The following is a 57,671-nucleotide window of genomic DNA, read 5'->3' on the forward strand; positions in this document are numbered from 1 at the left end:
GTTGTCCCCATCTTTGAGGCAGATTATCTACGCGTTACTCACCCGTTCGCCACTATCTAACACTCAACACTCAACATTCAGCTTGTTGGCGTAAAGCTGCTTCGCAGCTTATGCGCTTGGCTGAACACTCAGTGTTGAGTATTAGACCGTTCGACTTGCATGTGTTAGGCACGCCGCCAGCGTTCGTCCTGAGCCAGGATCAAACTCTCCATTAAAGTTTTATCTTTATGGAGCCTTGATGGCTCTTAAAGTTTCTTGTTTTGTGTTTTAAAGCTTGCGCTTCAAAACGTTGTGGTGTTTCAGTGAAACACCTAACATCTGGCGTTATTACTTCTTACATTGTTTAGTTTTCAAGGAACACGTTTTGTGTTTGCTGCTATCGCTTGTCGCGGTGACAGCTTATTTATGTTAACATAACCAATTTGTTTTGTCAACATCTTTTTTTTGCTTTTCAGCGCCGCCATTATAGCGACTTATATATACTACCACAACTCCAAGAGTTATGTCAATATACTTTTTAACTGAAGTATCGCTCACAAGCGACTTTTACATAGTACCATTATGGCAACAGTATGTCAAGCAAGATAACAAGTTTTTTTACATTTTCAAACATAACGCATGAGTATCGTAGCATTTTTGACCCTATAGTGTCAAGATAATCCGGAAATATTTTTGCAAAATTCTTACATTAAAGCGAAACACCTGAACAATATTATGTTCAGGTGTTTCGCTTTATCTATTATCTTAGTTGAATTTATTCTTTGTGACGCATATGAGGAAACAGAATAACATCTCGTATAGAGTAAGTATCTGTTAAGAACATCACTAATCTATCAATACCAATTCCCAGACCGCCTGTTGGAGGCAAACCATATTCTAAGGCATTAACATAATCTTCATCCATCATATGAGCTTCATCGTCACCGGAATCTCTTTGCTCAACCTGATTAAGAAATCTCTCTTTTTGATCAATAGGATCATTTAGCTCAGAAAAACCATTCGCAATCTCACGACCAAAAATAAAAGCTTCAAATCTGTCAGTAATCGCAGGATTATCTTTATTCTTTTTGGCCAGAGGAGAAATCTCCAGCGGATGACCGATAATAAAGGTAGGTTGAATTAAATGATGTTCAGCAACACCTTCAAACACATGGTTCAATATATTGCCAATACCATCTTTCTTTTCATAATGTACACCCACACGTTCAGCAAGGGCTCTCGCTTCTTCCACTGTTTTAACAGTTGAGAAATCCTCTCCGGAATATTTCTTTATAGCTTCCGGCATAGTCAAGCGGTTCCACGGGGGAGTTAAATCAATATCTTGTCCCTGATAAGTAATTTGCGTAGTGCCTAGTACTTCCAGGGCAACATGAGCAACTAGCTCTTCCGTAAGTCTCATAACGTCTTCATAATCAGCATAAGCCTGATACAACTCTACAAGAGTAAACTCCGGATTATGCCTAATTGAAATTCCTTCGTTTCTGAATACACGGTTTACTTCATATACCTTTTCAAAACCGCCTACTATTAGACGTTTCAAATAAAGCTCCGGTGCAATACGCATATACAGTTTCATATCTAGAGCATTGTGATGAGTAACAAAAGGCCGTGCAGCTGCTCCGCCTGCAATAGGATGCATCATAGGTGTTTCTACTTCCAGAAAGTCCTGACTATCTAGAAAACTGCGCAGGGTTTTAATAATCTTACTGCGTAAAACGAACGTATTTCGAACCTCAGGATTTACAATAAGGTCGAGATAACGCTGACGGTAGCGGGTTTCAACATCCTTCAATCCATGCCACTTGGCAGGAAGAGGCCGAAGCGATTTCGCCAATATTTCAAAAGAAGTTACTTTAACGCTGATTTCACCCTTTTGGGTTCTGAAAACGATGCCCTCAATACCGATTATATCGCCAATGTCGAGCAAACGGAAATTTTCATATAAATCGTCACCAAGCACATCCTGGCGAAAATACAATTGCACCCGGCCGGACATGTCCATCAGATGAGCAAAGCTAGCCTTACCATGCCCGCGTACGGCCATGATGCGACCAGCTAAACGGGCTGTTTGGCCGTCAAGCTCTTCAAATTGGTTTAAAATATCGTTCGCATGATAAGTAACATGATATTTGCGTCCAAAAGGTTCGATATCCTTAGCCGCAATAGCTGCCATTTTTTCACGCCTTACACGCATTAATTCATTTAAATCCTCTGCAGTTTCCGGTAAATGTTCCTGGTCTTTCATGAAAGTCTCCCCCATAACATAACGCTAGTTGTGGCGCTTAATATCCATTACTTCGTATTTTAGCACTCCCGCAGGAACACTAACCTCGATGATACTGCCAACAGGTTGACCGAGAATTGCTTCTCCAACCGGTGATTCATTTGAGATTCGCCATTCCATAGGATCTGCTTCAGCCGAACCAACAATTGTATATTCAAAAATTTCACTATCTTCCAGATCTTTTAAAGTAACAGTAGAACCAAGAGTTACAACATCAGTGCTAATTTCACCTTCATCAATAACCTTTGCTGTTCTGAGCATTTTTTCTAAGGTAATAATTTCGCCTTCAATAAATGCCTGTTCATTTTTTGCATCTTCATATTCCGAGTTCTCACTGATATCGCCATATTCAATGGCTTGTTTGATCCGCTCAGCTACTTCCCGGCGACGAACAGATTTTAGAAAATCTAGTTTTTGCTCTATCTTCTTTAATCCGTCAGAAGTAAGAATTGTCTGCTTTTCCGCCATTATTTTGCTCCCCTTTATTGCTAAAAATAATCTTTACTATCCTATTCCATATCTCTTTGATTGTGTCAATTTAACGCAACAGGCAATATAAATAGTGTCAAGTATAACTTGACACTTTTTATCGGCATCTGACTCTGAAGCCAGATATATGGCATTATTATAGGCGCTAAACTAGCGTTTGTCAATATTTTCTAGCCTACTTCTTCTTTAACTTCCCCCCTAGACGAAGCATTTAGCTTAATCAATGTAATTTCCTCTACGGTAAGTGCCCGTTCAAAACTCCGGAACCCTGCTAATTTAAAACCGTGCTTCTTAGCCAGCTGATCAATCGTCTCTACCTGCTTTACTGTTAAATCTCTGCCTAGTGTAAAATGTTCATAACGCTTTTCCAAGGCCAATATCATGGTTTCAGCCATGCAAGCATAAGCAGTTTTGGGAGGAAAACCAAAATTAAGACCAAAATTGACATCTCCGGGAATCTCTACTACACCGCCTTCAATCACTAATACGTCTTTCCGTATTTCAGCAACACGGCGGGATACATTACGAGGACGGGCAACATCGCAGATAATTGCGCCAGGTTTTAAGTCCTCCGGCTCAATAATGCTGTCTACCGCACTTGTTACGGCAATGACAATATCTGCTACTCTTAGAGTGGCTTTAGTATTTGCCGTTATGCGCACCGCTAATCCTGTAGATTTTAAAATTTGTTCGGCAATTCTTTCCAATTTTGCTTCATTTCTTGCCACCAATGTCAGATAGCGTACTTCTCTAGCCAGGATTTGCGCACATGCAGCACCAATAGAACCGGTCGCACCCAATATAACCACATTTGCTCTGTCCATACTTTTTCCCATTATTTTTGCTGCCTGCCGGACCCCTTCAAGGGCGGTAGCTACTGTATAACTGTTACCGGTAGTGACAGCTATTTTTAGGTTTTGTGCGATCGTAATACCAGCATCACCGACAATGGAAGTAAACGCACCTAAACCAACAACCTTAGCTCCTAGCTTTTCAGCTACTTTACCTGCTTTAATAATTTTGTTAACCACATAGGGCTCCGGCATCTCTACCATCTGGCGCGATGTAAGAGGGCAACCGACAAACCAGCCCTCCGCTGAAGCTTTAGGAGACTCAATACCAGTAATATTTGATACTTTAAACGGCGGTATGTACTTCATGATTCCTTCAACAAAGCCGTCGGACCAATTCTTAGCTACCGGAAACTTGCGACTAAAATCCTTGGCTGTAAGAGGATGAACAATAAACCCAAATTTTTCCATGGAATTGCCTCCTTAAGAAAACCGTGTAATCCTTGGATATACCTGCAACTGATTTAATAATTCCTCATAGTCTCCCGGCATCAGTTGCCCAGCTTCTTTGCCAGCAAGAGCAACTAATACAGCCTCCAAAACATTGGTTCCAAAAGAACGCCCTCCCATATCAGGAGTAGTCGTCACTAAAGTAGCAACTCCCCGCTCTTTTAACAAGCTTTGATCCTCTGCTGTAACCGTATTGGTAATCAGTGTTTTTCCGGTAAGCGTAAGCGGCATATAACGGCGGATAAAATGAAAATCACCGGCAATTACTTCTGCCTCATTAAAGTAGCTGCCAAATCTTGGCGTATTTATGAACTGCTTATCACCTGTTGGATAAAAAAATCGAATTGGTAGTTTGGTCACTACAGGCGCAACAACCTGCGCTAAACGGGACAAGCCTGTTAAAGTACGAATCGGAAGCGGCACTCCCAACCCGAATAGCAAATCACCAAACACTACCTTGCTGTTAACGTGGACAAGCGCCTCAGCTAAACCAAACCTGTCAACTGCACAGACGATCAATGAAGGTATGTTTTCGAATGAAAATCCTTGTGTTTTGATAAGGTAGTCTACGACACGCCTTTCAAGGGTATTCTTTAAACCACTGCCATCAACAATCGGTGTCCTGCGGGCAGCTGCCGCTATTTTTGCCGATTCTCGAAATGTATATCGTCGTCCTCCGGCATAAATATATAGATCAGTTCCACCTAACCCGAAAGCATCTACCTGACCATCTAACTCCCGAATAAGCTGAATGGCTTTTTCTCTGTCACCATCAGTACCTAAACGTTCGATAGTAACAGGTTGACCACAAAAATCTTGTACTACTTTATGATCACGCCTGGATGATCCCAGGCTTATGCTAACTACATGCTTCATACGGCCTCCTAGAACTGGAGCTGGCGAATAATTGACTGTACTTCCTCAGTGTTTACATACTTGTCTTCTGCAATCGGTGATTCACCAATTTGAACACCTATCACTTCTTTATCAAGGAGAGTTTCTACCAGTTTAATTCTCATATTCGATCCAATAATGATCACAATATCATATTGGCGTAATCGTGCAATAATTTCCATGATGGTATTGAACAACTCTACACCACTCTTACTTTGTACAAAACTCCATCGCTGCTGCTCTGATAAAACGAGGCAATAATCCACACCTTCTTGTTTGGCGACATTTTGCAAATCCTCATAATTCTTGATAGGAAAACCAATTAGTGCAATACGTCCACCTTTACGGATCTCACCGGCGGTTTCCAGTCGTGAAACGAAAGTACGATCCACACCAATCGTATTGGCTACTTCTTGCTGCGAGAACCCGTGACTGCGCATCTCTAGTATTTGATCAACAGTCTGGTGAATTTTTTGTTTGTTAACAATCTTTTCACCAATTCTGAGCAGCATGGCTATCAACTCCTATCTAGTATATGTGCACAAAGTTGTTCACATACACATTTTAACAAATTTTTCAATTACTCTCAATATAGTATTGTCAATTTATTCCAATTAAATACTAGTACCTTGTCAGGTCTAAAACGGTAGGATAATGGCGAGGCTGTTTTTTGCAAACCGAGGCGGAGGAAAGAGGCATACCGGACGTATGCTGACTGACGACAACGAAGGGGGTGCGGAAAACAGACCGCTAGTATACACTGGGTTAGAGCTAACAAGGTACAAATAAGGACTGTCTTCATCGCTACTGTAAGCGTTGAAGACAGCCCTTCTCTTCATTCCCATGGGTCCATAGGAAAACGTTTAATTACTTTTTTATAGATTTCCAATTTCAGCGGAGTATCGTCATGACTCAAACCTTTTTTCAGGCCTTGTAAAACCCGCAAGCCACTTTGCATTGTTAGCCCCAAATCCTGGGTCAACTGGGACATCGTTGTCCGGCGAGCCTTAATCAGCGAATCATTTAGACTTTTGCCGGCCTGCATATTCTGAACAAAATCATGAGCTAAATATATTTGCGCCATATTTGTCATAGCATTCCCACATGCACCGCTGGCTGTCAGGCCAAGCGTTTCAGGCATGCTGTGGCGAATGCTGAAATCAAGACTTTTTTTCAATTCATCTGTCTCTTGAACAATGCTTGCCGCTAACGTTCGTGGAGTACACAAACAATACGTTCGCAGTGAGCGAATAATTGCATGCTCAATCGTATGAGCCTGTTCCTGAGTTACCAGTCCACCTAAGTTAGCATCTATACTGATTTGCTGACCAGTTTGCAAATTCTTGCCATAAACAGTTACAGGAATATCCATACTATCTCTAAATTCCGTGTACCCGCCTTCAGGCATCCATCCCGCACTTGAAATTACAGGATACTCCTTGCGCATAAGTCGAAAATCAAGCTCTTCCAGTTCATCGCTCTGCAAATACTGACCTGTTTGTTTAAGCGACAGCCAGCGAACATGTTCCCGACCTTCCAATACGGCAATCAAAACCGGAATTTCCTGTCCTGCCGTATCAACTATACTATTCTCATCCAAATCCACGATACGGCTTATCACGCCAACCGGATAAAGAGCTTGCTCATCGACTATCCAGGGGCAGGCTACAATATCATTGCCAACACCTATATCTACCAGCATCTGCCCCCCCTGCTCGACAACAAACATGCCGGTAATGCGCCCCCCCTGGGGTTTGGGCAGCACTCCATTAGCAACAGGAAAAACTAACATATTATCACCGCCATCGGACTATTTACTATGAGGGCGTGTCTGAAAACTGTCTGACCACCCACTGACGGCGCTTTTCGCACCATATTGCGTTAATTTTTTTTGGAATAAGGACCATTATGCCTGCGAAAATTTGCCTTGTCTGGCGGCACAAAAATCACTCGTCATTGGCCAGCCCGCCATTTTTCATACACACCCTAGCGAAACTCATGTAAGATTGCAGCGAAATCTTCCCGTGTCTCCGCTTGATTAAATCTGAGCCTGAGTTCCGCTGAATGGGGCAGACCTTTCGTATACCATGCAGCATGACGCCTCATTTCACGAATTCCAATGTGCTCGCCCTTATAGGCAACCAACATCTCTAAATGGCGCAGTGTCATTTCAAAACGTTCTTCCACAGTAGGTCCGGGCAACAGCTCACCCGTAGCTAAATAATGTGTTACTTGACGGAATAGCCAGGGATTTCCTTGTGCTCCCCGTCCTATCATTATGCCATCGCACCCCGTCTCCTTTACTAACCGCAAAGCATCTTGCGGACTACGGACATCACCATTACCATTAACAGGAATATAGACACTTTCTTTAACCTCTTTAATAATACTCCAATCAGCCTCACCAGAATAAAACTGTTCTCTCGTACGTCCATGAACACTAATTGCCGCAGCACCCGCTTTTTCTGCAAGCATTGCCATTTGTACTGCATTAACCGAACTATCGTTCCAGCCTTTGCGTATTTTTACTGTGACTGGAATTTTCACTGCATCAACAACTCTGGCAATGATGGTGTAAGCAAGCTCAGGAGTTCGCATCAAAGCTGATCCTTCGCCATTTTTAACAATCTTTAATGTTGGGCAGCCCATGTTGATATCGATAATATCTGCTCCGGCCCTTTCAACAATTTTTGCAGCCTTAGCCATTGGCTCCGGGTCAGAGCCAAAAATTTGCAGGGCTACCGGTCGTTCATTTTCGGCAATCTTAAGCATATCCAGCGTATGCTCATTTTGATAAATAAGCCCTTTATCACTAACCATTTCTGTATAAACCAGCCCACAGCCCATTTCTTTGACCAACAGGCGAAAAGGCAGATCAGTAACTCCTGCCATTGGAGCTAAAATAACGGGATTTGCAAGCTTAACTGCACCAATTTGCATGATTATCACCTCTGCCACTATTATATCCCGATCTATTCACACGCAAAAAATATCTCCAAGTTACCATCCAAGCACAAAATATGCCGATATAACCTCTTTAGCTAATCAAAGAGTATATCGACATATCTTGCCAGCTTTTCTTGCAGGGTTATTTATTACGTTCGTAAATCATTCGCAAACCCTCTAGGGTTAGGAAGGACTCTACAACATTGATTGTCTTGGACTCCTTAGCAATAAGGTTAGCCAAGCCACCTGTAGCAACAACATATACTTCCTGTCCTAATTCTTCTTTCATTCGGCGCACGATTTCATCAACCTGACCGACAAAACCAAAAATAATTCCTGATTGCATGCTGGTAATCGTATTTCGACAAATAACTGATTTTGGTTTAATCAATTCAATTCTTGGTAACTTAGCAGCCCGTTGAAAGAGTGCTTCTGTAGAGATGCCAATACCGGGAGCAATAGCCCCCCCTAAATAATCGCCATTTTGTCCGATTGCACAGAACGTAGTTGCCGTGCCAAAGTCAACAATAATCAGTGGTCCTCCGTATTTTTCATAAGCCGAAATTGCATTAACAATACGGTCAGCACCAACCTCACGGGGATTTTCGTATTTTATTGCAATACCGGTTTTAATTCCTGGTCCTACAATAAGCGGTTCAACGCCAAAATAACGCTGCGCCATCCGGGACAGAGGCGCCATCAATGGTGGTACAACTGAGGAAATGATAACGGCATCAATATCTTTAGGGTTAAGTTGGTGATAAGTAAATAGATTATGAATAAGCATACCGTACTCATCAGCTGTTTTTTGACGGTCTGTAGACACACGCCAATTAACCAAGAGCTTTTCACCCTCATAGACACCTAGTACGATATTGGTATTACCTACATCAAACACCAGAAGCATGAAAGAAATTCCTCCTAAAAATAGTAATAATAATTTCGTCTCTTTTTTACTGATGCGTAATCCAGTTTATCTCCAGTATATTTCGAATACAGACCCCAACCATATTACGAATCGGCATGATTTTAACTCCTTATGCATATGCTTGTCAACTGTTATTTGCTGGCTGTTGTACCGGTACTCGCGGCCGAATAGATACATCGCCTGCAATTACTTTGCGCACTCCTACCTCCGTATCAACTAGCAAAGCACCATCTTCATCAATGTCAACAGCTGTTCCACTATACTGTTCATCGGGCCCAATCACATTAACAGCTTGTCCAAGCGTTACCGACAGGGTTTTCCATTCCTCAAGGATAGGTGCAAAGCCATGCTGGATAACCTGCTGATAGACCTGTTCCAATTCCGTTAATATACGGCAGAGCAGTTGCAGCCGAGAAATTCCCTCTCCTGTCTCTGCGAATATGGATGTTGCAATTTCAGCTAATTCAGGTGGAAATTCATCGGCAGCAGTATTGACGTTAATTCCAATGCCGATAACAATATAATTAATTGCATCCATTTCTGCATTCATTTCGGTTAATATCCCAACTAGTTTTCTGCCGTTATATAATATGTCATTTGGCCATTTAATACCACAAGGCAAATTACAAAAACTACGAATTGCTTTTGTGACAGCGACTGCCGCCATTAACGTACATTTTGGTGCTTGCTGCGGTTGAAAGGGCGGCCGTAATACTACTGACAACCAGATCCCTTTACCATGCGGTGAAAACCAACCTCGTGACAACCTGCCCCGCCCTACTGTTTGAGCCTCAGCTACAACAATAGTACCTTCCGGACAGCCATCGGCAGCTAACTTCTTCGCTTCGTTATTTGTAGAACTAACATCGGTAAAATAGTGAATTACTGTGCCCAAAACCTGTGATTCCAAACAAGCTTCTATCTCTTTGGGCAGCAGCAAATCCGGTGCTTGTCGCAAAGTGTATCCCAGCCGTGGATGAGCTTCAATAGCATATCCCTCATTTTTAAGTGACTGTATGTGTTTCCATACAGCGGTTCGCGAGACAGAAAGCATCCGGGATAAATCTTCGCCTGATATGTATTGACCGCTATGCGATCTAAGTACTTGAAGAATTTGGGTACGCATAAGTTGCGCCCCCCTTTCGCAGGATCGATTGTTATCATCATTTTAATGATAAGTTAACCTTATGTCAATGTCTTAAACGAACCGGCTCCCAACGATAAAAGAACGGCAGGGAATATCCCTACCGTTCCTTATCTATAGCTTTGGCACTTTAATTGTTGACACCATCAGCCCTGACAGTATAAGGACTACCAGACTATGTACCGCTACCGGTATGCCTTGGCCGATAACCGAAAAAATCGCTAAGAGAGAACCAGCTCCGGTAATCGGCAGCCCCACAAAGTAACTGCGAATTGCAGCCAGATTGAACCGGGCTAATCGCAAAGCACCACAAACCGGGAATAATGCTGCCAGCAGGTAACCGCTCCAGCCGATTTCTGTAAAATACATTAAATAAACAATAGTAGCCGGAGCAACACCAAATGAGACTAAATCAGCCAGAGAATCCAATTCCTTACCGAATTCGCTAGTCGCATTCAACCGGCGTGCAATTCTACCATCCAAACTGTCAAACAAAGCTGCCCCCATAATCAACCCTGCAGCCACTAGCCATTTCCCTCCAAAAGCAAGCAAAATCGCTAGTACTCCAGCAAAAAGATTAATAATAGTCAGCACATTAGGAATCCATTTTTTTGTCATCTCGCTCCCCCTCCTCGCTTGAGTGTCACCAGTTCAAGGTAACCATATGGGCAGGGACCCGGTTTCAGGACGACAAAGTTACTTACGGGAGATATAGACAATTTTAGGACCCGATCCATCATCAGTACCTGACGGTATCGTGGTCGTCTCATCAGCAAGCTGCTCATCAGAAAGCGGTTTGGAAGTAATCTTCCCTTCTTTCAGCAGTTGTTCCAGTTCATTTGCTTCAAGAGTTTCTTTTTCCATAAGAGCATTCGCAATAAGATGTAATTTATCCATATTATTTTGCAGCATTTCTTCGGTTTTTGCGTAAGCATCCTCAATGAGCCGCCGGACTTCTTTATCAATCGCGCAAGCAACTTCTTCACTGTAATTACGGTCTTGAGCAATATCTCGTCCTAAGAATACTTGTTCCTGCTTGCGGCCAAAGGTAATTGGTCCCAAGTTTTCACTCATACCCCATTGTGTAATCATTTTACGCACTAAGTCCGTTGCCCGTTCCAAATCATTTTGCGCACCAGTACTAATTTCTTTTAGCACCAATGCTTCAGCAACACGACCACCTAAAAAGGTTTTTAACTGATCGCGCAACTCAGAACGCGTTGCATAATAACGGTCTTCCTTAGGCAGCATCAGCGTATATCCACCGGCCCGGCCTCTGGGAATAATCGATACTTTATGCACCGGGTCCGCATCTGGAAGCAGCATACCGACCAAGGCATGGCCTGCTTCGTGAAAAGCAGTTAACCTGCGTTCTTTATCACTGATAACCTTACTCTTACGCTCAGGGCCGGCAACCACCCGCTCGCTGGCTTCTTCTAATTCAGGCATTTCAATGCGCTTCTTACCCCGGCGAGCGGCTAACAATGCAGCTTCATTTACCAGATTACTCAAATCTGCACCGGTAAATCCGGGAGTCCGTCGCGCTAATATTTCCAGATCAACATCTTTCGCCACCGGTTTACCACGGGTATGGACCTTTAATATTTCCAAACGCCCTTTAACGTCAGGACGATCAACCGTAATCTGCCGGTCAAAACGGCCTGGGCGCAGTAACGCTGGATCAAGAATATCAGGTCTGTTAGTAGCAGCAATAATAATGATGCCTTCATTGACGCCAAAACCATCCATCTCAACCAGCAACTGATTAAGAGTCTGCTCGCGTTCGTCATGTCCACCACCCAGGCCTGCGCCCCGCTGGCGGCCAACTGCATCAATTTCATCAATAAATACAATACATGGTGCACTCTTTTTCGCCTGTTCAAATAAATCGCGCACACGGGAGGCACCTACACCAACGAACATTTCCACAAAATCGGAACCGCTGATGCTAAAGAACGGAGTTCCAGCCTCGCCTGCCACTGCTCGGGCAAGCAACGTTTTGCCTGTTCCTGGAGGACCAAAAAGCAGAACCCCTTTAGGAATACGGGCTCCAAGATCATTAAATTTCTTCGGATGTTTCAGGAATTCAACGACTTCTTCCAATTCCTGCTTAGCTTCATCAGCACCGGCGACATCCTTAAAGGTAACTTTAATTTTGTCTTCGCTATGTAACTTCGCACGGCTTTTACCGAAAGACATAACGCGATTGCCGCCGCCTTGAGTTTGCTGCATGATAAAAAACCACACGCCAATTAACAATAACATTGGCAGAATCGATGAAAAAATTGTCGTCCACCATGGCGGTGTCGGCGGCTGCTCCGCCTTAATGTCTACACCTTTTTCCCGTAGGGTGTTAATTAACGTTGGGTCATTCGGAACAACTGTAGTAAATTCCGTACCATCTTTTAGCTTACCGCGAACAGTATTGTCTACAATGGTAACCTTATCCACCTTTTGTTCTTCAACCTGATGCAGAAATTGCGTATAGCTGATTTCTTGCTTATTAGTCGTACGGGATGAGTAATAGTCGATTATCGATATAGCTATAATGATAATCAACAAATAGAAACTAACATTTCGGAAAAATTTGTTCAACCACTAGCCCTCCTCTCGCTGGAGCAACAAGGATATCTCGCGTACCCATAGGATATTATCATACCATATATTATCAGCTGTAGCAATAAAATGGGACTTTTACCAACTAGTACCTATCCTGTGCATATCAATATATTCACCAATTCATGAAAGTAATTCCTACTTTTATTATCGTCTTAATTCTTATTTTTAATCTTTTTATTTTCCTTCATACGCTTCTGGTTTTAAAATCCCGATAAAAGGAAGATTACGGTATTTCTCCGCATAATCCAAACCATAACCAACAACAAAATGGTCAGGAATTGTAAAACCGTTATAGTCCACATGTACTTCTTTTTTGCGCCGTTCCGGTTTATTCAGCAAGGTAACGAGACGGATGCTTGCCGGCTTACGGGAATGCAGGTTATCCAGCAGGTAGTTAAGGGTTAGACCTGAATCAATGATATCCTCAACAACGAGCAAATGCCGTCCGGCAACTTCTTCATCAAGATCTTTCAATATCCGGACAATCCCACTCGATGTGGTTGAGGCGCCGTAGCTGGATACAGCCATAAAATCAATTGCGACCGGGATGCTGATAGAGCGCGCCAGGTCACTCATGAAAATAACTGCCCCTCTGAGCACCCCTATCATAAGTATTTCCTCACCCGCATAATCGGCACTAATTTGATCACCAATTTCTTTCACCCGAGTGGCAATTTGGTCTGCCGATAATAGTACTTCTTGAATGTCATTAATCACTGTAATCCTCCTGTTTCATTAATGTAAGCTGCAAAAAACGGCTTGTTTGGGCTGTCACTTTCCCCCGCTCAGACTGGCGATAGCCAGCAGCCCATATTATACCTTGCCGGTCGCAAACCAACGGGATGCTGTCCCGTTGACAGCGCGGGATCTTGCTGTCAATAAAAAACTCTTTCAATTTTTTACTGCCTTTAATCCCCAAAGGGTTAAATCTGTCTCCCTCTTGGCGAGTGCGTACAACTAACGGCTCCTGTAACTCATTCCAGTCAAATAACGCTTGCCCTAATGCCAAAGATTCAATAGGTATATCACTGAGTTTGGCAATGATAGCAATACCTAACTGTGTTAATACCGTACTGCCAGGGATATTCAGCATGACTTCAGACAAAGCGACTCTTGATTTTGATTCACATTGTCGGCTAAAGGTTAATGCTATACTGGAATAACCTTTTTGCGCTATCAAACCTCCTGGTAAAGGAAGGCTGCTTCCAACAGATCCTCTTACTGCCATTTCTATCAAATTTTCCACATGCAAGAAACTTATTCCTTTTAAGTGACCTTGTTTTTTTTCAATTGCCAAGCGAAATATTTCTCGCTGCATACTGACATGGTATTTTACAAGTTCTTCACTATTGAGATAAATGTAATCAGAAGTCTCTTTTCCAATTGATTGCCACGCTTTTTGAGCGCTTTGCAGAATAAAATCGTGTTCATCACTGATAATCTCCGCAGTACGGCATAGGCTGCTGCGCAGAGCAGGATTATACCGGCTTTCCAAGTGAGGAATAAGTTCCAGGCGAATACGGTTGCGCAAAAAATCAAGATTTTGATTGGACATATCTTCGCAAGGCTGCAATTGAGTCAACTGACAAAATGCTTCGATCTCCTGCCTGCTGACTGCCAGCAGTGGCCTGATCAGCAAGCCGCTGACGCGCTTCATCGCTCCAAGTCCTTTAGTCCCGCTCCCTCTCAACAAGTGGAGGAGTACAGTTTCAGCTTGATCATCCCGGTGGTGGCCAATAGCAATTTTACTTGCCTGCCATTCCTCTGCCACCTGGTACAAAAACCGGTATCGTACAATTCGAGCTGCTTCTTCAGCAGATAAACCCGTTTTCTGTATATATTCAGGAACATTAATTTCCGTTTGGTAATATGCCGCGCCTAGTTGACCGGCAATCCGTCCGACAAAGCGTGCCTCTTCCGTTGACTCTTCCCTAAACATGTGATTAACATGGGCTACAGCTATCTCCAGCTGATAGTAGGGGCGCAATTCAGCAAGGATATAAAGCAATGCCAGCGAATCGGGCCCGCCAGAGCAGGCAACCACGACCCGATCGCCTTTAGTCAGCATTTCATATCGCTGAATATGAGCTTTAATTTTTTCCAGCATGTCCCAAACCACCTTCCAACCGGTAATTAATAACCAACCGGTAAATGGTGGCACTAAGAAATATGCCAAAGGCAATCGCTCCGGCAATTAATAAAGTCTGCATGCCCAGTGCAACTCCTTCAATATATTCACCTCTTACCATATGCAGCATAGTCGTATATGCTTCCCTTCCAGGCACTAGCGGTATAAAGCCCGGAGTGGTAAACACTGTAGCCGGCTTCCGCAGCTTCCGCGCCAGTAATTCAGCAATAAACCCAACAGTAAGGCTGGCAAGAAAACTGCCAAATATAACGTTCATTTGGTTGCTGACAGCTGCATAAAATACCAGCCAGGCCGCCACCCCCACAAAACTGGCAGACAGCAGCAGTTGTCGGGGAATCCGATACATAACTCCCACAGCCATCCCCATAAAAAAGACTGCCGTAATTTTGAGTAATACCATTTCTATCACCTCACCAAAGTTGCAGAGCCAGTACAATTACGACTCCCATAGCTACAGCTACTGACGTAAGTGCTGCCTCCAGCCCCCGTGAAATACCACTCAATAGATCACCGGCAATAGTGTCGCTAATAGCATTTGTTATCGCAACTCCCGGTACCAGCGGTAAAATACCACCAACAATGATGATATCGCGACTTAAATGAGGCCATATATAACAGGCAGCTACGCCGATTAATCCAGCCGTTATTGAGCCAAGAAACTCATATGTGAAGCGTACGCCGTGCAGCCGTGAAACAACATGAGCAATATAGCGGACAACGGCTGCAGCAAAAAAGGCCAGCGACAACTCTGCCATAGTGCCGTTTTGAAGTACTGCAAAACCAGCCCCTACCGTTCCCGAAGCAAGCATGGATGGCAATAAGGAAAATCCGGTCCGTTCTTTGGCAATCCGTTTTAAAATGGCATAAGCATCCTGATAGCTAATCCGGCTGTCTACTAACCGGCGCGATAATTCATTAATTTTAGCAATACGGTCTAAGTTTATCGTCCGGTCCCGCACCCGTCTCATGGTTGTTAAGGACCGGCCGCTTCTATCAGTTACCGTAACAAAAACGCCCGTTGGAATGACAAAGCTTTCTGCATACCTGGCTCCGCATGCGCGAGCCATATGATCCATCGTTTGCTCCACCCGCGAGGTCTCTGCCCCGTTTTTCAGCATAATCTCCCCTGCAAGTACAACAAGATCAACTATTTCTTCCGGTGAACTCGGGCTCATCGGTGAACGCCTCCTAAAACTGGCTTAATCGTTGACCGATTTGTATTCTCCTGCCAACAGTCATTCTCCTGCTAGACCCTTAGCCATTACCACCATATTGTATCCTTCTGCAGTTTTTTTTAATCTACTTTCCATCTGGACATAAGGAAGGCCCGGCAAGTATGCCAGGCCATTCTTACGCGTATTGTACGAGCGGCGGCTTGCCTACAAGCCGGGCAACTAACACGGTCATATCATCACGCCGATTGGTCCCGGCCAGTTCATGAGCCTGGCACAAAAGCTTATCAGCTATCTCTTGCGGGTTAGTACTGTTGGTTCGCCGTAGAAAATTAGCCACCCAATTCTCCTTTTCAACTCCTCTGGACAATGCATCAACAATACCGTCACTTACCATCACAATAATATCGCCATTTACTAATGTCGCTCTCACTGGTTCAATTTCTATTTGATGCAATATTCCAATCGGCAATGATGCCGACTGAACGGTAGTTACTTCTCTTACCCGTTTGATAAAACTGGGTGCTGAGCCTATCTTTAAAAATTCGGCTTCTCCGGAATAAGTATCAATAATTGCCATATCAACTGTAGCAAATGTCTCATCCGGTGTACGCAGCATCAGCATTGAATTTACCGTCTTAACCGCCACATCCACATCATAGCCCGCTGAAAGCAGCCGTTCAAGGAACTTGATAGTCATGGCACTTTCCTTGGCTGCCTGCTCACCGCTCCCCATGCCATCACTGAGCATCAAGGCAGTTTTTTCTTTATTTACAGGTGCCACGGAGCACGAATCCCCACACCTTTCTTGTCCTTTCGACGCATAAGCGATCCCTGTCTCAATATGAAAGCATTGCACAGCCTGCATACTGAGACGGCATTTTTTATTCTTTACAATACTGCCGCACTGGGACTCTAATGTTAGTTTTTCCTGAATTAAATCCGTAACAAGCGGCAGAACCGTATTAATGCATTCCCTAGCATGATTGCAGGGTTTTTTCGTCAACTCGATTGTAGTGGCACCTCTCCTGCCGCTTACCTTCACATTAGCGACTTCGCATTCTACCAGAGCGCAGCGTTTCTGGACAGTCTTAGCAACCTCTGTATCCGAGCGTGGTTCTTTACTCATTTGATGAGTTAAGTTATGCAGGATAAGGCCAGTAGCCTTTAATTGCTCGGTAACCATCTGCCGCGTATCAGTAAGCTTCTTCTGCCAGTATAAATTGTTTCTATTTTTTTCCGCCATCCAATCCATGATCTCAACCAGATGCTCCTTATTTAAACAAGAATCCTGCAGCACTTTTGCTAAATTACGAACGGTCAGGCTGCCCGCCTCGGCCAGCGCAAAGCTGTCAAGCAATGCCTGATACGTTTTATAAAAATCCTTTTCCCAGCATTGCGACCTTCGCTGGCACTCACCACAAACCTGTTTACCTACTGCAGCCATTAAATGATTAACCTGATCTTCCTTCATTTTTTCCTTAGCGCCAGAGGATATCTCACCAAAAGCATTCGCCAAATCATAAAACATATCGGAAAGATGGTTTAATTTATCTAGCGCAGGTGCCATTAGTTGTTCTGCTGTAACAAGCGGCGCCGACGAAGCTGCAGTCCTTACCTGCCACAGGGCCAGCCGGCTTGCTGGCAGGAAAATCACTGCTGCTGACGCTAACGCTGCTTCAGCCAATACCCTAATGAGCTCTAACGACTGTCCTAAATACATGACAGCAATCGCATTTCCTAATACAAACCCAATTGCCACAGCATATTTACCAATTGGGCGAAAAACGCCTGCAAGCGCACCAGCCAGTGCATAAACGGCAATGGCCATCGTTGCATTTCCATCACTCAAGCCAATTACAAGCCCAACTGCCACTCCCGTCGAAGCCCCCATACCGGCACCACCGCTTAAGGCTAAGGTCATAATAAGCAAACTCCCTGCTATATTACGCACGCTGTAGTCCCACAAAGTAAAATTGCCGATACCTGCTACCGCAATCGCCAGTATGACCATCGCACAACTATAGGCCTCTGCAGGAAGCTCTTTCCGGTCTTCGCGGTTTGCTAAGAGTGGTGCTCCGTAAAGGAAAAGACTTGATAAAACCAAGCATAACATACTGTCAAATAAAACGAGTAAGAGATTGTACAATGCACCTTGCTGCCATAAGGCGATAACCATACCACTTAATGAAACTACTGCAAATAAAAATAAAGGAACTGTCATTACCTTGTTATGAAAACGCGATAGGCGGTCCCGGTAACGAAAGTAAAGAATAATTGCTAAGCTGTATAGCAATGCTTCGCTGTATCTGCCTGTTGATAGAACACCGGCTACTGCCCAGACGGCGGCAGTAATCGCCCTCTTGCCTGAAACTTGAGCGACAGCAGCAAAAAAAGCTAATCCAAAAGGTGATAATTCTCCCATGATTGATACGCGGCTCAGTAAAAAGGCCAACCCATTTGTTAATAACATCTCCCGGCCAAATAAAGCAATCATACTATCCCTTAACAGATAAAGTAAAGGTCTTATATTGATTGACCGCTTAACAGCCGGACGTTGAGCAGACTGCAGACTCTCGGAGATAGGCAGCGCTTCTGCCGGAAGTGTCACAACCGAAACTTTTGGCATATTTTCCACCCCTAGCGCATATGTGTATTCCCATTTTACATATTTTGGTAATCAAATATTGTCCGAACAAGTCGCTTTAATCGTAAAAAAAACCGACAAAAAGGGTGGGTAAAACAGCAAAAACCACCTGACAACTGTTTTGTCAGGTGGCACTGCTGCTTTGGGCATTGTTTTTTTGTCGAAACTCAGCTATTTTGCTTAGCAAAGAGCTGTTCAATTATTCCTTCCAGGATATCCTGTTCACTCACAGTCAATCCATCCGCTTCAAGCGAACTAAGTAGTGCAGATAATATGGCGATACCATAAACAATAATATCTGCCCGCTCGGGCTGGAGCCCTGCTACTTGTCTTCTCTCAGCCAGCGGCATTGCCGCCAAAGTGGTTAAAAGTCGATTTACACAACTTGTCGATAGAAAATAGCGGTGTACCTTCTCACTGTCATAGAGCGCCAGCTGCTGCGCAATGGCAGCCAGTGATGTTATGGTACCGCCTACACCGGTAATGACATCGGCCTGTGCCAACGGAGGCAGTGCTCTGATTGTATCATTTATATAGGGGAGAATCTCGGCAATATTATTTATTATTCCGTTATTATGAGCCGGAAAGATATCTTTTAGACGTACAGCACCAACATTCAGGCTCTGGGCAACCTTTAATTCTTTCCCCTCACCACAGGCCAGTTCCGTGCTGCCGCCGCCAATATCAATAATCATTTGACTGCCTTCGGCCGCTCGTCCCTGCAGGGCGCCATTAAAACTAAGCGAGGCTTCAGCAGTCCCTGACAGAATTTGGATGTCAACTCCGGTCTTTTCCCGGCACAGTTGTATAAACTCTAAGCCATTTGCTGCATCGCGAACGGCACTAGTCGCAACAGCCATCACTTCATTTGCCTTGTACTCCTTTGCAATATCAGCCATGGCAGCGACAGCCTCCAGCGTACGCTCCACCGCCTCAGGTGCCAGGCGACCGGAATGATGCACGCCCTGTCCCAGGCGGGTCGTCTTAAGTTCTTTTACCAGAGGTACAATTTGGCCGTCTTGCCAATCAGCAACAAGCAGCCGAACGGAGTTTGTTCCAATATCGATTGCAGCTTTTATATTCATACAGCCTCCAAATAACAAAGAGCATTCCTCTAGGAATGCTCTGTAGTAGCAACTATTATTCTGCACGTCTGGCGCCACCGCGGCCGCCACGCTTTGAATCAGTATTGCGCTTTAAGTCTGTCAGGCGTTCATCGCTATCTTTAAGGAACTTATTTAGCTTATCTTCAAATGACAAGCTATTAAAGCGATTGGGACGCCGGTTGTCGTTGGTGTGAGGTTTTCTGGGTCCGGGGTTTACTGGAGCGGTCAGTTGCTTGATAGACAACCCGATTTTTCCGCGTTCATCAACCGATAAGACCTTCACCTTGACGCGATCTTGTTCTTTCAGGAAGTCTTTTACGTCGCGAACATATACATCAGCAACCTCTGAGATATGAACGAGACCGACCTTTCCTCCCGGGAGTTCTACGAATGCACCGAAGTTTGTGATGCCAGTCACAACTCCCTCTACCACACTGCCAACTTCAATGGACATACTGCTCAAATTTCCTCCTTAAAAAATGCTTTTAGTTTCTGCAACCATATTATACTCCTGACAATGAAAAGGTGTCAAGGAATGTTGCCTATAACAATATATTTAGCGAACATAGGGAATTTCTCCCGGTTTAACCAGCCCCAATTCTTCACGGGCCAGCTTCTCAACATGGGCAGGTGTCGATAACTTTTGTTTTTCCTGGCCCATAGCTTCATTCGTTTGCTGCAATTGCTCAAGCTGCGTTTTCGTCGCTTCTATTTCACGACTGATAGCAGCATACTGTAATTGCTGATTAACACAAACATAAACGGTATATAAAATTATTGCAATCATAACCACTCGGAACCAGTTCAAGCGGTATTTGCGCTTAACCAATATCTTCCACCACCGTTTGGGAGATTAAGTAACAAAGCTGCTGACCTTATTATTAGATAGAGTATTCTGCGATAGCGGAATAATTCCTCTTTGTGGAAATAAATAAATTACTGTGTGTTTTACTCAGGAGGCGGCTTATCTTTTGGTTTGATTGCACTCAGTTTTCGCCACAAACGTCCAAGCTGGTGCCGGGATTGAACCAGCGGCCATGCCAGCAGGCGAGTTACAAAGCTTACTGGCACAATAACAGTATATACAAAGATCTTTTTACCCCATCTGAGCAGCCATCCAATGCATCGCAATACACGAATCATCAAATAAATTGCGTACCGGCTGAGCAAACGATAATAAGCGGCACCTCCGCCAAGGAGCCCCAGGAAAACATATAACCTAAGTTCCAGCCAATTACACAGCAAAAGGGAGACTAATACAGTAGCAGTTGCAACAATCCAATAGATAAAATCAGCAACTGTTGTCATCACAAAACGAGGCCGGAAAACCCCTCTTAAAACACGATAAAAATCAAAAATGATGCCTAAAAACGCCCCTGTCAGCAAGGTCACCAAAAAGATTTGTATCTGTCCATACAGCTCCATCTTTTCACCTCCATCGCCAGGAGCGATGTAGTCTATTCATCTGTCTCACCAATGTTATCAGACCTACGATAATTCCTGCAAATATCCACCAGGCTGCCCGATACACCTCTTCCCATCTTCTGGCAGGCACGGCATAAACAGGCACCAGCTTATTCTGGTTCTGGTACCAATATCCAATGATTCGCTCCACATACTCCTGCGTTTCCTGGTAAGGCGGTACTCCGCCATACCTTTCCACTGCCCCCGGACCGGCATTATAAGCAGCTAGCGCTAAGATCATATTTCCTTTAAAGCGCTGCACCATTTCACTTAAGTACGCTGTCCCTATTCCGATATTTAGCTCAGGGTTAAAATAGCATTCGGTCGTGCACTCACCGGCATGCCTGCCCTTACAGATATTTACCCGCTTATTTACCTGTCTCCAGGTATCGGGAATAACCTGCATTAACCCATATGCACCCGCTCTGGAGACTGCCCGGGGCTGGAAAGAGCTTTCTGCTTGAATGACTGCTGCTGTTACTTGTGGATTAAGCTGATAAACTTTACCATAGTGGTTGATAAAATCAGCATAGGGAACTTTTTCTATTTCCCTCCATTTATTGGCACTTGAATTAAAATCGTCAAATACAGCCTGCCGATAGCCTTCTGCCATGTAGCGGGCTATGGCGATAATACCTGCATCAATAACCAACATTACCAACAAAACATACCAAACTGCCAGTAAGCGGTGCCGTCCTATCCTTCTCACCTTTTCGTCCCGTTATTTAAGCAGCCTGTTTAGCAGCCCTTTTTTTTGCTTTGGTTCATCATCATATACTAATGCTTTAATCAACCCTTCTATCACAATATTGCCTTTATCCAGATTTAGCTGTTGGATGTTAAGACCTTCTCCTTTAATAACTAACGGTCCCCGTTCTGTATCCATTACCACTTCTTTTTCATCAGCACTTCCCAGCGAAATAACGCCTTCCACTGTCATTTCCTCACGATCTACCAGTGTAAACTGATGACGCCATTTTGGGGTTTTATCGTCGATGGGCATAAAAATCCCTCCTATATACTGACTCAAATTACTATATGCCATTTTTTTCTTTCTTAGCACAAAACATATAAAAAAAGAACGGTAATAAGGCCGTCCTTTTTCGGTCATGATAAAGCTGGGTGATGTTATGAATGTCCATATTGATATGAATCAAACCTGGCAGACTGCCAAATTCATCATAGTACACACAGCTCAGCCGGAGCTGTACCTTGCCCTCTTGATCACTGCCATTTGCTCTTGGCATTTGGCCAATATGCTTGCAAAGCATAATGACCGCCTCCGGGACGCTATGTTTTCCCGGAAAATTAGTTATACTTGTCTGCTGCTTATTGCTACGCTGTTCATCCTGCGCCAGTTTTTAAAATAATTATTTATGCTCACCGCTATTCTGTATAGATATCTTGACGCTAGTCTCTACTGGAATGGTAGGAAAAACTTCATCCCACCGATCCTTCACCTTTTCCCATGTTTTAGGCTCATAAGCTTTTAACTTTTGTCCAAAACCAGCATCATCAATGCCTGCCTTTTGCATGACTTGAAGAGCATGCTCAATATTGTGCTGCACTTCTTGCGCAAACATCATCTCTGCTTTATCCATGAAAGCCCTGTCAGTAGCGTCATGGTCACCACTGCAGCTAATTTCACCAATATTCCCCCTCATAGTAATATTCATTTTGAAACTAATCTGATCACCGTCTATCTGAGGAGTAACAGTTGTTTCCTGCTGGAACATCTCAAAAACCACCGTTTCGTCAGGGTGAAACGGACACGAAAAAGCTATGAGTGCTGCTTTCTCTATTCCCAACAAAAATTTGGCTCCTTTAACCGTATATTCATCCCAGTACTCAAAAAACTTATCTTTCTTAAATACTGCCATTGACCTGACCTTCACCTGCTTACCGCTCATTTCAATTGCCGGCAGCACAACATCAACCTTGTTATCAAGCCGAACGGAAGTAGCTCCGAGATCGGTATTGGACCCGGCCACATGAAGGTTTTTTATCGAACGGCTGATATTAGCAATAAATATACCGCCTGCTTCACCGGTCTGCGGTACAAAATCAAGAAAGGGTCTGGCATCCTGCGGAGTGATATACACTTTCGTCCGCCAACGTATCTCCGCATCACGGCGAAAAAGGTCTATCAGCGTAGTAAGGCCAAATTTGCGGGCAGCCGCCTCACTAATGATAATGCTCTGAATATGTTCAAACCAAAGGGGCTTACTGTTTTGACCGTTGGCATCACGAAGCATCTCATGCATCGAACGGCCTGTATTGGAAATTACATATGTCTTGCTGGGGCTGTTCTCGCCTCTTTTCTGCGGTGACAGAGACAATACCTGCAGACTTAACCGCAGTGGTTTTCTTCCACTTCCCTCTGTGAAGGTTTCCAGTGGTGTACTGTTCTCCAGCCCCTCGTCAGCCAAATCAATAGCTACTGCTAAAACAAAGCTGCGATCCTGAATCTCATGACGATCCCAGCAGCCAGTCAAAAAGACTGTGCTTATTAGGCATAATAAGGTATAGCTAATGAATAGCCGCTTCGTACTACTTACCATTACCGCACCTGCCTAACTGCCATTTTACCAGCAGATAAACGGCTGGAATAATAATCACCGAAAATGCGAAACCCAGCATGCGGCTTACTTTTACCATCGTTAAGTATCCGCTTAAGTCATGAAGTGACATGCTAGCAGCAAAAATAAGGATACTAAAAACAATCACAAATGGCCGGTGATCTTTAAAGCCGAAATATTGCGTCCATATAACGCTCGAAATATACAGCCAAATTACTATTGTGATAAAACCGAGAGGAATCCAGCTCAGCAAAAGATAATTGTCCAGCCGCTCAATAAATGTACCTGGTAGATCAATCCCCCGCACTGCCAGCAGCGTAGGATAAATAATGTTGTTCACTCCGGCTACCGTCATACTGCCTACGGTAGAAACAAAAGTCAAAAGCATCAGTGCACTTTTAAAAATAAAGCTGCCCGATATTGCTGCTACCAGACTGGTACTTTGCCTATCAATTGTCGGCAATAAAATTAAGAGTATTTCATACCCGTAAAAGTAAGGCCAGCTAAAAATTGCTCCTTTTATGACCCCGGCAACATTTACAGGCCATAGCGGATATAAATTGATGAGTTTGACATTGATCATGCTAAGCATCAATAAGCCCAGCAGCGGTAATGCGCTCATAAACAATAAACTTTGAGACAGGCGAAGAATAGTTCCCAGATCTTGTACCGCCCCATAGGCACACACAATCACGAAAGGTAAGATAACTACTTCAATTGGTGTTCGATCAAACATAAAAAAGACAATTTCCCGCCCGAAAGATTGAATCCTCACTGAACTTTGTATCAGAAGCACACCAGTGAAAAACAATAGCGTCACTGCCGTCAGAGCCTTTCCCAAAACACTAGGCAAATATTCAACTATTGACTGGCCGGGAAAGCAATCACCTAATTTGATCATAATTACGCCGGCAAAAAAATACAAGCCGCCCCCTAGTAATACACTCACCCAGGTATGTTGCGCGGCCACGGGTACTAAAGTTGCAGGCATAACAAGCACGGCCGTTCCAGTTCCCATTGCTGCTACCATTAGTGCAAATTGGCTCGGTGACATTGATGTGCGTCTTTCCAGGTTTCCCATATTAGCTGCCCTTCTTTCCTATCCGTTCCTGGTCCTGCTCGCCGAGCTGCTTGGGGCGGCTCTTAAGCAGAGTTTCCGGCAACCGGACGAACATATCTTTCCAGTCTCTCAATAACGTAATGTTAAAGAGATTTCCTCCGTATGATTCACCGAAGCTGCGCAGAGAGCACAGATGAGTAACAATAACCATCAAACTCAGTGCAATACCATATAGTCCTAAAACAGAAGCCATAATAATTGTCGGTACGCGCAAAACGCGCAGCGATGTGCTAAAACTATACGTAGGCATGGTAAAGGAAGCAATAGCAGTAACAGACGTTAAAACCACAAGCAATGCATTAACCAGCCCTGCTTCTACAACGGTTGTCCCGATAACCAAAGCACCGACCACACCAGCAGCACCGGAAATTTTTTGTGGCAGTCGTACAACTGCTTCCTGAAATAGCTCAATCAGGACTTCCATAAATAAGGCTTCCATAAAAGCAGGGAACGGAGAACGAAGCCGCTGTTCCGCTACTGAAATTGCTAACGCTGTAGGTAGCATCCCCGGATGGTAGGAAACAAGCGCAATATAAAAAGCAGGTAGAAAAATAGCAACAGCGGTCGAAAAAAAACGGGTGAGCCGGGTGAGACTAGTAACAATCATAGGGGTAGAGTAATCCTCTGACGATTGTAATATTTGGGCATAAGTAGTTGGTACCAGTAGAATATCGCAGACATTATCTAAAACAATTGCCACTCGTCCTTCATAAAGCGACGATACAACTTTATCCGGACGCTCTGTTGCCTGTGTCTGCGGGAAAGGTGACCAGGGATGATCAATAATGAACTCTTCTACATTAGCGGTAGACGTTACTCTGTCAACCTTAATCCGGTTGATACGCTGCTCTATTTCTTCCATCAAGCCTGGCTTAACTAAATTAGCAGCATAGACCAAAGCAACCTTCGATTTGCTTCTTTCACCAATATACAGCATGCGGACTTTAATGTTATTATCACGGCAGTGACGGCGGATCATAGCAATACTATCCGTTAAGTCTTCATTAAATGCCTCATGAGAGCCAAGAATGACAGTCTCATTTTGCGGAATATTAATCGAGCGCTTGCGGTAGTGCATTGCTTCCATCAGCAAGCACTCTGCAACACCATCAATAAACAAAGCGGCATAACCACTTAGCACATTTGTAATGATTTCACGAGCACTATTGCTCGTGATCAACGCAGATACTGGCAAAATATTATAAAAAGATGTAAAATTGCTAACCTTATAGTCTTTTTTAAGTTGCAGCAGAGGAGCCAGTATCGACTCATCCAGTTTATTACTGCCAATCATGCCTTCTACATAAACAATCAAAGCGTTATGCTCGCCAATGGAGAATTCACGGTATTTCACGTCATCACAATCGCGGAATACTACATCAAGCAACTTCCGGTTAGCGGTAAGGTCTTCAGTAAAGAGAAAAGGCTCTTCTGCCGGCGCTGCTACTTGGCGAATCCGGGCAGTAAGGCTGCTTAATTCCTCGCCCAGTTCAGCACTTCCATTAATCAAATCCCGCAGATTCTTTAATGAATCAAGCGCCTGCTCTTTAGAAGCATGGGCAAACACAGCAGAGAGTTTCTGTATGCGTTGTTCTTTTTTGTACGCCATCATTTGCTCCTCGCTTCACAAGCACATTGCCTAATTTGGTGTTTGCCTCCAGTATGTTATTTTTTGTAAATTGACCTATTTTATACATCATTTCCAGTGATAGGAAGAAAAATAAGAAAAAGCAGAGCATTACGCTCTGCTTTTCTTATTTAATTCCAGCGCTTTTCCAGCGTAACTCCCGGGTAGTAATAACCGACAATTTCTTCCGGCTTTTTGCCGTCTTTTGCCATTTTATTAGCACCCCATTGCGACATACCCACACCGTGACCATATCCCTTGCCGGAAAAAGTAACTTTATTACCTTCTACAGCTACTTTATCCAGCAAAGTAGATTTTAGCTCCGTACTTCCAATTGCAATTCTAAATTCGGGTGCAGGCACTTGTATATTGCCGTTGACAACAAAAATAGTTGCCCGCTGCGATTGTCCTTTTTCCTGTATCGCAAATTTTTCAATTTTGTCTACTTTTTGCCCGGCCTTCTCTACAGCAGCCATTACTTTGTCCATCGGAAAACTCACTGTCCAGCTCTGCACCTCCTTAGGAGCAAGTTCATCCGGTGACTGGACAGGCTTGATATAGGGTGGTTCCGCATCTTTATAGTTGAGACCTTCCTTGGCAGAAGCCGTCATACCACCGGCTGAAGCATGAAACCAGGTTTTTGCTAGTTTTCCCTGATACATAATGACCTGTCCCCGTGTCATTTCAACCGCTTTTTTTACATTATCATTCACATCTTTGGCATTATAGGCCTGAAATTCTTTAATATCTGTCGAAGCCTGTGTCCCACGGGCTGGTACGCCCCCTTTACTTTCGATTGCTTCCAGCGTAAAGGTGCGGGCAATGATTGCCTGTGCAGCTAATGCTTCCACGGGCCAATCACTCTTCATTTCACCGGCTACTACCCCGGCAATATACTCTTCCATCTTCATCGTTTTCTTTTCATTTGTTTCGTGCATAAAGACAGTTATTTCCGGCTCGCTCCCTTGTACATTCTGACTCTGCGGAGCGGGTGACGGCTGGGCTGGAGTAGGTTTCTTCTGCGGACTGCAGCCTGATAATACAACTAGGAATGCTACCAGCAATACAGGAATACACATCCATTTGCAATATGTTTTATTCACAAATAACCAAGCCTCCTTTACGCCTTAGTATGGCAGGAGAGCAAAAAATTCATGCAGGCTTATCAATTAGGAAGGAACTGTGCCACGTCATTTTGCACTTTTTCTTTAATAACGCCGCCGCTTCAGCAATGTCGCCAGGATTACGGCTGCAGTCATTATTACTGGTAACGACAGCAATGGATATCGAAATAAGCGGAAAGGATTCTTCCGTCCCATGACGATTTTTCGAAACAATATAACCGTGATTACGGTCAGTCTCATTGTAGAAATTGCGTATGCGGCAATCAAATCTCTCAATTAATTCAAGACAAAGCTTAGTAACACTATCGGTACAAACAACAGCCACAAAGTCATCACCACCGATATGCCCCAGAAAAGACTCTGTGTACCCTAATTCATAAAGGGTGCTTTGGATAACTTGCGCCGTCATAGCCAGTACACGGTCACCATTTTCAAAGCCATAGGCATCATTATAAGCCTTAAAATTATCCAAATCAAAATACAGTACTGCAAAAGCTTGCTCGTCGTGTACGACCCGCTCCAGCTCCCGCTCAATAATGACATTACCAGGCAGACCGGTGAGCGGATTGGCATGCTTTGCCCGCGTGATTTCAATCTGCGTGGTAGCCTCCAGCAGCCGCTTAATCGTTGTCATTCCAAAATATTGGGCCTCTTTAGTAATAATGATGTAATCATAAATACTGTCGTCTTCTCTGGCAACTGCTGATTTCGCTACCTGTTCCAGGGAGGTATGATAGTCAACAATTAAGGGATGTTTATCCATGAGCAGAGAAACGGGCCGGTTCATATAAACAGCCACACCATACTGAGTTGCCAAACGGCTTAGAAACTTGCTCTTCATCATTAATCCAACCGGTTTTCCATCTTGAACAATAGGCACAGCAAGTAAGCTGGGCTGCGCATTAAAATATTCTAGCAGTTTTCCCCCGCATATAGTAGGTCCAAAAGGCTTGTCATCACGGGCTAGTTCTCCGATGGGAATGGCCAGGGTGGTTTGAAAGTGCTGACGTTTGCGCTGTTCATACTTTTCTTTGATATATTGCCGCACACCCTCAGAAATATCGGTAAAATCAGGCGATGGTTTGTGCAAGAAATAGCCTTGTCCATAGGGAATGCCAAGATTGATTAACGTCGCTAGCTCATTAGCAGTCTCAATACCTTCGGCAATAATCTGTGAGTTAGTTACTAAGGAAAAATCGTATAATGCTTTCAGCATAGCCTGTTTAACATTATCTTTGTCAATACCGCGAATTAGTTCCATATCTACTTTAATAAAATGCGGATAAGACTGGGCGAGCAGACGCAGCCCGGAATAACCGGAACCGGTATCATCAATGGCAATTTTATAGCCTTGACTTTTATAATTATCTAAGGCTTTGCGAAAATTAGTGTAATCCTCAATCGCTGTTTTTTCAGTTATCTCAAAAATTACATTGCCCACATCAGCACTAAGCTGAGCGATTAACTCTTTCGTATATCCTTTCTGAAAACGGCTATCGTAAAAAATCTTGGGATCTACGTTAATAAAAATTAGATTGCTGGAAATTACCTTTTGCGCCTTTTCCAGTGCCTTTGTCCGGCAAAGGTATTCTAACTCCCATACCAGGTTAAATTCAGCAGCTGCCTGAAACAAACTGTCCGGCCGATGCAGGACGGAATCTTGAGGTCCCCGGCTTAGCGCTTCATAACCAAGTACCGTACCCTCAGTAAGGCTGACAATGGGCTGAAATACAGCTTCGATTTGCTTATGTGCTAATATATTCTGCAATTCCAGCAAAAGTGGATTAAGCGGTGCCTCTGCCTGCTCCGCATCACCTGCCGAAAATACACTTGTCATTTCTGCCCATAAGGAAAACATAGCTATTCCCCCTGCGAAAAAGAGTTATTCTTTTATTAAGCTTTAAACTGTGCAATAAGTTCTTCTAAATCATGTGCCAATGCTTTAAGCGTATCGATAGAATGAGTAATGTCCTGTGACGCTGCTGCCTGCTCTTGGCTGACGGCAGCAATTTCCTGGATATTTTGTGTATTCGAGTCTGCCATCTCGTGAATATTAGCAACAGCCTCCAGAGCACTGTTGCATAAGCGTGACTGCTTATCAGCCTCAATGGTAATTACCTTGGCCTGCGATTGCATATGATCAATAGCTTGCATAATATCATTAAAAGAAGTGCCTAATGTCCCGGCAATAGCAACCCCCTGATCCACCTGGGTAAAGCTTGCACCGATTGCTTGGATGGCTTGATCCGTTTCTGTTTGTATTTTTTTCACTAATACAGCAATATTTTTCGTTGCTGCTGCTGATTGCTCAGCAAGGCGCCGTACTTCACTGGCAACTACCGCAAAGCCCCTGCCGGATTCGCCTGCCCGGGCAGCTTCTATTGCCGCATTTAAGGCTAGTAAATTGGTCTGTTGGGTAATAGCTGTAATAATATCGGTAATTTGTCCAATTTCTCTCGCACTTGAATTTAATACCTGAACGGTTTGCGAGGTTTGATCAACAAAGTGTTTTATACTTTGAATAGCGTTAACCGTTTGTTCTACCACTGTTTGCCCCTGAACTGCTGTGGCAGAACATTCACTGGTAGCATTTGCCACCTGCGATGCGGTGCTGGAAACAGTAGCACTAATGGTAACCAGTTCGGTAATAAGGTGCTCTGTTTTTCCGGTTTCCTGTCCTTGTCCGGTAACTTTTTGAGCAATATTTTGAATTGACTGGGTAACCTGCTGACTGGCTGTATTGGATTGCCCGGAAGCAGCTACAACATAGTTTGAGGCCTCAACGATAGACGTAGATGATTGTTGAACAGCCTGGACAATCTCCCTCAGATTGCCTGTCATGATACAAAAGGCTTGTGCCACATGAGCAATTTCATCCTTGCCATTCACAATTAAATCACAAGTGAGATCGCCGTCAGCAACCCGTTCCACCTGCTTAACCAGTGCCTTGAGCGGCTGAAGGGCTACACGGGTCACACCGATCCCGCAAACAGCAAAAAAGAGGATTAAGCCCAGTGCGACTTTGGCGCTTAGCCCGACCGTATCATAGGCGGCCTGCAATGCTTGCTGATTCGGATAAGCACTTACTACTACCCAGTCAGTATTTTGTATTGGCCGGTAAGATAATAAATAGTCTTGTCCCCGGAATTTACCCAGACCATTCCCGGTCTTTTGCTCTACCGCCTGCAAGTAATACTCTTCGTTTAAGCTTTTCCTCTCTGTTACTGCCGTTGAGTCAGCCTGGTAAAATAACGGTATTCTGTTTTTATCAATAACAGTTAATATGTATCCCGGATTTTGCGATAAAATGTTTTCAATCATTGTTTGGATGTTAGTAATGGAAATATTGGCGCCTAGCATGCCAACTACACGATTTCCTTCCCCATATATCGGTGCCGATCCGATGATTGTCAATTGATTCGTCACCTTACTGACAATAGGATCTGAAAAAGTACTTGTTCCTTGCATGGCTTGCTGAAAATAGTCACGATCAGCAATGCTGACCAGGCTGCTGCCGTCGGTGCGGGCCAGCTGCTGACCTGATGCATCAGCTACAAATAAAGCATCACTGCCGCCATAAAAAGGCCGTACTTGCTGCAAGTACTGTTTTGCCGTATCTGCATTCAGTACGCGAAATGCTTCACTGCCACTAGCCACGGTTAAAAAGTTCTTTTTGCCGATTACGTAATAGCCAATATCACTGGCAACCCGCTCTGCAACCTTACTATTTTTATCGATAGCTGATTCGGTTAAGTTCTCCATTGTTTGATTAGTAGTAAACCAGCCAAAGATGAGCAAGGGTATGGTACAGGTAATGATAGTAAACATAATAGCCCGTGAAACCAAGGATGCTAAACCGCCGCCAGGCCGAAAGTTTGCCAGTTGTTTCATAATTACGGTACTATGCCGTGCTGCCTGCTTAACCGAAAAGCCATTTGTAACTTTAAATGTTCCTCGCCGGAGAAAAGCAAACTTAGGACTAGGGACAGCTTGTATCTTCTTTATCAATCTCATTAGCAGGTTCATAGTTACCTCCATACTTAATGATGTCCTCATACTAGCATACATACAGTCTCTGCGAAATATTATATGGCAATAATTAACATAACCTTAACAAAACGTTAACATTTACCAGTTTTACCTTATTTTATTCATCAGAAAAAGACTTGGCCTGCGCCAAGTCTCACTTCTTACAAGCATATATCTTGTCAGTGGGAAGAACCGGTCATTTTTCTTTGCCACATTTTAGCGGGTATGGTAAACATCAAGTTAAAAATTAGAATCGTAATAATCAGCAAAGCACCAATGCCATTTGCTATATCCAGCCGGTCAGGAACAAGCCCGACTGCCATAACATACCACATATGCACAGCAAGCGTCTCTCCCGCAGCGGTTAGCGAAAAATCTGGCACTGTACGGGAAACTGTCGTGCCTGCAGTAAAAATCAGAATAGCGGTCTCTCCCATTGCCCGGCCTGCAGTTAACGTTATTCCTGTTATGATTCCTGGTAAAGCATTTGGCAAAATTACCCGCCAGATGGTTTGCCATTTTGTTGCGCCTAACGCTAAGCTTGCTTCGCGATATTGATCAGGCACCGTACGGATAGCTTCTTCGGTAACCCGGACTAATACCGGAATATTAAGCAGCATGAGGGTTAGCGCTCCACCAATGATACTAAAGCCTAATCCCAGTGTATTAACAAAAATAATCATACCAAACAGACCTAATACAATCGACGGGACTGTAGCTAAGCTTTCCGTGCTCAAGCGGATTAAATCAGTGAGACGGTTATTGCCGGCATATTCAGCCAGATAAATGCCAGCTCCAACAGCAATTGGAATAGCAAACAGCATTGATAATGCCAGGATATAAAAGGAGTTAAAAAATTGAGGGCCTACACCGCCGCCGGCTCGAATATCACTGGGCATGCCGGTAATAAAGTGATAAGATAGCGCCGGCAAGCCTTTTACGAGCATATAAGACAAAAATGCCACTAGAATTCCAAGGATGACGATTCCCGCGGCCCACATCGCAAGCGTAGCAATGCGATCACTTAATCGCACTCCCCGCAAACTGTAAAGCATTAAATCGGTTCTAACAGCTGGCTGCATCAGTTTTTTCCCTTGTTGCAGAACATCTTTGGAAAGCGCTTCGTCTGTCATGTTAAGCACTCCTTCGCGCGGCAATCTGCCGAATAATCATAATCATGGCCATTGATAAAAGCAACAATACTAAGGCCATTAAAAACAGTGAGTTTCCCCACGTCGAGCCAAAGGGGGTATTTCCCATCTCAATGACTATCTCGCTAGTTAAAGTTGCCGTTGGCATAAACAGAGATGTCGCTAATTGGGGAGTGTTGCCAATAACCATTTGCACTGCCATAGTCTCGCCCACTGCCCGAGCCATCGCCAATATAACTGCCGTTAATATTCCAGGTAAGGCTGCCGGCAGCAATACCCGCCAAATCGTCTGCCATCTGGTGGCTCCTAACGCCAATGATGCCTCTTCCAGTGGTTTAGGCACAGCTCTTATGGCATCCTCCGAAATACTGATAATAGTTGGGAGTATCATGACAGCAAGAATAACACTTGCTGCCAGCAAACCAAAGCCATTACTCGCACCAAAGTGAACACGAATAAAAGGAACGAGTATTGTCATGCCGACAAAACCGTATACCACCGAAGGAATTGCTACATATAAATCAGTTGCCGGCCTCATAAACTCGCGCAGCCGGGGTGGGGCAATCTTCGCCATAAACACCGCGCCGGCAAGCCCTAGCGGAGCTCCAATGATAATGGCCAGTAATGTTGTTAAAAGCGTCCCGGCAATAAAGCTGAATGCACCGAAGCGGCCCTCCATCGGATCCCATTTGTTATTCAGAAAGAATTCAACTATCGTAATATCCCGGAACGTCTGCAAGCCCTGCTGACCAACGAAAACAATTATTGAAGCAATAATGATGGTCATCAGAAAAGCACTTACAATAAACAGGTACCGCACATACCGGTCTGTCATGATTCGCATTGCATGACCACTTGTACTATTAACCATTGACATAGCCGCACACTCCTACTCTCGCCGGCAGTATTATATGCCTGCATGTCTAATTATACGTTGGCCGGAAAAGCTGTTTGTTAATATCATGTTAAGTTTCAGTTAAGTTTTTTTGTAGAATAAAGGGAGCTGCGCATAGTGCACAGCTCCCTTTGTTCTTACTATATTATTTTTTCACTTTAGTAATAGGCAGGAAGCCATTTTTTTCGACGAAGGTTTCTTGGAATTCTTTACTCATTACATAGTCGATAAATGCTTTCACAGCACCTGTAGCTTCCCCTTTAGTATACATATGCCCATAAGCATATACCGGGTATTTTCCATCTATTACTGCCTGCGGCTCATATTTAACACCATTGTATGCCAGTTTCTTAACAGTGTTATCGGCATATGGAGCATCAACATAACCGATAGCACCAGGAGTGCTTGCAATCGCCGCACGTACAGCACCATTAGAGTCCTGTATAACTGCATTGTCGGTAAAAGGAGTATCCTTCATGACGATTTCAGCAATTGTAGCACGCGATCCGGAAGATTTAGCGCGATGAATCAAGGTAATCTTTTGATCCTTGCCGCCTACTTCCTTCCAGTTAGTAACCTTACCTGACATAACATCTACATACTGCTGTTGAGTCAAGTTATCAACTGAAACATCAGGGTTTGTAATAAATACAAACGGCGCTACAGCTACTTTATGATCAACCAGTCCTTTGTCCTTATACTCGGCAGGCAAATCTACATCTGAATTACCGATATTAACAGCCCCGGAAGCAACTTGGTTCATACCGGTAAACGATCCGCCACCGGCAATATTAACAGTAACTTTCGCATGCTTCTTTTGGAATTCTTCCTGCGCAGGTTTTAATAGCGGAAGCAGTGCAGTCGAACCTGAAGCGGTAACTGTACCTTGCAATTCAGCTGTAGCTTTTGGAGAATCAGCCTCTTTACCGGAACTGCCACAGCCAGCAAATAGACTTGCTCCTACCATTAAGGCCACTGCAGTAGTAATTAATCTGGATTTACGAAAAAAGTTCATTAATCCAACCTCCTGTTTTTTCACCATATAATCGGTTTGTCTTCTAGTGCAATTATACGACTTATCCCATTTCGATTTGTTAAGACCATGTTAACTTTTCGTTAAGTTCATTCTTGCTTCACATTTGCAATGTATGGAATATGCTCTTCAACCGAATTGGCCCAGCCTTGCTGTTGCACCATGTCTTACAGATATGAATATTATGTAAGAGGAGTCACATTGCCAAAAACCTTCAGGAGGTGTACATCATGTCAGACTATTTTAGACCATGGGAGGAAGATTATCCTGAGTTCGAAGACTGGGATGAAAATAGCCTTGATGAATTCGGACGGCCAATAGTAGCAGTCGGCTGTAGTCCCAATAACTGCTATCCTAAGCAAAACTGCTATCCCAGACAGAACTGCTTCCCTAGACAGAATTGCTTCCCTAGGCAAAACTGCTTCCCTAGACAAAACTGTTTCCCTAGGCAGAACTGCTTCCCTAGACAGAACTGTTTCCCTAGGCAGAACTGTTTCCCTAGGCAGAACTGCTTCCCTAGGCAGAACTGCTTCCCTAGGCAGAACTGCTTCCCTAGGCAGAACTGCTTCCCTAGGCAGAACTGCAGTCCTCGCAATTGCAGTCCCCGTAACTGCTACCCTCGATAACATGCCGCAAAACAAAAACCACTTCACAATGAAGTGGTTTTTGTTTTGCGGCAATAAAAAATTGCTCATGCACTTATAATAAGCGGCTGAGCAAATAGTTGAGGAGAAATCTGAGAAACTAAATCTGCAGCATGCTGAAAAAGTCCGGCAGTAGAACGCTGGGCAAGGGGAAGCGTAATCTCAGTCGCCTGATGATACTGCCCTTCTGAGCTGCCTGCTTTTACCCAATCAAATAAATCAGCTGCGATAGTAGCATTTGCGTGAAATAACGCCTGCACTGAATTATTTTCAATATAGCACCCGCTTCCTTCAATTGCGTACCGGAAGCGGCGTTCCTGCGCCCAAGTTTCATACTGCTTATGTCCATCTAATACTTTGCAGCTAGCATGGTGAGGTACACACATATCCTGCAGAAGGTGCGAAGCTGCACCCAGATAAAAACAGGCTTTCTCCAGATTACGCCTACGGATATATGCAAGCATTTGCCCATAATACTGCTCAAACTCATCCCAGGCACTTGCAAATCGCCATAATCCTTTTTTCGTGACGGGCTGATAATAATGATTGACATTCTTCCAACCCTTGTCAGCCCAAAGTACACCTGCATTCAGCTGAGAAAGATACTGATCCAGTAAGACAGCAGCTCTTTCAAAGCCCTCATTGCGCAAAATCGCAATTGCCTGGCGGTTGCAAAACTCATGTGTTATCCCAGGCTTATCTAGAAAACTTTGTAGTGGGCTGGCAGTAGCCAGCACTAGTTTCGCTCCGGCAGCTAAAGGTAAGGCTTCAACAAACATAGCTATATTCATTGTCTTATCCCCTTCTTTTCCGTATTGCCGCAGTCTCCCGTTTTTTACCGATGAGTTTGGTGACAATCTGGCGGGCTGCATCAGGACGTCCTATGCGTTGTGCCTGCTGCTGCATAGTGCTCAGCAGCTGAGAGTCATCTAGCAGGTGTCTTACTATTTCGTTCAGTTGAGTTTGGTCTTCAGTCCAAATTGCTGCTCCCATACGATCTAAGTACCGGGCGTTATCTTCTTCCTGGCCGGGAATTGCATTTACTAACACCATCGGTAATCCCGAAGCTAATGCCTCACTGCAAGTAAGTGCACCCGGTTTCGTAACAAGAATATCCGCATTAGCCATTAATTCGGGAATGCGACGGGTATAACCAATTACCTGTACCCGATGAGTTAAAGACCGGCTAAGCAGCTGCAAGTCTTTACGCAAGCCGGCATTACGGCCTGCCACAACTACGAAGCGATGAGATCCTTCTATTTTATCCAGTTCTAATAAAACTTCTGCCACTGCGCCCAGTCCCAGGCCTCCACCCATGATAAGCACAGTTGATTCTTTGTCTGCTGATTGTGCTGTACTTGAAATGACACACTCTTCACCAAAGCTGTTGCTGATAGGAATACCGGTAACATGAATTCTATCCACTGCAATACCTTGGCTGATCAGATTCTCTTTCATTTCTTCTGCAGCTACAAAATAGAAATTTACTTCGTTATAAAGCCAGAGACGATGAACAGCATAATCGGTAATCACGCCTGCCAGCGGTACATTAAGCATATCATTGCGTTTTAAATGACAGGCAGCACCACAGGGAAAAGGATGTGTAAAGATAATCAAATCCGGGCGATAGCGGTCAACCAGCCGCAGCATACGTTTTTTTAAAATCCAGGACATCAGATTGCGCACCGTAGTTCCTTTATGGGATGCCTGGGACCACCGGTATAGCAAATCATACATATCGGGAAAGACATCAATCATTTTAATATACGTTTCTTTAATAAACGTGTTGAGCGAAAAATTATCGCCTTCCAGGAAATCGACAACAGCGACTCTCATATCCGGGTGCTGCCGTTCCAGTTCGGCTTTTACAGCATTTGCGGCCTGGGTATGGCCGGAACCGATAGAAGCGGATACAATCAATACATGATTCACGCATGACAGCATCTCGTCACCCTCTCTTTATTTTCAGCTCACCTTCATTGTAGCAAACCTGAGGAGAGCTTTTGTTAAGTGGTTGTTAATCAATTGTTAAAGTTTCAGCTTTTCTTTTTCGCACTGTGGCGGTAAGATAGGAGCATACAAACGTATCAAGGGGGTTGCCATGTTTAGTACAGGTATTCGCACGAGGCTTATTGCTTCATTTTTACTACTAATTTTACTGTCTTTGCTCACTTTTGGCTCTTATGTCTTATGGCACTTCTATCAGTATACCATAGAAAGCCTCACTGCACATCTTGTCCAGCAGGCTATGGTCGTGGAAGAGCTGGTGGAAACACAGGTTAGCAACTCTAATACAGCCGCTGCTATTGACAGGAAAATCAAGGCCGTGAGCGCTCAGATCGAATTGCGAATCACCATAATCAACATTAATGGCAAAGTGTTAGCCGACTCCTGGGAAAACCCTGCATTAATGGACAATCATTTCGACCGCCCCGAAGTGCACGCTGCCTTAGACGGTACGAGGGGACAAGCGATGCGTTATAGCGCTACACTAAGCAAAAATATGCTCTACATCGCTATTCCGATGAAGCAGGACGGTATTGCCACCGGTGTTGTTCGCGTATCAACTACGCTGGCACCAATTGAAGAAGCGTTTAACCGCCTGCGTAACGTACTGATCGCTGCATTTATCCTGACATCGGGAATTGCCGTGCTTGTCAGTATCCGCCTTGCCCGCAAATTCACCGCACCGATAGAACAAATCACCACAGTTGCCCATCAAATGAGTGAGGGACGGCTAGATGAACGAGTATATATTAAATCAGGCGATGAGGTCGAAATTCTAGCTCATACTCTGAATACATTAGCAGCAAATCTGGATGATAAGGTCAAAGAAATCCTAACAGAAAAAACAAAATTTGAATTGATTCTTTCTCATATGGATAATGCCGTGATCCTCATGGACCGCTACGGGCGGGTAACGACTGCTAACAAGCAAGCTACTGACTATTTTGGGCTCACAGCAGCCATGCTAGGTCAGCATAACCTGCAAGTCATCGGCTCCAGCCTGCTTGATACAGCAGCAAAAGAAGCCGTATCTGCAGGGGAATCACGCTTGATCAACCTCAAAACCAGTACAAATGGCAAAAAACGTATTTTTCAGGTTTTCCTAGCCCCAATTATTGCTGCAAACAACGAAAATACCGGTGTTCTGGCAGTGTTTCACGATATCACTGCCTTACAGGAAATGCGTGAACGGCAGGCTGAATTTGTCGCCAATGCCTCCCATGAATTAGGTACACCGTTAACCTCTATCAAGGGCTTTGCCGAAACCCTGCTCTGCGGTGCCCTTCAGGACCCGGCAACAAGTGAAAAGTTTGTTACCATTATTCTTACTGAGGCCGACCGCATGCATCGGCTGGTAAAAGATCTATTGCAATTAGCCCGCTTAGAGTCCAGTGACGACCGCCAGCAGCTTCAAATTGAGCCAATTGATGTCAGTCAAGTACTTGAATCGGTTATACGCCGCCTAACGCCTCAATTAGAAGAAAAGCAGCATGTTTTACAGCTCAATCCGCCTGCCCTGCCGGTCAGTGCTTTGGCAAACGGTGATTATCTCAGACAAGTTTGCATTAATCTATTGGATAATGCTATCAAATACACACCGCCGGGCGGACAAATTTCAGTAAATTGGTATTCAGAAGGCAAACATGTCCTCATTTCTATAAAAGACAGCGGCCCCGGTATTCCGGACCAGGATTTACCGCGTATATTTGAACGTTTCTACCGCGTGGACCGCACTAGAGCGCGGGCAGCAGGAGGAACAGGATTGGGCTTGTCAATTGTCAAACATTTAGTTAATAGCATGAATGGCTTAGTAAGTGTTAAAAGTGAGCTTGAGAAGGGAACCACTTTTGTGGTGACCTTGCCTTCCGATTTAAACAGCTAGGCAGCTGTGTCGGTTACTGCCCTATCCCCGCCAAGAAATAGACACTGACAAAATTAATGATTACGAGCACGGGAACACCGATTACAAAGGCTCTATGCTGCGTCTTATGGCGAAATGTATACATGCCCGCCAACACACCAATAGCTCCAAAGCATAAAGCCCATAGGAAAATGGTCCGTTCACGGATGCGCATTTTTCTTTTTCGAGCCCGGTTTTTATCAAACGCCATCATACAAAACGCAGCCACATTCCAGCTTAAATAGACTATGGTAGTATTCATAAGCATTTCACCAGCTAAGACCATTGCTGTTCTCCAGTCAAAATCAGATTAAAAGCCTCAGGCCATTAGGCCTGAGGCTTAGCTTGTCCAAATATTAATTATTTGTTGACTGCGTCTTTGAAGCCTTTGCCAGCTTTAAAAACAGGGTTTTTCGAAGCGGGAATCGTGATTTCATTGCCGGTTTGTGGATTACGGCCTTTTCTTTCTTCACGTGTTTTTACTTCAAAGGTACCAAAGCCAATAATTTGTACTTTGTCATCATTGGACAAAGCATCTTCAATGCTGGCGAAAATGGCATTAACCGCTTTTTCAGCGTCTTTCTTAGTCATATCGGCTTTTTCAGCAACACTGGTCACCAGTTCAGTTTTATTCACAAATATATCCTCCTTGTCAGAAACATTACGAATAGCATATTCGCTATTCATAATTTTATTCCTTCTGCCTTTACCAAAAATTACTGTTTTTTTCTTTCCAGAGCCTTTGCTTCATTCCAGAATTCATCAAGCGTATCAAGGTTTAGAGCTTTCCAGTCCAATTTCTGCTGATTGACTTTGCTTTCAATGTAAGAAAAACGATTGATAAATTTATTATTAGTTCGGTTTAGCGCTGTCTCAGGTTCAATTTGGAGAAAACGAGCCAAATTGACAGCAGCGAAAAGAAAATCGCCAAATTCCCCTTCTGTCGCTTCTTTATCACCTACCGTAACCGCTTCTTTTAACTCTTCCCATTCTTCCACTAGTTTGTCCCAAACGGGACCAATATTATTCCAGTCAAAACCAACTTTAGCTGCCTTTGACTGAATTTTAAAAGATCGCATAAGACTAGGCAGCCCAGGAGAAACTCCATCAAGGACAGACTTGCGCTCTGCGCCCTTCTCCTGCTGCTTAATTTGATCCCAGTTCAGAACTACCTCAGCTGCATCTTGGACTGTTATGTTTCCAAAAACATGAGGGTGCCGGCGGATCATCTTGCCGGTCACTTCATCGACTACATCCTGCATTGTAAAAGCTCCGCACTCTTCGGCAATTCGGGCATGAAAAACCAACTGCAGCAATACATCACCCAGCTCTTCGCAAAGAGCTTGGGGATCGCGGTTGTCAATTGCCTCAAGCACTTCATACACTTCTTCTACAATGTATCGCCTTAATGACTCATGGGTCTGCTCAATATCCCATACACAGCCATCAGGACTGCGCAGACGAGCCATAACATCAATCAGTGGATCAACGGTGAACGTAGTGGCTGTACGGCTGCGTGCAGGAACAAATAAGCTTGTAAGATGATCAATATCCCCTTGATGGTCTAGCTCGTATAAAGCAATCGGCCTTATTTCTTCATCCTCGAGGCTGAGGTTGCGAATAAGCAGTACTTGATAATCGTCAGGCAGCAGCTCCATCAGCGCCAGTTTTGCTTCCGATGCTACCTGACCGCTATACACTTGCGTAACAATAAGCGCTGTATTAATATCGCGCGGCAATTGATCAATATCAGCACTGTCAAGCACCGTTACACCGCTTATCGGGTCTATTCCCAGTCTGGTATACAGTACTTCCAGAAAGCTCATTCCCGGAACAATGGTAACTGCTATTTGCCGTTCAGCCGCCAGACTGCGAATAAAACCAACTGTTCTCTCCGCTACCAGCGGGCTGCCGGGAACAGCATAAACCACCTGTTCCCCGTTAACAGCCCTCGCTATAACATCTGTCGCGATAGCGTGATATACCTCGTCAAAGTCAGCCTTTTCTTCATAGAGAAAATCATAGCTGGAAAACCGTACGTTCCGGCTTTGCAGTTCATCAACAGTAGGGTGTTTAGCTGTCCGTAAGTAGATAGAATGACTTGTACGCAAGATATCCCAGGTCTCCACTGTTAGCAGCTTAAAAGATCCGGGACCCAGGCCGACAATAGTAATAGAGCCGGGTATTACATTCATTTGCAAAGTATTGGACATTTTATTTTCTCCTTAATAAGCCAGCTTTTTGCAGTAGTGCAACCGCTTTACTGCCAATACGCGGCATACGTTCTATATCCCTTTCATTTATACCGCCCACCAGCAATAATACGATACCATAAACACTTCCCCCAACAGCGATGGCAATTAAAGTAGACAGTGTATTATGCAGCGTATGGGTCATCATCGTATCGTAAGCCAATAATACGGCTGCCCCCATTGCTATTGTTGAGATAATTGCCTTTACGGTATCTTTTATATTGATGCTAAAACCTACGTAACGGTAAACAAAATACATGTTTAATAGTGCCGCCACACCGAAATCGGCATTAGTTGCCCACGCTGCCCCTTTGATTCCCAGACTGGGCAAAGCCGTCAGCCACCAGCTAAGTATGACCTTGACAACAGCTGAAACTACCATATTGATCAACGGAATAGCAGTGTGGCCGAGTCCCTGAAGGACACCGGTAGTAACTTGGTGAATGCCGAGAAGCACGATACCTACAGACAGAATGGCAATAGAGACACCCGCATTGGGCGTTCCATAAAGCATCTGCGAAATAGGCGTGGCTAACAGGCACATACCGGCAAAAGCAGGGATTGTAATTAAGTTGGAGATGCGCATAGCGGTTGCCGTCCGCTGGTAGATACGCTGCCTGTCACCTAGCGTAAAAGCCTCGGAGACAGCAGGTACTAAGCTGGCTGCAAGGGAGGCTGTTAAAATTGTTGGCAAATTGATCAGGGCAACTGCCATACCGGTAAGGTACCCAAAAAGCTCAGTCGCTTGCTCTACCGTGTAACCTGCCGCTTCCAGGCGGGCAGGAACAATCAGTAAATCAATATTAGAAACTACAGGAAGCATAATATTGGCTAAGGAAACCGGTAAAGCCAGCTTTACAATACGCGAAACAATACTCAAACTGGATTCCTGTTTGAGATCAGGCTGCGTATCAATTTGATACTGCCTCACATGACGCTGTTTCCAATAAAAATACAACAATACCAGCAGTCCGGCAGCAGCGCCCGGGCCGGCACCAAAGCTTGCTCCTGCAGCAGCAAATTCCAAGCCGTAAGGCAACAGCATGTAGGCGAAAACAATCATGGTAATAACGCGCAGTAATTGCTCAAAAATCTGCGATACTGCCGTTGGTGTCATCATCTGTAAGCCTTGAAAATAGCCGCGATAGCTTGACAAGACCGTAACGAAGAAAATAGCAGGTGATAGAGCTGCAATCGCATAATAGGCCCGCGAATCGCGTACATAGTGGTTTTCAATCAACCAGCCCGCACCGTAATATAGGAGAAAGGTAAACAAGATTCCGGTCACTGCCAGGACAAAGAGTGAAATGCGAAATACGCGATTAGCTCCGCGATAATCACTGCGGGCAATTTTCTCTGCAACAATAATGGAAATGGCGACAGGAATACCGGCCGAAGATACGCTCAGCGCCAGTAAATAAATAGGATAGGCCATTTGATAAAGGCCAATTCCTTCGCCGCCCAGCAGACGGGATAATAAGATACGATTGACCGAGCCAATAATCTTGACAATGATCCCAGCCGCGGTCAGAATGAATGCACCTCTTAAAAATGTATCTTTACTCAATGGAGTCAGTCCTCTCCCTCTAAGTTCAACCCGTCTTAGAAAAATGCTAAAAAAGGCATTTAATATTATAACAAATATTACCTATACGGTACAGTTAAATCTAGCAGGATATCTCTCGAAAAAGATAAACAGAAAAGTAGCGAACGTTGTCCGCTACTTAACTAACCAGTGGCTTTAAGAATTATTGTGACATTTGCTTAGCTAAAAATCCTGCTGCAGTTTCGGCTAGTTTGACTTCCATATCCCCCATTTGTACGCCAGGCTGTTTTGAGCAAATAATAACTGCGCCAATGGCATCGCCTTCAACAATAATCGGAGCAATGACTTCGGCGGTAAATTTGCAAACCTCATCTTCATCGCATTCCGTCACACAGGCTTTACCATGCTTGTATTCGCCTGGATTATTAATGAGCACTGCTTTACGGTCTTCCATTACTTTCTCAACAGCGGCACCAAGTGGTTTGTTCAGGAATTCTTTCTTTGATGCACCAGCTACAGCAACCACATTATCACGATCAGCGATCATCACAATATGACCAATAGCTTCAAAAAGTGAATCACAATACTCTTTTGCAAAGTCTCCTAATTCGCCAACAGGCGAGTATTTCTTTAAAATAACCTCACCTTCGCGGTCAACATATATTTCTAATGGATCACCTTCGCGAATCCGTAATGTTCTTCTAATCTCTTTTGGTATAACAACTCTGCCAAGATCATCAATTCTTCTGACTATCCCAGTCGCTTTCACCAGTATCCCCCCTTTTCTACAGTTTTTGACAATTGAGTTCAATGATAGTATATATCTCCATCCCTCAATTTATTCATTAACTGAAAAGGAACAAATCATTGCTTTTCCGCTAATTTCGCGGGGTTGCTGGCAAGGCCGGAAAATATTTTTATTACCCACTCTAAAAGTGGAGTAGTAAGTCTGGCTTTTTTTAGCCTTAGCGCAGGAGGCGGACCAGGTAACACAGAAACCCTGCCAGCATATAGCAAGGGTAATTCCATGACTCTCTGACCATCCAAATTGGGTTTATCATTGAACTGGACCTCTACATAATCGGGGCGTTCCAATACTGTGCGCATCCCAAGCTGCCGGGCGTAATTTTTTATGCGAGCCACTGCCAGCAAGTTGAGTACCGGCTCAGGCGGCTCCCCAAAGCGGTCAATCAGCTCATCCGTCAAATCAGCTACATGTTCTTCCGTTCGCACAGCAGCAATACGTTGATAAATTTCAATTTTTTGCATTGCATCGCTAATATAATCACCACTAAGGTAAGCATCAATATTAAATTCCAGCATCGGCTCAGGCTGAGGGATATAGGCCTCGCCAGTCTTATTTTCATGGATAGCCTCATCAAGCAGGCGGCAGTACATTTCAAAGCCCACACTGACAATATGACCGCTCTGTTGAGCTCCCAGAATATTGCCTGCTCCCCGTATTTCCAGGTCACGCATTGCAATCTTAAAACCTGCTCCCAGCTCGGTAAACTCTTTAATAGCATGAAGGCGTTTTTCTGCCACCTCTGTCAATACCTTATCCCGCCGGTAAGTAAAATAAGAGAATGCCAGCCGGTGTGACCGTCCCACCCGGCCACGCATTTGATACAACTGGGATAACCCGAAATGATCGGCATCATAAACGATCATTGTATTGGCATTTGCCACATCCAAACCATTTTCAATCAGGCTGGTACATACTAAAATATCGTAATGCCCTTCATAAAAATCCAGCATGACCTGCTCAAGTAAATCATCCGGCATTTGACCATGAGCAACGCCAATACGGGCATCAGGCAACATTTCACTTAAGCGGGCAGAAATTTTATCAATTGATTGAACCCGGTTATAAACAAAATAGATTTGACCGCCTCGCTTCATTTCGCGGCGGATTGCATCCCTGATAATAGCTTCGCTATATTCTACTACATAGGTTTGGACAGGAAAACGATCTTCCGGAGGAGTTTCAATAATGCTCATATCCCGCGCTCCCACCAGCGACATATGCAGTGTTCGCGGAATAGGTGTAGCACTTAACGTTAGTACGTCAATATTAGTGCGCCACCGTTTAAGTTTCTCTTTTTGAGCCACTCCAAAGCGTTGTTCCTCATCGACAATTAGCAAGCCCAGATCCCTGAAATTCACATCTTGATTAAGCAACCGGTGTGTGCCGATTAAAACATCACACTGTCCGGTAGTCGCCTTGCTCAGTGTCGTCTTTTGCTCTTTTGCACTGCGAAAACGGCTGATAACATCCACCGTGGGACCAAAGCCGTTAAAGCGGCTGCTAAAGGTCTGATAATGCTGTTGAGCCAGTACCGTTGTTGGTACTAATACGGCCACTTGTTTGCCACCCATTACAGCTTTAAAAGCGGCTCGGATGGCAACTTCAGTCTTACCAAAACCAACGTCACCGCATAACAGCCGGTCCATAGGACGAGCTTGTTCCATATCCTGCTTGACCTGTGCAATAGCGGTCAATTGATCAGGAGTCTCTTCAAAGGCAAAGGCCTCTTCAAATTCAAGCTGCCAAGGCGTATCCTGATCAAAAGCATAGCCTGGCATGACTTGGCGCTCAGCGTAAAGAGCAATTAATTCCTTCGCCAAATCTGCAACAGCTGCTTTTGCTTTTGTCTTCGCTTTAATCCATTCGGTGCCTCCCATTTTGTGCAGCCTGGGAACATCACCCTCGGCACCGATATATTTCTGCAGCAGGTTTACCTGATCGGTAGGTACATATAATTTATCTTCACCAGCATAGCGAATATGCAGATAATCTTTATGAATACCTGCTACTTCCAGTGTCTCTACACCGACATATTTACCTATACCATGACTGACATGAACAACATAATCACCCACATTAAGATCACGGAAGTATGTAATTTGCTGATCTTTTGCCACACGTTGGCGAAGACGCTTTTTCTGACGGCCGAAAATATCTTTTTCTGTTATCACAACCAGGCGGGCCTGAGGCAGTTCAAAACCTCCTGATAGCACACGCACTGTCAAAACAGTCATCCCCGGAATAATAGTGTCAAGCTGTTCAGACACAGTGGCCGAGATACCTTGCTGGATGAGATTTTGCTGCAGTGTTTCTGCCCGTTCCCGGCTGGACATCATAATAACGGTGGAAAAACGGTGGTCATGCCAGCTTTTCAGCTCATCCACTACTAATTCCATTTGCCGGTGAAAAGGTGCTATGCCTTTTGCCGTAATACTAATGATTTCTGCGGGATCGGCATACGGCGTCTTTTGCAGCAGCAGTGAAAAGTACACTACATTATAGCTGTAAGAAGCAACGGCCAAGTCCTGCCAAGAATACACCTTGTTTTTTATTTCCGGATTTTCTTTAATCACTTTGGTTATTGTTTCCCGTATCCGGGCCGGTTCATCAAAAAGAATCGTTGCCTGCTCAGAGAGATAGGATAAGAAAACAGCCAAATTTCCGCTGTGCTCCGGTTCAGCTACAGGCAGGATATCGACTTGTTCGATTGTCTCAACTGAGCGCTGCGTAGCAGTTTCAAATTCACGGATACTATCAACTTCATCACCAAACAGTTCAATCCGAACAGGCAGCATGCGGTTAATGGGGAATACGTCAATAATACCGCCGCGAACACTGAATTGGCCCTTACTGTCTACCTGATCAACCCGCTCATAACCGATTTGGACTAAGGCTTCCAAAATCTCTGTTCGGTTGATTTCACCATTATTGGACAACGTCACCTGGCTATTTAAAAACTCCTGCTTAGGCAGTACTTTCTGTGCGGCCCCTTCGGCAGTTGCCAGAACAACAACCCGTTCTCCCCGGGCAAGCCTGCCCAGCACGTCCATACGGCGTGCTGCCAGCTCCAGGCTTTTTGCCGCAGCGGTAAAAGTTACAATATCGGCTGCCGGCAAGTCAACAATAACAAGCTCAGGTACTAAAGCCGTTAAGTCCGTACGCCATTGCTCAAGATTATCAGTAGTAGCAGTAATAATAACCGTCGGCCGCTTGGATGTTTGGATACCGGCGGCAGCAATAACACTTTTCTGTGAACCTGTAATGCCATAGACCAAGCTCTGCCTGGCACTGGCTTGAAAACAGGACAGTGCCTGTTTGATCGCTTTGTCAGTTTGTAAGGATTCAAATAAATGCTGCATTTTGCACCTCTATATAAAATGCCTAAAAGGGCTTCAGCTTAGGCTAAAGCCCTGCAGGCATTAAAATATCAACACCTACTCAAAGATATTTCAATGCCTATATATCATTTGGAACTTTTTACAATAAACCTTTTTCATTGTAGCACGTAACGCCTGCTTCGTCTATCCTCAGCCAGTCCGCTTTTTGCCGCTGAACGTCTAGTAAAATCTACCGGTAATGGATTCTTTGCGAAGGGGGAATCTATTAGCATTAGGATAAAACGGAGGTGATGAAGTGAAAGAAGAGAGCAAGACCTACGGCTTCTGGAACGGCAAAAATATTGATGGTAAATCCCAGGTCGGCAGCGCAAATTTATTAGAGGAAGCAAAATCCGAAGAGCAAACAGAAATGAAGTATGAAGTGGGCAGCGAAACCACCTCAGCAGATGACCTCCAAAGCGGAGTCACATATGAATAAAAACTCGAGGCAGGTTTTAAACCTGCCTCTTGTCCTTTAACCTTTGACTTACTTTAATGGATCAGCGGCGGTGATGCCACCAAAGATGCAAAACCTTCATCGGCTACACCAAGTGACTCAATGCACGCATCGCACAGCGACTGTACATGCATGGCATTTGTAAGCGGATCAACTGTAATGAGTTGATTCCGTTCTTCCGTAGTAAGGATATCAAACCCAAACCGCACTTCATCAATTTGGTCTACTTCAATAACGTCAATAGCTTCCCCGCAGTGCTCGCAGGTATAGTGAATCTTCATTCCTTTGCATCCCCTTTTGCATATAACCGGATAATAACCGTATTCCAGATAACATGAGTTACAATAGCACCTGAAACTGCCAGCCAGACAGATCCGGTAAGATCAATCATACCTACTGTAATCACGCCAAACAAAGTATGTCCTGCTACACTGCATACTGCCGCTTTAGTACCATTCAGGCCACTGGTCAGCCAATCATATCCGCCCTCAAGCAATCCAAACATAATATGAGTGGCAAGAATGTCCGCTCCCAAATACCATGCCAGTAATGTCTTGGCTGCCTCTTCAACTGCCGGTCCATAGGTAAGCACAACTTTGGGTCCGACATATTTCAGCAGTGTCTTGTTAATCAGAAAACTGAGCGCTGCCATCAGACAGGCAATCGTATAGGTCATAGGCTCCTCATGTACGGAATAATATGCTTATTGTTACCCGATGCAGGTCAGCCCTATACAGATATGAGAAAAAAGCGCTCCCCAGTGAAAAAAATTCCACTGCGAGAGCGTTTTGCACGTCATTGGCAACCCTTTTTATTCTGCCATGCTGACATTATTAATATGATCCTGGAACATACCGCCGCTAATTCCGTTAGCCTTAACGCTGAACTGGCCAAGTGATCCGCTTGTATTACCCGGTAAATCTGCAAGTGGTATTGAATAATATTTCAAATATCCGCTAACAGAACCTGCTGTCGTCATATATGTAGTCTTGTAATTAATCAGCTTATTTTTATTAATTAATGAACCATTTTGATAAAAGAAAACGAGATTCCAGTTAGGATAGCCAACAAACTGAACACAAAAATAGACTGTATCTCCGCTCAGTTTGTTCGGGTAAATACTATGATTAATCGGTTTTATCCAGCTTCCGGCAGCATCAGTTCCGATTCCGGCAATGGAAACGCTTGTAAGATTTGGTGCCGGCCCAGCGTTGACGCTAGTATGGCATGCAGTTGCCAGGAAAAATAAAACTACTAAAATTACTGTTTTTCTCATGTGTAACCCTCTGCTTTATCCAATTAATAATCACTACTTATATTTTACCATATTGAGTAGTAACCGACAAAAAAACAACTGCCTGTTGATAGAGCAAACCAGCTATCAACAGGCTGATATTATTTCAAATACATCATTGGGTTAACAGGGACTCCCCCTAAGCGCACTTCAAAATGCAAATGAGGACCGGTAGAATTACCTGTATCCCCCATATAACCAATAACTTGTCCCGCTTGAACATATTGGCCCGGACTAACAGCAAAGCTGTCTAAATGACCATATAGCGTACTGTATTCATTACTATGCTCAATTACAATTGTGTAGCCATATCCGCCCTGCCAGCCGGTAAATGCAATACGGCCGCCTCTCGCCGCTCCGATAGGAGTACCAACATCATTGGCAATGTCGATGCCTGTATGCACTCTGCCCCAGCGATAACCAAACGGAGAGGAAAGCTCTCCTGCCGCCGGCCAGGAGAAGCGGGTATTACCAGCCCGGGAAGAACTCTCCGCTGCCCGGTAACGTCCACCGGGGACAAAAATTTTCTCACCGATAGAAAGCAGTTCATCAGTCTTGTGATTTGCTCCCATAATCTGCCCGACTGCAACACCGTATAAATTAGATATTCTCCATAACGTATCCTCTGCTTCCACCGTATGAAGCAGACCCCGGCCTGGCAATACGGTCAGCTCATCGCCAGGATAAATGGCATCTTCCATTTGCGGATTAGCGCTGATCAGTGTTTCCACATCTATATCATAGTAATTGGCAATACCGCTTAAGGTCTCACCGGCAGTTACAGTGTGAATACGCACTTGATTAACCGGCGCAGGCGTCGCTGCGACAGCCTCATCAACAGCCTGCGGCATTGCAATCCGGGCTTGTTCAGCAGCTGGCGGCACTGGCACCAGCAGTACAGCAACCGCTCCTGCGAGCATCGCTGCCGCTAACACGGCTATCACAAGCTGGGGCATAGAGTCCGAGATTTTGAGAAATCCATTGCTCCATTTCAAGGTAAAACCACCTCGATTCTTCAAGAGTTAATTAGTACCCTAATAGACTGAACACTGGCAGGCTATTTCCTCCGGTGTAGAGCTGACAAGGTACTACTACTTTCTATAGCTTAATCGGGCTTGTCTCAATTTATACATAAAGTGGTCAAACCTGCCTGAAATGGAGACTTTTTCCTTATATTCAGTAAAAAAACGCCTGCAGATTCTGCAGGCGTCTAAGCGAAAACAACCATTTATATTTTATGAACCACTGTTCCCAGTACATGGTTAAGTGGAATAGAGCCGATGAAACGGCTGTCGCTGCTATTATTTCGGTTATCCCCCAAAACATAAACATGATCTGCCGGTACAACGATTTTCTTATCTGGATAAAAACGCATATCTTCTTTTGTATAGGTTTCGTTCAGCAGTTGTCCATTGCGGATAACTTTACCGTCTTGAAAGGTAATGGTATCGCCCGGTTTCCCGATAATCCGTTTAACCCAGACATCATGGCTCAAAGCAGCTTGGCCTTTGAAGAGGCTGAGGTAGTTATTGACCGGTTCAGCAACGTCATCCGTCCAATCTCTATCGCGGTTGACCCGGCTGTCAATAATAACAATATCACCATATTCAGGTAAGCGTTTAAAGGTATGCGACAACTTAGAAACCACTAAATAGTCCGCTTCATGCAAAGTAGGTTCCATCGACTGACCGACTACTTTCGTGGGCTGAAAAATAAAAATATGGACAAACAGCGCAATTGCCAGTGATATCGTTATGGAGTAGATCCATTCATATATTTCTTTTACAAACTTATTATTCATTCTTTTGCCTCCCCTATACTAGCAACTACATTCTAGCAGAATATTGCTGGATAGGCAATTTGAAAGTCTTACCGTCCTCTTGACTTCAATCGAAGACAAAACCAGGTCGCTTTAAGAATGCTTCGTCCATTGCAGAAACTTTCCCCTGACTGCTTGATCATACGACCCGATAGCTTCTCATTCTGAACTACCATGGTTACGGTTGAATCAGGTTCAACAACACCCAAAATCCGCACCTTCTCCAGTGATGCCAGGGCCCACAGCGCTCTGTCCGTAATGCCCAGCTTATTCACTCCCGCGCCGCCGCACTGTACCAGTGATTCGATTAACAAGACCACAGGCACAATCATTTGCTTGGGGCGATGCTCCTGGTAAAAGGGAAAATTCTGATCATAAGTCATAGTACCGGTAATTTCGCTGGTACTAGCAGTCATCAGTTCATCAACAAATAAAAATGGGTCTCGCTGTGGCAGCAGCAGCTCTATCTCATGACTGCGCATAAAAATCTCCCTGCGCCTTCTTATCAACTTTCAGCTGACGTTTGTCTATCTTACCACCGGTAGTCAGTGGCATAGAATCAATAAAAATAATTTTCTTGGGACAACAATGGGCAAACATCCTGCTTCGGCAAAAAGCCAGCACCTCACGGCTTGTCAGCTCAGGTCTGTTCTTGACCAGCCAGGCACATACAACCTGGCCTCTGACCGGATCGTCAATGCCGCCCACTGCTGCTTCAACAATGCCGGGGCACTGCAGCAGTACTCCCTCCACTTGCTCAGGCACCACCTTCACACCACCGCTGTTGATCAGGCCCTGTACCCTGCCCTGTAAATACAAACAGCCATTATCGCCAAGCCACCCCAGATCACCGATCGAGGCCTTGGGACGGTACTCAGGTGCCAGATAGGGGCTCTCTACCCAGATAATGTCATCGGCAATGGTTACCGTGACTCCCGGAAAGGCTTTGCCGACCGAACCGGGGTTCTCGAGAAGTTCTGCTGCCGTCTGATAACTGATATGTCCCAATTCGCTCGCTCCATAATACTCGGTAATGCGGGCCTGAGGAAAATACTGCAGCATTTGCCGCACCGTATTTTGATCCAGCTTAGCCCCAGCACTGCTAATTGCTGTAATTTGAGCAAGCGGTGCCTCTATTGCCTGCAGCAGCCGGCGGTAATTAGCAGGAACCATATAAATTGCCGTTGCCCCACAGCCTATCAGCTCATGTGCCCAAGCCCGCGGCATACGGCTGGCGGCAATGGCGACTGTACCGCCCGCGTCCAGCATTTGCATGCAGGCATTAAGGTTCCCTGTATAAACAAGCGAGCCTGTAAAATAGAGAGTATCGCTTCCATCGAGTCCGAAAACCTGCCCTTGTGCTTCAAATGCGCTGCTCCAGCTCTGATGGTCGCGCCAGATCAGCTTGGGACTGCCAGTACTGCCTGAGCTGAAAGCGCCAAGAAAAATATCATGGGGATAAATGTCTGGCAATTGTGAGGTTACGGCAGGCAGTTCAAACGCTTCATCAATATGGAGCTGCAGTCCATGCCGCTCCACAACCGCCGCCACCATATCAGGACTGGCAGCAGCATCCAAAAGTACACAGGCGCCGCCAGCTTTGATAATCGCAAAAAAATACACTAGCTGCTCCACCGGATCAGCCACTTGTACCAGCACGGCGTCGCCCTTAGCAATCCGTCCCGCCAAACGGCAGGCCAGGTCATTGGATCTCGCTATTAATTCACCATATGTGAGGCGGCGCTTGCCATGAATCAAACAGGTTTTATCCAGTTTATCACCGTTTACCGCTGTCAGGAAATCATGTATCAGCACTGTCTCAACACCTTTCAATCACGCTGGCCACACCCATGCCGCCAACCGCACCGATTGCTGCAATGCCAAACCTTCCATTAGTCTGCTGCAGTGACTTAATCAGATGGAGCAGAATAATGGCTCCCGATGCGCCATAAGGGTGGCCATAAGCCAGCGCCCCGCCCAGCGTATTGGTTTGTTCCAGGCTGTAGCCAAGCTCACGGCAGCAGGCCAGTATTTTCACCGCAAATGCTTCATTAATCTCTAGCCTGTCAATCGCCGACAACGACAGCTTTGTCTGGTGCAGCAGCTTTTCAATTGCGCCGACTGGACTGAGTGGAAAGCGATTCGGGTCCCAGCCTGAGGACGCAGCCCCGGCAAATACCGCCTGGGGCTGCAGCCGGTATTTCGCCAGTGCCGCCTCTGAACAAAGTAAGATGGCTGCTGCTCCGTCATGCTTTAAGCAAGTATTACCTGCAGTAATCCTGCCGCCGGTGCGAAAAGCAGGCGGCATTCTCCCTAGTAATTTGAGCCGCATGTTTTCACGGATGCATTCATCAGCAATAATCGGGCTTGCTGGAGTACCCAGCGGGATGATAATATCGCTTAATAAGCCCTGTTCTCTGGCGAGAGCTGCCCTCCGGTGACTCTCCAGCGCCAACCGGTCCATATCCTCACGGGAAATGTCCAACTGCCCGGCAAGATTCTCTGCCGCTTCGCCAGTATCGGGATTGCCGATGGCCTCGGGAGAAAACGGGGCCTGCTCATAATACACCGTTTCGCCTTGAAACCGTGGATCGTTAGCGTTGAATTGACGACGTGGTGCCATGCTGGTGCTTTCTACACCACCGGCAATGACCATTTCAGCCTGACCGGACTGAATCAGGGCAGCAGCCATATTGATTGCACTTAAGCCCGAGCCGCACTGTAAATCTACCGTTAATGCAGGAATGGAATAAGGCCAGCCTGCTTCAAGCACAGAAACCCTGGCGATATTACCGCCAGGGCCGACAACGTTTCCCAGTATAACTTGATCGATAGCAACAGGACTCAAACCGTTTCTGGCAATGATCCCGTTCAGAACGCAAGCCGCCAGTTGTTCAGGCAGATACTTCTGCAGGATCCCATCAGTTTTACCAATCGGTGTTCTGACGCCATCGGCAATATATACTTTATTCATAAGGCCGCCTCCCGCTTGCCTAACCGTTTATTCACAGCCGAACTAATAAAGACAGTTGCAAACACCTTAAGAATATCGCCGGGAATAAAAGGCAGCGCGCCAGCCATAACTGCTTTTTCCAGCCCCATTCCGGTAACGAAACTAAGCCAAATCACGCCAAACAAATAAACAATAAAGATACCACCAAATAGATTGGCCCCAATCAAGCGCCAAAAACTGCCGCTTTTCCTAACTAGCAGCGCAATGACGATGGCGCCTACTAAGTAACCCAGTAAATATCCGCCTCTTGGCCCAAGCACAATTCCCAGTCCGCCGGTCATACCTGCAAATACCGGAACCCCAACCGCGCCAAGCATAATAAATGTTAATACACTAGCACCTGCCTGTCTGACAGTCAAACTACTTCCCGCCAGCATAACTCCCAGACTCTGCCCTGTGACAGGAACCGGACTAAAAGGCAGTGGTATCGAAATCAGCCCCAACACTGATATTAACGCTGCGAACATTGCCGGATAAACGAAATTTACAACTTTATTTTTTTCACCCATAATAAACTCCCTGCCGTTTCTTATCTGTATTCAGCACTACACCGTACGCAGTAACTAAGTTTGATTATAAAATGGAGGTCAAACATTGTCAACCATAAATATTAAGATGGTTAACGCACATGATAAGTGTTAACGATACAGGAGTACTCCGGCTTGTCTTTACTCATTTTTCTCATTTTCCTACTTCACAAAATAACCGAATTGCTTTCAGTTTTAAAATAACTATGATAATCTAATAAGAGAAATTCACATGGAAATGCTAGTAATAATATATAGAGAAAAAGGAGCCTTTACACACATGGAGACATTTAAAGATTTACACAAGAAAATCCAGGAAGCATCCTTGTCAGATCAGGATAATGGTACTCCCGTAAAAGATCTATTCGAAGATTTTGATAAAAGTCAGTTAAATTGTCTTTTCACTCCTGATATTCATCCTGTATTCTGGAATTTGGAAGCCTGCGTCACCAAAGCAACTGACAGCGGAGTAAAGATTTCCAAAGATGTACAAGCATGTATGGAATCGCTCCATGGCAAAAAGAAATTGGCTTATGCACTAATAGCACCCGCTTTTATTGGTCAGTTTAGCGATGAAGTTACCCCGGGGATGCTGCGTAATGCTTTTAAACAGATGGGCTTTGACGGCATGGTTGAGGTCGCTGTTTTTGCTGACATTCTGACGCTGAAGGAAGCGCTGGAGTTTGATCAAAACATTAATTCAGAAAGCGATTATCAGTTAACAAGCTGCTGCTGCCCCATGTGGATTGCCATGATTCGCAAAATATACAGCGATTTAATGCCCCATGTACCGGCAACCGTATCGCCGATGATTGCAGCCGGACGTACGGTAAAGATCCTCCATCCCGACGCCCTCACTGTATTCATTGGCCCCTGCGTCGCAAAAAAAGCAGAAGCAAAAGAGCCTGACCTCAAAGGTGCTATTGACCATGTACTGACGTTTCAGGAAACTAAGGAATTATTTGATCTGCTGAATGTGGATTTAACGCTCTTCGCTGCTAATGAGAAGGAAAACTCGTCCAAAGCCGGTCGAATCTACGCCCGGGTAGGTGGTGTCAGTGAGGCCGTAAAAAATACAGTCGAACGTCTCAATCCAAACCGTAAAATTGCCATCAAGACGCGCCAGGCCGATGGCGTGGTAAACTGCAAGGCTATGGTTAACGAGTTAGTATCTGGTCAAGTAACAGCTAACTTTTTTGAAGGTATGGGCTGCGTAGGCGGGTGCGTCGGCGGACCTAAATCCATTCTTGACAAAGATATTGCCAAAGATAACGTCAACACCTATGGCGAAAAAGCCATCTACCCAACTCCGATTGATAATCCCTACGTAATTGAACTGCTGCACCGTCTGGGCTTTGACACACCAGAAAGCCTGGTTGAGGATAATAAATTCTTCACCCGGAAATTTTAAGAGTTTTAACATAAAGGGACTGTCGCACTAAAACGACTTAAAACTGCTATCTTCGATTCCTTTCGGCCCTTCTGGAAAAATGCGGTCCGCAGGATGGGAAATGCTTAGCTTACGTTAAGAAATTCGTACTGTTTGAGCGCAGCGAGTTTCACGAATTTTAGTAAGCTAAGCATTTCCCAAGCATTTTGGAAGACAGGCCTAGAATTTTTGCTACTTTTGTTTCGATGACAAAAGTAGAAGCCGGGCTTTTTCTGCCCATCGCTTTGCCTAAATATCAAAGAAAGGGTGTCGCAGAACGTTTTTTAAAAAAGCGTTTTTGCGCCACCCCTTTATGTTTAGGATATAAAGAGAAGGTTCTAAACTACTGATATATCCTACTTTTTTAGCTTATCTACATAAATAACGGAGTCAAACTGCGATATGCTACAAAAAATTCCTCTTATTATCTAACGAATGACTCAACAGAACCGTCCCTCTGAGTCACTTATCCGTTAGGCTGCGCCCATACCGGGCGCACAACAAAAAGCAGGCAGAATCACATTTGTAATTCTGCCTGCTTTCCTATTAACTCTAACTTACCGTTTTATCAGCATTGGTTTCTTTTCGTATTTGTGAATAGCGTCAACAAAACGGACTGTGCCTGTTTTATAGCGCATAACGATGGAATGGGTACGAGCACCGCCGCCAAAGTAGCGCACACCATTCAGAAGGTCGCCTTGGGTAATGGCAGTTGCAGCAAAAATTGCATCATCGCCGCTGACCAGATCATCAATTGTCAGTACTTTATTGATGTCCGTAATCCCCATCGAGCGGGCCCGTTCGATATCAGCGTCGCTTTCTGGAATTAGTCTGCCCTGCATATCTCCGCCAAGACATTTCATTGCCGCAGCAGCAATTACGCCTTCCGGTGCGCCGCCTGTTCCCAGCAGCATGTGGACGCCTGTCCCTTCAATGGCCGCATTGATCGCCGGTGATACGTCACCATCTGCAATCAGCTTAATACGGGCACCGGCATCACGAACCTGTTTAATGATATCAGCATGACGGGGACGATCAAGGATAACAACAGTCAAGTCCTCGATTTCACGTTCCAGCGCCTTGGCAACAGCAGTCAGATTATCAATAACAGGCGCATTAATATCAATTTTTCCGGCAGCTTTAGGGCCGACAGCAATTTTATCCATATACATATCCGGTGCATGCAGCAAGCCGCCCCGGGGGGCAATAGCCAAAACAGCAATTGCACCAGGTAAGCCCTTGGCTACCAGATTAGTGCCTTCCAGCGGATCAACGGCGATATCTACCTTGACACCACCGGCTCCGACAACTTCGCCAATATACAGCATGGGCGCCTCGTCCATTTCTCCTTCACCAATAACAACCTTGCCACTGATGCTTACATCATCAAAGGCTTGTCTCATTGCATCTACTGCCGCCTGGTCAGCAGCTATTTTATCCCCTTTGCCCATCCAGCGACCGCTGGCAATTGCAGCTGCCTCAGTAACTCGTACAAACTCCATCGCTAATTCGCGATCCATAATACTTCAGCTCCTCAACATGTTTAAATAAATATATCCAGCCTCTCGGCTTAAGCTAATGAATAGCAGCGGTAAAACAAGCAAAGGCGCAGCTCCCTGCAGGTTAATGCATAGAACTGCGATCTGCCTCCCTAAGCGGGAATTGCTTACCGCGCTTTCAGCAGCGGTTATAAATTAGCGTTTTTCCAATCTTCCAGAAATCGCTTAATCCCCGAGTCGGTTAAAGGATGATTCAGTGATTGCAGCAATACCTTGTAAGGGACGGTAGCAATGTGAGAACCGGCTAATGCAGCCTGGTGAATGTGCATAGGATGACGGATGCTGGCTGAAATAATTTCCGTATCAATACCATGTATGGCAAATATATCAGCAATATC

The 57,671-nt window shown here is 44.7% G+C and carries 55 protein-coding genes and 1 rRNA gene (1 of these 56 running past the window's edge); 3 read left to right on the plus strand and 53 right to left on the minus strand.

Going from position 1 to position 57,671, the window contains the following annotated elements; all coding sequences use genetic code 11:
• From RTR76_RS11735 to RTR76_RS11910, 36 genes are all read right to left on the minus strand, one after another.
• Positions 1 to 215, minus strand: a 16S ribosomal RNA gene (locus tag RTR76_RS11735); the annotation flags it as partial.
• A 539-nt stretch (positions 216 to 754) separates the two neighbouring features.
• Complete coding sequence (lysS, locus tag RTR76_RS11740; RefSeq protein ID WP_312520868.1) at positions 755 to 2,245, minus strand: lysine--tRNA ligase; 1,491 nt, start codon at positions 2,243 to 2,245, stop codon at positions 755 to 757.
• 24 nt (positions 2,246 to 2,269) lie between these two features.
• Entirely contained in the window at positions 2,270 to 2,752 is a 483-nt protein-coding gene (greA, locus tag RTR76_RS11745) for a transcription elongation factor GreA (protein ID WP_312520870.1), read from the minus strand.
• Between the two features lie 191 nt (positions 2,753 to 2,943).
• Entirely contained in the window at positions 2,944 to 4,035 is a 1,092-nt protein-coding gene (locus tag RTR76_RS11750) for a saccharopine dehydrogenase NADP-binding domain-containing protein (RefSeq protein ID WP_312520872.1), read from the minus strand.
• A gap of 12 nt (positions 4,036 to 4,047) precedes the next feature.
• Positions 4,048 to 4,950 (minus strand): quinate 5-dehydrogenase, encoded by a 903-nt coding sequence (locus RTR76_RS11755; protein WP_312520874.1) that lies wholly within the window; start codon positions 4,948 to 4,950, stop codon positions 4,048 to 4,050.
• Between the two features lie 8 nt (positions 4,951 to 4,958).
• Positions 4,959 to 5,480, minus strand: coding sequence for a transcriptional regulator (locus tag RTR76_RS11760; RefSeq protein ID WP_312520876.1), 522 nt, complete (start codon positions 5,478 to 5,480; stop codon positions 4,959 to 4,961).
• A 323-nt stretch (positions 5,481 to 5,803) separates the two neighbouring features.
• Positions 5,804 to 6,760, minus strand: a complete 957-nt coding sequence (locus RTR76_RS11765) for a hypothetical protein (RefSeq protein WP_312520878.1) — start codon at positions 6,758 to 6,760, stop codon at positions 5,804 to 5,806.
• Positions 6,761 to 6,954: 194 nt separating this feature from the next.
• Complete coding sequence (dusB, locus tag RTR76_RS11770; protein WP_312521056.1) at positions 6,955 to 7,908, minus strand: tRNA dihydrouridine synthase DusB; 954 nt, start codon at positions 7,906 to 7,908, stop codon at positions 6,955 to 6,957.
• A gap of 148 nt (positions 7,909 to 8,056) precedes the next feature.
• On the minus strand, positions 8,057 to 8,821 hold the full coding sequence (locus tag RTR76_RS11775; RefSeq protein ID WP_312520880.1) for a type III pantothenate kinase: 765 nt from the start codon (positions 8,819 to 8,821) through the stop codon (positions 8,057 to 8,059).
• Between the two features lie 145 nt (positions 8,822 to 8,966).
• Positions 8,967 to 9,968 (minus strand): biotin--[acetyl-CoA-carboxylase] ligase, encoded by a 1,002-nt coding sequence (locus RTR76_RS11780; protein WP_312520882.1) that lies wholly within the window; start codon positions 9,966 to 9,968, stop codon positions 8,967 to 8,969.
• Positions 9,969 to 10,100: 132 nt separating this feature from the next.
• Positions 10,101 to 10,604 carry a CDP-diacylglycerol--serine O-phosphatidyltransferase gene (gene pssA / locus RTR76_RS11785; RefSeq protein WP_312520884.1) on the minus strand — a complete coding sequence of 168 codons (504 nt, stop codon included), beginning with the start codon at positions 10,602 to 10,604 and terminating at the stop codon, positions 10,101 to 10,103.
• A gap of 78 nt (positions 10,605 to 10,682) precedes the next feature.
• Positions 10,683 to 12,581, minus strand: coding sequence for an ATP-dependent zinc metalloprotease FtsH (gene ftsH, locus RTR76_RS11790; RefSeq protein ID WP_312520886.1), 1,899 nt, complete (start codon positions 12,579 to 12,581; stop codon positions 10,683 to 10,685).
• Between the two features lie 198 nt (positions 12,582 to 12,779).
• The gene (gene hpt, locus RTR76_RS11795; protein WP_312520888.1) at positions 12,780 to 13,322 is read right to left on the minus strand and encodes a hypoxanthine phosphoribosyltransferase; all 543 of its coding nucleotides are present in this window, start codon (positions 13,320 to 13,322) and stop codon (positions 12,780 to 12,782) included.
• Positions 13,315 to 14,712, minus strand: a complete 1,398-nt coding sequence (gene tilS / locus RTR76_RS11800; protein WP_312520890.1) for a tRNA lysidine(34) synthetase TilS — start codon at positions 14,710 to 14,712, stop codon at positions 13,315 to 13,317. Before tilS ends, hpt begins: the two co-directional genes overlap by 8 nt.
• The gene (locus tag RTR76_RS11805; protein ID WP_312520892.1) at positions 14,696 to 15,154 is read right to left on the minus strand and encodes a threonine/serine exporter family protein; all 459 of its coding nucleotides are present in this window, start codon (positions 15,152 to 15,154) and stop codon (positions 14,696 to 14,698) included. The genes tilS and RTR76_RS11805 overlap by 17 nt, the downstream gene beginning before the upstream one ends.
• 10 nt (positions 15,155 to 15,164) lie before the next feature.
• On the minus strand, positions 15,165 to 15,929 hold the full coding sequence (locus RTR76_RS11810) for a threonine/serine exporter family protein (protein WP_312520895.1): 765 nt from the start codon (positions 15,927 to 15,929) through the stop codon (positions 15,165 to 15,167).
• 175 nt (positions 15,930 to 16,104) lie between these two features.
• Complete coding sequence (spoIIE, locus tag RTR76_RS11815) at positions 16,105 to 18,555, minus strand: stage II sporulation protein E (protein WP_312520897.1); 2,451 nt, start codon at positions 18,553 to 18,555, stop codon at positions 16,105 to 16,107.
• Between the two features lie 185 nt (positions 18,556 to 18,740).
• Positions 18,741 to 19,658, minus strand: a complete 918-nt coding sequence (locus tag RTR76_RS11820; RefSeq protein WP_312520899.1) for a hypothetical protein — start codon at positions 19,656 to 19,658, stop codon at positions 18,741 to 18,743.
• A 55-nt stretch (positions 19,659 to 19,713) separates the two neighbouring features.
• Positions 19,714 to 20,133 carry a S1 domain-containing RNA-binding protein gene (locus tag RTR76_RS11825; RefSeq protein ID WP_312520901.1) on the minus strand — a complete coding sequence of 140 codons (420 nt, stop codon included), beginning with the start codon at positions 20,131 to 20,133 and terminating at the stop codon, positions 19,714 to 19,716.
• A gap of 102 nt (positions 20,134 to 20,235) precedes the next feature.
• The gene (locus tag RTR76_RS11830; RefSeq protein ID WP_312520903.1) at positions 20,236 to 20,508 is read right to left on the minus strand and encodes a septum formation initiator family protein; all 273 of its coding nucleotides are present in this window, start codon (positions 20,506 to 20,508) and stop codon (positions 20,236 to 20,238) included.
• Positions 20,509 to 20,627: 119 nt separating this feature from the next.
• A complete protein-coding gene (gene yabQ, locus RTR76_RS11835) occupies positions 20,628 to 21,104 on the minus strand; it encodes a spore cortex biosynthesis protein YabQ (RefSeq protein WP_312520904.1) in 477 nt (158 codons plus the stop codon).
• Positions 21,105 to 21,108: 4 nt separating this feature from the next.
• Positions 21,109 to 21,852, minus strand: a complete 744-nt coding sequence (locus RTR76_RS11840; RefSeq protein WP_312520906.1) for a lytic transglycosylase domain-containing protein — start codon at positions 21,850 to 21,852, stop codon at positions 21,109 to 21,111.
• A 12-nt stretch (positions 21,853 to 21,864) separates the two neighbouring features.
• Positions 21,865 to 22,146 (minus strand): YabP/YqfC family sporulation protein, encoded by a 282-nt coding sequence (locus tag RTR76_RS11845; RefSeq protein ID WP_312520907.1) that lies wholly within the window; start codon positions 22,144 to 22,146, stop codon positions 21,865 to 21,867.
• A gap of 31 nt (positions 22,147 to 22,177) precedes the next feature.
• Entirely contained in the window at positions 22,178 to 22,414 is a 237-nt protein-coding gene (locus RTR76_RS11850; RefSeq protein ID WP_312520908.1) for a hypothetical protein, read from the minus strand.
• A gap of 99 nt (positions 22,415 to 22,513) precedes the next feature.
• Positions 22,514 to 23,704 (minus strand): Ger(x)C family spore germination protein, encoded by a 1,191-nt coding sequence (locus RTR76_RS11855; RefSeq protein ID WP_312520909.1) that lies wholly within the window; start codon positions 23,702 to 23,704, stop codon positions 22,514 to 22,516.
• Entirely contained in the window at positions 23,694 to 24,803 is a 1,110-nt protein-coding gene (locus RTR76_RS11860; RefSeq protein ID WP_312520910.1) for an endospore germination permease, read from the minus strand. Before RTR76_RS11860 ends, RTR76_RS11855 begins: the two co-directional genes overlap by 11 nt.
• A 1-nt stretch (position 24,804) precedes the next feature.
• Complete coding sequence (locus RTR76_RS11865; RefSeq protein WP_312520911.1) at positions 24,805 to 26,454, minus strand: spore germination protein; 1,650 nt, start codon at positions 26,452 to 26,454, stop codon at positions 24,805 to 24,807.
• 146 nt (positions 26,455 to 26,600) lie between these two features.
• Positions 26,601 to 27,572 (minus strand): SpoIID/LytB domain-containing protein, encoded by a 972-nt coding sequence (locus RTR76_RS11870; RefSeq protein WP_312520912.1) that lies wholly within the window; start codon positions 27,570 to 27,572, stop codon positions 26,601 to 26,603.
• A gap of 49 nt (positions 27,573 to 27,621) precedes the next feature.
• Entirely contained in the window at positions 27,622 to 29,451 is a 1,830-nt protein-coding gene (locus RTR76_RS11875; protein WP_312520914.1) for a GGDEF domain-containing protein, read from the minus strand.
• 35 nt (positions 29,452 to 29,486) lie between these two features.
• Positions 29,487 to 31,619 carry a methyl-accepting chemotaxis protein gene (locus RTR76_RS11880; RefSeq protein WP_312520916.1) on the minus strand — a complete coding sequence of 711 codons (2,133 nt, stop codon included), beginning with the start codon at positions 31,617 to 31,619 and terminating at the stop codon, positions 29,487 to 29,489.
• Between the two features lie 182 nt (positions 31,620 to 31,801).
• Positions 31,802 to 32,677, minus strand: a complete 876-nt coding sequence (gene pstA, locus RTR76_RS11885; RefSeq protein ID WP_312521058.1) for a phosphate ABC transporter permease PstA — start codon at positions 32,675 to 32,677, stop codon at positions 31,802 to 31,804.
• Positions 32,678 to 32,756: 79 nt separating this feature from the next.
• Entirely contained in the window at positions 32,757 to 33,644 is an 888-nt protein-coding gene (gene pstC, locus RTR76_RS11890) for a phosphate ABC transporter permease subunit PstC (RefSeq protein WP_396144956.1), read from the minus strand.
• A gap of 169 nt (positions 33,645 to 33,813) precedes the next feature.
• A complete protein-coding gene (locus tag RTR76_RS11895; protein WP_312520919.1) occupies positions 33,814 to 34,683 on the minus strand; it encodes a phosphate ABC transporter substrate-binding protein in 870 nt (289 codons plus the stop codon).
• A gap of 251 nt (positions 34,684 to 34,934) precedes the next feature.
• Positions 34,935 to 35,381 carry a hypothetical protein gene (locus tag RTR76_RS11900; protein ID WP_312520922.1) on the minus strand — a complete coding sequence of 149 codons (447 nt, stop codon included), beginning with the start codon at positions 35,379 to 35,381 and terminating at the stop codon, positions 34,935 to 34,937.
• Positions 35,382 to 35,392: 11 nt separating this feature from the next.
• Positions 35,393 to 36,136, minus strand: a complete 744-nt coding sequence (locus tag RTR76_RS11905) for a zinc dependent phospholipase C family protein (protein WP_312520924.1) — start codon at positions 36,134 to 36,136, stop codon at positions 35,393 to 35,395.
• A gap of 4 nt (positions 36,137 to 36,140) precedes the next feature.
• Entirely contained in the window at positions 36,141 to 37,289 is a 1,149-nt protein-coding gene (locus RTR76_RS11910) for an MGDG synthase family glycosyltransferase (RefSeq protein WP_312520926.1), read from the minus strand.
• Positions 37,290 to 37,446: 157 nt separating this feature from the next.
• Between RTR76_RS11910 and pnpS the strand changes: the two genes are divergently transcribed.
• The gene (pnpS, locus tag RTR76_RS11915; RefSeq protein ID WP_312520928.1) at positions 37,447 to 39,234 is read left to right on the plus strand and encodes a two-component system histidine kinase PnpS; all 1,788 of its coding nucleotides are present in this window, start codon (positions 37,447 to 37,449) and stop codon (positions 39,232 to 39,234) included.
• 13 nt (positions 39,235 to 39,247) lie between these two features.
• Here pnpS and RTR76_RS11920 read toward each other — a convergent pair whose 3' ends face one another.
• The 6 genes from RTR76_RS11920 to mfd form a co-directional block, all read right to left on the minus strand.
• The gene (locus RTR76_RS11920) at positions 39,248 to 39,514 is read right to left on the minus strand and encodes a DUF1294 domain-containing protein (RefSeq protein ID WP_312520930.1); all 267 of its coding nucleotides are present in this window, start codon (positions 39,512 to 39,514) and stop codon (positions 39,248 to 39,250) included.
• 98 nt (positions 39,515 to 39,612) lie between these two features.
• Positions 39,613 to 39,888: an HU family DNA-binding protein gene (locus tag RTR76_RS11925; protein WP_165898831.1), complete on the minus strand. Its 276-nt coding sequence runs from the start codon at positions 39,886 to 39,888 to the stop codon at positions 39,613 to 39,615.
• 80 nt (positions 39,889 to 39,968) lie between these two features.
• Positions 39,969 to 41,465, minus strand: a complete 1,497-nt coding sequence (gene mazG / locus RTR76_RS11930; RefSeq protein ID WP_312520931.1) for a nucleoside triphosphate pyrophosphohydrolase — start codon at positions 41,463 to 41,465, stop codon at positions 39,969 to 39,971.
• Between the two features lies 1 nt (position 41,466).
• Positions 41,467 to 43,071, minus strand: a complete 1,605-nt coding sequence (locus tag RTR76_RS11935; RefSeq protein ID WP_312520933.1) for a polysaccharide biosynthesis protein — start codon at positions 43,069 to 43,071, stop codon at positions 41,467 to 41,469.
• Between the two features lie 181 nt (positions 43,072 to 43,252).
• The gene (spoVT, locus tag RTR76_RS11940; protein WP_312520935.1) at positions 43,253 to 43,819 is read right to left on the minus strand and encodes a stage V sporulation protein T; all 567 of its coding nucleotides are present in this window, start codon (positions 43,817 to 43,819) and stop codon (positions 43,253 to 43,255) included.
• 95 nt (positions 43,820 to 43,914) lie between these two features.
• On the minus strand, positions 43,915 to 47,217 hold the full coding sequence (mfd, locus tag RTR76_RS11945; RefSeq protein WP_312520937.1) for a transcription-repair coupling factor: 3,303 nt from the start codon (positions 47,215 to 47,217) through the stop codon (positions 43,915 to 43,917).
• Between the two features lie 274 nt (positions 47,218 to 47,491).
• Between mfd and RTR76_RS11950 the strand changes: the two genes are divergently transcribed.
• Complete coding sequence (locus RTR76_RS11950; protein WP_312520938.1) at positions 47,492 to 47,674, plus strand: hypothetical protein; 183 nt, start codon at positions 47,492 to 47,494, stop codon at positions 47,672 to 47,674.
• A gap of 53 nt (positions 47,675 to 47,727) precedes the next feature.
• Here RTR76_RS11950 and RTR76_RS11955 read toward each other — a convergent pair whose 3' ends face one another.
• The 9 genes from RTR76_RS11955 to RTR76_RS11995 form a co-directional block, all read right to left on the minus strand.
• The gene (locus RTR76_RS11955; RefSeq protein ID WP_312520940.1) at positions 47,728 to 47,973 is read right to left on the minus strand and encodes an anti-sigma-F factor Fin; all 246 of its coding nucleotides are present in this window, start codon (positions 47,971 to 47,973) and stop codon (positions 47,728 to 47,730) included.
• A complete protein-coding gene (locus RTR76_RS11960; protein WP_312520942.1) occupies positions 47,970 to 48,368 on the minus strand; it encodes a hypothetical protein in 399 nt (132 codons plus the stop codon). The genes RTR76_RS11955 and RTR76_RS11960 overlap by 4 nt, the downstream gene beginning before the upstream one ends.
• A 135-nt stretch (positions 48,369 to 48,503) precedes the next feature.
• Positions 48,504 to 48,968, minus strand: coding sequence for a DUF4879 domain-containing protein (locus tag RTR76_RS11965; RefSeq protein ID WP_312520943.1), 465 nt, complete (start codon positions 48,966 to 48,968; stop codon positions 48,504 to 48,506).
• A 119-nt stretch (positions 48,969 to 49,087) separates the two neighbouring features.
• Positions 49,088 to 49,981 carry a peptidoglycan DD-metalloendopeptidase family protein gene (locus RTR76_RS11970; RefSeq protein ID WP_312520945.1) on the minus strand — a complete coding sequence of 298 codons (894 nt, stop codon included), beginning with the start codon at positions 49,979 to 49,981 and terminating at the stop codon, positions 49,088 to 49,090.
• 233 nt (positions 49,982 to 50,214) lie between these two features.
• Positions 50,215 to 50,787, minus strand: coding sequence for a signal peptidase I (gene lepB / locus RTR76_RS11975; protein WP_312520947.1), 573 nt, complete (start codon positions 50,785 to 50,787; stop codon positions 50,215 to 50,217).
• A 68-nt stretch (positions 50,788 to 50,855) separates the two neighbouring features.
• Positions 50,856 to 51,287 carry a 3-hydroxyacyl-ACP dehydratase gene (locus RTR76_RS11980; protein WP_312520949.1) on the minus strand — a complete coding sequence of 144 codons (432 nt, stop codon included), beginning with the start codon at positions 51,285 to 51,287 and terminating at the stop codon, positions 50,856 to 50,858.
• On the minus strand, positions 51,274 to 52,620 hold the full coding sequence (locus RTR76_RS11985; RefSeq protein WP_312520951.1) for an AMP-binding protein: 1,347 nt from the start codon (positions 52,618 to 52,620) through the stop codon (positions 51,274 to 51,276). The genes RTR76_RS11980 and RTR76_RS11985 overlap by 14 nt, the downstream gene beginning before the upstream one ends.
• A 4-nt stretch (positions 52,621 to 52,624) precedes the next feature.
• Positions 52,625 to 53,779, minus strand: a complete 1,155-nt coding sequence (locus RTR76_RS11990; protein ID WP_312520953.1) for a thiolase family protein — start codon at positions 53,777 to 53,779, stop codon at positions 52,625 to 52,627.
• Positions 53,776 to 54,327: a biotin transporter BioY gene (locus RTR76_RS11995; protein WP_312520955.1), complete on the minus strand. Its 552-nt coding sequence runs from the start codon at positions 54,325 to 54,327 to the stop codon at positions 53,776 to 53,778. The genes RTR76_RS11990 and RTR76_RS11995 overlap by 4 nt, the downstream gene beginning before the upstream one ends.
• 298 nt (positions 54,328 to 54,625) lie before the next feature.
• On the opposite strand from RTR76_RS11995, the gene RTR76_RS12000 reads away from it, so the two are divergent.
• Positions 54,626 to 55,756 carry a [Fe-Fe] hydrogenase large subunit C-terminal domain-containing protein gene (locus RTR76_RS12000; RefSeq protein WP_312520957.1) on the plus strand — a complete coding sequence of 377 codons (1,131 nt, stop codon included), beginning with the start codon at positions 54,626 to 54,628 and terminating at the stop codon, positions 55,754 to 55,756.
• A gap of 575 nt (positions 55,757 to 56,331) precedes the next feature.
• Here the strand turns inward: RTR76_RS12000 and glpX are convergent.
• Both glpX and fsa read right to left on the minus strand, forming a co-directional pair.
• Complete coding sequence (gene glpX, locus RTR76_RS12005) at positions 56,332 to 57,294, minus strand: class II fructose-bisphosphatase (protein WP_312520959.1); 963 nt, start codon at positions 57,292 to 57,294, stop codon at positions 56,332 to 56,334.
• A 167-nt stretch (positions 57,295 to 57,461) separates the two neighbouring features.
• A protein-coding gene (gene fsa, locus RTR76_RS12010; protein ID WP_312520961.1) for a fructose-6-phosphate aldolase crosses the window boundary here: on the minus strand, positions 57,462 to 57,671 show its 3' end. The gene runs 435 nt beyond the window's last position; 210 of the gene's 645 nt are visible here — the last part of the coding sequence; its start codon lies off the right edge, out of view; the stop codon is at positions 57,462 to 57,464.

The organism is Anaerospora sp. (assembly GCF_032013335.1).
Classification (GTDB): domain Bacteria; phylum Bacillota; class Negativicutes; order Sporomusales; family DSM-15969; genus Anaerospora.

Bases quoted from the DNA above. Each gene is read 5' to 3' on its own strand.
- lysS (WP_312520868.1), bottom strand. From the start codon at position 2,245: ATGAAAGACCAGGAACATTTACCGGAAACTGCAGAGGATTTAAATGAA.
- greA (WP_312520870.1), bottom strand. From the start codon at position 2,752: ATGGCGGAAAAGCAGACAATTCTTACTTCTGACGGATTAAAGAAGATA.
- RTR76_RS11750 (WP_312520872.1), bottom strand. From the start codon at position 4,035: ATGGAAAAATTTGGGTTTATTGTTCATCCTCTTACAGCCAAGGATTTT.
- RTR76_RS11755 (WP_312520874.1), bottom strand. From the start codon at position 4,950: ATGAAGCATGTAGTTAGCATAAGCCTGGGATCATCCAGGCGTGATCAT.
- RTR76_RS11760 (WP_312520876.1), bottom strand. From the start codon at position 5,480: ATGCTGCTCAGAATTGGTGAAAAGATTGTTAACAAACAAAAAATTCAC.
- RTR76_RS11765 (WP_312520878.1), bottom strand. From the start codon at position 6,760: ATGTTAGTTTTTCCTGTTGCTAATGGAGTGCTGCCCAAACCCCAGGGG.
- dusB (WP_312521056.1), bottom strand. From the start codon at position 7,908: ATGCAAATTGGTGCAGTTAAGCTTGCAAATCCCGTTATTTTAGCTCCA.
- RTR76_RS11775 (WP_312520880.1), bottom strand. From the start codon at position 8,821: ATGCTTCTGGTGTTTGATGTAGGTAATACCAATATCGTACTAGGTGTC.
- RTR76_RS11780 (WP_312520882.1), bottom strand. From the start codon at position 9,968: ATGCGTACCCAAATTCTTCAAGTACTTAGATCGCATAGCGGTCAATAC.
- pssA (WP_312520884.1), bottom strand. From the start codon at position 10,604: ATGACAAAAAAATGGATTCCTAATGTGCTGACTATTATTAATCTTTTT.
- tilS (WP_312520890.1), bottom strand. From the start codon at position 14,712: ATGCTGGAAAAAATTAAAGCTCATATTCAGCGATATGAAATGCTGACT.
- RTR76_RS11805 (WP_312520892.1), bottom strand. From the start codon at position 15,154: ATGGTATTACTCAAAATTACGGCAGTCTTTTTTATGGGGATGGCTGTG.
- RTR76_RS11810 (WP_312520895.1), bottom strand. From the start codon at position 15,929: ATGAGCCCGAGTTCACCGGAAGAAATAGTTGATCTTGTTGTACTTGCA.
- spoIIE (WP_312520897.1), bottom strand. From the start codon at position 18,555: ATGCCAAAAGTTTCGGTTGTGACACTTCCGGCAGAAGCGCTGCCTATC.
- RTR76_RS11820 (WP_312520899.1), bottom strand. From the start codon at position 19,658: ATGAATATAAAAGCTGCAATCGATATTGGAACAAACTCCGTTCGGCTG.
- RTR76_RS11825 (WP_312520901.1), bottom strand. From the start codon at position 20,133: ATGTCCATTGAAGTTGGCAGTGTGGTAGAGGGAGTTGTGACTGGCATC.
- yabQ (WP_312520904.1), bottom strand. From the start codon at position 21,104: ATGGAGCTGTATGGACAGATACAAATCTTTTTGGTGACCTTGCTGACA.
- RTR76_RS11845 (WP_312520907.1), bottom strand. From the start codon at position 22,146: ATGCCCATCGACGATAAAACCCCAAAATGGCGTCATCAGTTTACACTG.
- RTR76_RS11850 (WP_312520908.1), bottom strand. From the start codon at position 22,414: ATGCTTTGCAAGCATATTGGCCAAATGCCAAGAGCAAATGGCAGTGAT.
- RTR76_RS11855 (WP_312520909.1), bottom strand. From the start codon at position 23,704: ATGGTAAGTAGTACGAAGCGGCTATTCATTAGCTATACCTTATTATGC.
- RTR76_RS11860 (WP_312520910.1), bottom strand. From the start codon at position 24,803: ATGGGAAACCTGGAAAGACGCACATCAATGTCACCGAGCCAATTTGCA.
- RTR76_RS11865 (WP_312520911.1), bottom strand. From the start codon at position 26,454: ATGATGGCGTACAAAAAAGAACAACGCATACAGAAACTCTCTGCTGTG.
- RTR76_RS11875 (WP_312520914.1), bottom strand. From the start codon at position 29,451: ATGTTTTCCTTATGGGCAGAAATGACAAGTGTATTTTCGGCAGGTGAT.
- RTR76_RS11880 (WP_312520916.1), bottom strand. From the start codon at position 31,619: ATGAACCTGCTAATGAGATTGATAAAGAAGATACAAGCTGTCCCTAGT.
- pstA (WP_312521058.1), bottom strand. From the start codon at position 32,677: ATGCTTTACAGTTTGCGGGGAGTGCGATTAAGTGATCGCATTGCTACG.
- pstC (WP_396144956.1), bottom strand. From the start codon at position 33,644: ATGGTTAATAGTACAAGTGGTCATGCAATGCGAATCATGACAGACCGG.
- RTR76_RS11895 (WP_312520919.1), bottom strand. From the start codon at position 34,683: ATGAACTTTTTTCGTAAATCCAGATTAATTACTACTGCAGTGGCCTTA.
- RTR76_RS11905 (WP_312520924.1), bottom strand. From the start codon at position 36,136: ATGAATATAGCTATGTTTGTTGAAGCCTTACCTTTAGCTGCCGGAGCG.
- RTR76_RS11910 (WP_312520926.1), bottom strand. From the start codon at position 37,289: ATGCTGTCATGCGTGAATCATGTATTGATTGTATCCGCTTCTATCGGT.
- pnpS (WP_312520928.1), top strand. From the start codon at position 37,447: ATGTTTAGTACAGGTATTCGCACGAGGCTTATTGCTTCATTTTTACTA.
- RTR76_RS11920 (WP_312520930.1), bottom strand. From the start codon at position 39,514: ATGAATACTACCATAGTCTATTTAAGCTGGAATGTGGCTGCGTTTTGT.
- mazG (WP_312520931.1), bottom strand. From the start codon at position 41,465: ATGTCCAATACTTTGCAAATGAATGTAATACCCGGCTCTATTACTATT.
- mfd (WP_312520937.1), bottom strand. From the start codon at position 47,217: ATGCAGCATTTATTTGAATCCTTACAAACTGACAAAGCGATCAAACAG.
- RTR76_RS11955 (WP_312520940.1), bottom strand. From the start codon at position 47,973: ATGAAGATTCACTATACCTGCGAGCACTGCGGGGAAGCTATTGACGTT.
- RTR76_RS11960 (WP_312520942.1), bottom strand. From the start codon at position 48,368: ATGACCTATACGATTGCCTGTCTGATGGCAGCGCTCAGTTTTCTGATT.
- RTR76_RS11965 (WP_312520943.1), bottom strand. From the start codon at position 48,968: ATGAGAAAAACAGTAATTTTAGTAGTTTTATTTTTCCTGGCAACTGCA.
- lepB (WP_312520947.1), bottom strand. From the start codon at position 50,787: ATGAATAATAAGTTTGTAAAAGAAATATATGAATGGATCTACTCCATA.
- RTR76_RS11980 (WP_312520949.1), bottom strand. From the start codon at position 51,287: ATGCGCAGTCATGAGATAGAGCTGCTGCTGCCACAGCGAGACCCATTT.
- RTR76_RS11990 (WP_312520953.1), bottom strand. From the start codon at position 53,779: ATGAATAAAGTATATATTGCCGATGGCGTCAGAACACCGATTGGTAAA.
- RTR76_RS11995 (WP_312520955.1), bottom strand. From the start codon at position 54,327: ATGGGTGAAAAAAATAAAGTTGTAAATTTCGTTTATCCGGCAATGTTC.
- RTR76_RS12000 (WP_312520957.1), top strand. From the start codon at position 54,626: ATGGAGACATTTAAAGATTTACACAAGAAAATCCAGGAAGCATCCTTG.
- glpX (WP_312520959.1), bottom strand. From the start codon at position 57,294: ATGGATCGCGAATTAGCGATGGAGTTTGTACGAGTTACTGAGGCAGCT.